Below are 48,534 nucleotides of genomic sequence, written 5' to 3'. Positions count from 1 at the left end.
GCTGCACCAGTGTCACCTTTAGCACCTGTCGCACCATCTTTCACGATAGTTGAAGTGGTTTGACCGTTGCCATCTACGATAGTCACTGTGTGCGTACCGTTGTTGTTATCTACAACTTTAGCTTCTGCATTCTTACCGTTTGCACCAGTGTCACCTTTAGCACCTGTTGCACCATCTTTCACGATAGTTGAAGTGGTTTGACCGTTGCCGTCTACGATAGTTACTGTGTGTGTGCCGTTGTTGTTATCTACAACTTTAGCTTCTGCATTCTTACCGTTTGCACCAGTATCACCTTTCGCACCAGCATCACCTTTAGCACCAGTGTCGCCTTTAGCACCAGTGTCACCTTTAGCACCAGTATCACCTTTAGCACCAGTATCACCTTTAGCACCAGTATCACCTTTAGCACCAGTATCACCTTTAGCACCAGTATCACCTTTAGCACCAGTGTCACCTTTAGCACCAGTGTCACCTTTAGCACCAGTGTCACCTTTAGCACCTGCTACACCATCTTCACCTTTAGCACCATCTCTAATAATGGTTGTAGTTGTGGTGCCGTCGCTATTATTAACAGTAAGTGTATGAGTACCATTATTGTTATTGGTTACAGTTGCAGTAACGCTCTTACCATCAACACCATCTTTACCTTTAGCGCCATCTTTTGCTGTAATGATATATTTGTTATTTATTTGATCGTAGGTAACAGTAATATTGTCATCGCCAGATTCAATATTTGAATGGTATGTAACACATGTGACAGCTGGAGTCACGTTACCAGTACTATCTTTCTTCTCTGGGGTATACGTTACCTCAGCTGTTGTAGCCTTACCATTTATGAAATTAACAACATCACCGTTATAAACGCTCGATTTTGGCGCACCATTACCGCTAACCTTCCAATGATGGTTAGAAATCGCTTCTGCCACCATATATAATTGCGAACCATTGATCGCATCTGTTGAAGTTGAAGAAATACGACCTGCCGCAACATGGTGAATTTGACGCTCTTTACCTGCAGAACCCACAGAAACTACAGCGCCTTCACCTAATGTACTATTGTTACCTGCGAAGCCAGAATAAGTATAGCGACCAACTGTTGCAGTATCTGTAGGCTCATATTTATTATCAGTATTAGAACCGTTACCTAACGCTACGCTGTTTTCACGACTTGCATTAGATTGTAAGCCAATTGCTGTTGAATTATTAGCCGAAGCCACTGCTTCACGACCAATTGCTGTTGCATTATTTTTAGATGCCGCCGCATTGTAACCGATTGCTGTTGCATCTTCTTTAGTTGCTTTAGCTGTACGACCTACTGCAATTGCGTGGTCATGAGTTGCTTGAGAACCACCACCAATTGCTACTGATGAAAAACCATCAGATTTAGATGAAGAACCAATTGCAATTGAGTTTACATTAGTTGCACCAGTGTTTGGTCTAGCAAAAGAACCGATTGCGATAGAGTTATCGCCATATGCATGTGCTTTTGAGCCCACAGCTACTGCACCATCACGTGTAGAACGAGCTTTTTCACCCAATGCAACAGCCGCTAGCGCAGTACCTGCCACACTATTACTTCCCTGAGAACCAGCATATACACTTTGCGCTTCAGGAGCTACCTCAGCAAATGCACCAATAGCAATGGTAGAAGACTCTTTATCAGTATTGTTCTCTCTATCTACACCTGGTTTTAAACCTGAATTAGATGCAGCTTGTTTACCAATTGCAATCGCTAAATGGCTAGTTGCTTGAGTACGACTTGCAATAGCAACAGTATCTTGGCCAGCAGCTTGAGCTCTGTCACCAATTGCTGTCGCATTCACATTTGTTGCATTAGCATTGTTACCAATCGCCACTGTACGAATCATTGTTGCATTTGCTAAGTTACCGATTGCAACAGTTGCTTCACCTGTCGCTTGAGTACTTGTACCCATAGCAACAGATGCACCACCAGTTACGATGTTATTATTACCTACAGCAACACCCGCATCACTTGACACAGTATTGTTCGCACCGTAAATCGTTTTACCATCGCCAGTGCCACTCGCTGTGTTTTGATAACCTACAACAATAGAATTATCGGTTGCAGAGTTGCCCGGACGAGCATTTGGAGTAATAACGAGTTTACTATTTCTAAGTTCAATACCAAGATTTGCAAGTTCATTTAAATTAGTCGCTGCCTGTGCGCCCTGTGAAATCGCCACCGAGCTTATTACTGCACCAGCTACAGCTGTTAATTTTGCAATTTTTTGTGATTTAGTCTTGCCTTTTGCATGACCTAATTCGGAAACCGCCGTCCACGTTTGGGTTGCGTGGTTCCAAATAACTTTAAAGACTTTGTTCATTGAATTTGTGTTCCTTAAATAATTTATACACAATAACTGCATCCTCTTGATGCAGCCTTCAAGCAAATTACTATCCTCGTAATTTAGCCTTGCTATGATATAGCGACAAGCCTTATTTTCAAACGTGATTTACATAATCTTACTGCTTGACATTGGTTTAAAAAAGTAAACAAGCGGTTAAATTTTGCAACCATTTTGCAAAATTTAACCGCTTTATATGTTGAGCATTTATAGACAAACGTTTTCTATGTTAAAATCTTGCTAAAATCATCAAACTAAAGAGGACTTTTATGATTACCCTACACACCAATTATGGCGACATTAAAATTGCGTTAAATTTTGAAAAAGCACCCATTACAGCAAAAAACTTTGAAGACTACTGTAAAGAAGGTTTTTATAACGGCACCATTTTCCACCGTGTAATTGATGGCTTTATGATTCAAGGCGGTGGCATGACTGCTGGTTTAATTGAAAAAAATACCAAAGCGCCCATTCAAAATGAAGCGAGCAATGGTTTAAGCAACAAGCGTGGCACCATCGCAATGGCACGCACTTCAGACCCACACTCTGCCAGCTCACAATTTTTTATTAACGTGGCGGACAATGGCTTTTTAGATTACCGCTCAAAAGAGATGTTTGGCAAAACTGTTGTGCAGGAATGGGGCTATGCGGTGTTTGGCGAAGTGGTTGAAGGTATGGACATCGTGGATAAAATCAAAGGCGTTGCCACTGGGAACAAAGGTTTCCATCAAGATGTGCCAAAAGAAGATGTGGTGATTGAATCCGTCAGCGTGGAATAAGATGATAGGGCGCATTGAATGCGCCCTTTTTATATCAATCAATAAAAGAGAATAATATATGAAAACCTATCTTGTTGGTGGTGCGGTGCGCGACCAATTATTAAATCTACCCGTTAAAGATCGGGATTTTTTGGTGGTAGGCGCAACCCCTGAAATGTTACTGGCAGAAGGCTTTCAACAAGTAGGTGCAGCATTTCCTGTTTTTCTGCACCCTAAAACACAAGAAGAATATGCCCTTGCCCGCCAAGAGCGCAAAAATGGTGCAGGTTATCATGGCTTTATTTGCGATTTTTCACCGACAGTAACGATTGAGCAAGATTTAATTCGCCGCGATTTAACTATCAACGCAATGGCGCAAGATTTAACCAGTGGAGAAATTATCGACCCCTTTAATGGGCAAGCCGATTTAACCAATAAAGTGCTGCGCCATGTTTCCCCCGCGTTTGCCGAAGATCCGTTGCGAGTGTTGCGTGTTGCGCGCTTTGCGGCACGTTTTCATTCAATGGGGTTTCGCGTGGCAGAAGAAACGGTAAAACTGATGCAAAATATGACCGCTTGCGGAGAGCTTGCTCACCTTACCCCTGAACGGGTTTGGCTAGAAACGCAAAAAGCTTTTGAAACAGATTCGCCAGCCATCTATTTTTCACTGCTGCGTGAAATTGGCGCGCTAGCCGTATTATTCCCTGAATTGGATGCCCTTTTTGGCAAACCGCAGCCGGAAAAACATCATCCAGAAATTGATAGCGGTGTACATACTTTAATGGTGCTCACCCAAGCAAAACAATTTGCAAAACAGGCAGAAAATCCGACCGCTTTACTTTTTGCTGCACTTTGCCACGATTTAGGCAAAGGCTTAACGCCAGCAGAAATACTGCCCCATCACTACGGGCATGAACAAAAAGGCATTGCACCTGTAAGAGCATTATCGAATCGATTGAAAGTCTCTGATGATGAAAAAAGTTTAGCGCTGTTAGTGACTGAATATCACACGCACTGCCATAAAATCTCAGAACTTCGCCCTGAAACAGTGTTGAAGTTATTTAATGCGTTGGACGTTTGGCGTCGCCCTGCTCGCTTTCAAGATTTCTTATTCGCTTGCGAGGCAGATGCCCGTGGGCGATTAGGTTTTGAGCAACGGGAATATCCACAAGCAGCATTGGCTAAACGCTACTGGCAAGCAGCGTTACAAGTTGATGTGCAAGCGGTGATTGCCGATGGCTTTGAAAAACAAGCGATTCGTGAAGAATTAAATAAACGGCGTATTAAAGCGATTCGGTTAGAAAAAGAGAAAAGGATTCACGCATAAAAAAGGGCGTGTAATTCAAAACACGCCCTTTCAATTGAGGTTACGCTTTACGCCAAGTGGTTCCGTTTGGCGTATCTTCTAACACAATATTCATTGCTTTGAGTTTATCGCGCACTTCATCTGCTACAGCCCAGTTTTTAGCTGCTTTGGCTTCGTTACGTTTTGCAATCAGTGCTTCTATTTCCGCTGCTTCATCTGCATTAGATTCGCCTTTTAAGAAACTCTCTGGGTCTTGCTCTAACAAGCCTAATACGCCCGCTAATGCTTTTAAACGAACCGCCAAGCCATTAGCTTGCGCTGGGTCTTCCGCTTTTAATTTATTCACTTCGCGTGCGATTTCAAATAGCACGGCTAATGCGCCTGGGGTATTAAAATCATCATTCATTGCAGTTTCAAATGCGCTGATATACTGCTCTCCGCCTGCTGGTGCAACAGTTAAATCACAACCTCGCAATGCGGTATATAAACGCTCTAGCGCTGAACGGGCTAAATCTAAATTATCCACGCTATAATCTAACAAACTACGATAATGCGCGGTGAGGAAGAAATAACGCAAACTTTCTGCATCATATAAGCCAAGCATATGGCGAATGCTGAAGAAATTGCCTAGCGATTTAGACATTTTTTCTTTATCAATCGTCAACATGCCTGTATGAAGCCAGTAATTGACATATTCGCCACCATGCGCACAGCAAGATTGTGCAATTTCATTTTCATGATGCGGGAACATTAAATCTGAACCGCCACCATGAATATCAAAATGTTCGCCCAATTCTTGGCTATTCATCGCGGAACATTCGATATGCCAACCCGGACGACCATTGCCCCACGGGCTTTCCCAACTTGGCTCATTCTCTTTAGACATTTTCCATAATACGAAATCCATCGGATTTTTCTTCACCGATTTAATTTCAACACGCGCGCCTGCCTGTAACTGCGCTAGGTTTTGGCGAGAAAGCGCGCCATATTGCGAGAACGATTCCACATCAAACATCACATCGCCATCAGCTGCCACATAAGCATGCCCTTTAGCAATCAGCTTTTCGACCATTGCAATGATTTCTGGGATATGTTGAGTGGCACGTGGCTCAACATCTGGGCGCAGAATGTTGAGATCATCAAAATCTTTATGCATTTCTGCAATCATTCTTTCAACAAGCGCATCACAAGTTTCGTTGTTTTCGAGCGCACGTTTAATGATTTTATCGTCCACATCCGTAATATTACGTACATAACGCAGGTTGTAACCTAAATAACGTAAATAACGCACAATCACATCAAAAGAAACAAAAGTTCGCCCATGCCCAAAATGACAAAGATCGTAAACCGTTACCCCACAGACATACATACCAACTTGATTCGGGTTAATCGGCTTAAATTCTTCTTTCTCACGTTTTAACGTATTATAAATTTTGAGCATAGTGTCCTCTTTTGTTTATGCTGAAGATATTGAATGGGTTCAAGTATAGCGAATAAGCGGTCGTTTTTTTAGAGAATTTTGCAAATTTTTTACAATCGTTTTCACATCCGCCATGGTATTTTTTCTATAATACTTCATATTGTAAAAATAACATGATGTTCTATACCTAAAGGATACCTAAGCTATGGCTAAAAAAGCTAATAAAAAGACGAATAAAAAAACTATCTGTTTGAATATGATTGTCAAAAATGAATCCGCCATCATTAGAGACACGCTAGAAAATATTACTTCACACATTCCGCTAGATTATTATGTGATCAGTGACACGGGTTCAGATGATAACACTGCTGAAATTATCGAAAACTTTTTCAATGAAAAAGGCATTAAAGGTGAAATTCACCACGATGAATGGGTGAATTTTGCGCATAATCGCAACTGTGCCCTAAAACACGCTGAAGGTAAAACAGATTACGTTTTAATTTTTGATGCCGATGATCGCTTTACAGGTAACTTTGTTCTGCCAGAAGAACTGACCTCGGATTGCTACTATTTGCGTATGGCAAATGGCATTTCTGGCGCTAATGTCTATTACCGTCCATTACTTTTTACTAACGATGGTGGCTTTTACTGGCGTGGCGTATTACATGAATTTATTGAACAACGCAAAAAAACCTCTGTAAAACAAAATCTATCTGGTGACTATTTTATAATTAGTGGCCGTTTTGGTGCACGTAGCCAAAATGCACAAAAATACCTGCACGATGCACAAGTTTTAGAAAAAGCCTTTTATGCCCCTGAAGATGAAGATCTTAAAAGTCGCTACGCATTTTATACTGCACAATCCTATCGTGATGCAGATATACCTCAAAAAGCGATTGAATGGTATGCCAAACGCGCTAATTTAGGAGAGTGGTATGAAGAAGTTTACTATTCACTTCTTCAAATTGCCTTACTAAAAATTGAATTAAACGCCTCGCTCGATGAAGTGCAAAGTTTATTATTAGCCGCTTATGAATATCGACCGCAACGTGCTGAAAGTCTTTATCATTTAGCAAGACAACTACGTTTTCACGATAAAATTAAACTTGCTTATATTTACGCTAATGCAGCGGCGAGCATTCCATTAAATAATGATATTCTTTTTGTCGATCACTCCGTTTATGAATGGAAAGCCAAAGACGAACTTGCGGTTAGTGCATATTGGGTGGGAAATTACCAATTATGTCATGACCTTTGTGTAGAATTACTCAAAAATTCATCTATTCCAGAGCAAGATAGAAAACGTTTCCAAGAAAATTTAAAATTTGCCAAAGAGCATCTTTAAAAGGTTGTCTCTTTCCATATAGGATAAAATAAAAAATGAATCAAAAGCTGGTTGGATTAAGTATGGTTCGTAATGAAAGTGATGTTATTGAAACTTTTGTTCGACATAATTTAACATTATTAGATGAACTTCATATTATCGATCATAATAGCAGCGATAATACCAGAGAAATTCTAACACTTTTAAAAGAAGAAGGGTTACCACTTCATATTTACCACTACAATGAATTAGAATACGCACAGGAACGGATCTTAAATAATATCATGCGTCATATTATAAATAACGATAATAGTATTGACTATATCTTTCCATTAGACGCTGATGAGTTTATTTATTGCCATTCTCGTGAAACATTAGATATTTTTCTAAAACTAATCCCTCAAGATCGTGTTGGAATGTATACTTGGCGAGGTTATCTTCCAAATACTACAGAACACGATCCTGATTTTCTTTATCATTTTACAGATCAACGTAAAGAAGAAATTCTCACGCCTAAAGTAATTATTCCTAGAGCAATTGCAGAAACCTGTACATTAACTATTGGAAACCATTACGTAAGAGATAGCAATGGTAAAGAAATAAAAAGCTTTGTGTTTATTGCACCAAATAGTCATCACTTCTACTATTGGTTTATCAATAGATTCAGTGCTGAATTTATTGAAACAGATGAGCTATGGCTAGGGCATTATCCAATTCGTTCAACCGCACAGCAAATTAAAAAGGTCTTAGAAAAATCTATTACGATGGTCATGGAAAAAAAAGGTTATCGTGATTTGGCTTGGGAAAACCAGTTACGCGATTTGCTCTCTCAACATATGCAAATATCCATTGAACAACTGCGTTTCATTGCCTATAAATATCGTGCATCTGATGCCACACAAACACAGGTTGCTCATCAACAACCATTACGCTCAACAAAATTACCATTAAAATACCAACATTTAATGAATAATGATCCGCTTCCCGTATTGGCAAAACTTATTCTTGATCTTGCTGGTAGATTACGCTAGTTTTCTAGCGTAATTGTTACATTTATAACTCTTGATTTGGGCGCATAATTAAATACGCCCAATCTAAATGACGGAAAAACCAATATTTCTTTCGTTCAAATAATTCTGAATTTTGATTATCCCAAGGTTTATGTTTTGCTGCATAATGGATAATCCTTGGAGGAGTCTCTAACTCAACTTTATTAGTCCCGTACTGTTGTTTAATTGCTTCAATATATTGAACTTGAACGTTATTAGCTAAACCGTAATATTTTGCCTTTTCTCGTAAAACCATATTCAAAATACACTGATCACCATATAACACTTGTTCAGCATATTCCTCGGCTGTTTTCAGCAATGTATCAACGATCCATTTTTCTCGCCATTGAACACAATCAATTAGTAAAACACCGCTATTAAAATATTTTGTTGAAACTGATTTATCTAAATAAGTAAAAGGGAAATATTCTCCTAGTCCATAATCTTTTATGACCCCGACTGGCGCCCCATTAAGATCACTATAATAAAATTCAGATAATGAACCATTTACAATAATATCCGCATCTAAATATAACACGCGTTCTTGATGAATTAAGTTAGGAATCATTAAACGGTAATAACTACTTGAAGAAGAAATATGATCTAACGTTTTATAATTTTTAAAAACATCATCTGAAATATGAATAGAAAATAAATGATGCCCTATTTTTTCAAGCTTAGTTTGAATACCTTCAAACCATTCTTGTGGGATATCATTATGTAAAACATAAAAATTAACTTTCTGATTATAGTAACAAATAGATTTAATTAACGCCTCTAAATGAGGGGTATATTTTGCATCAATTGTAAAAGCGATATTCATATAGTCGTTATTTGAATGAATCATTATCCTTCCCTAGCTTTTCTCTTTTAAATTCTGATTTTTGCATTATATCAGCAAATACGATATCAGCATAAATACATTCCATTCTTATGATTTAGGGATTCTGACTTGAGTACTAAATTAAGAACCGTAAAACATCCAAAAAAATAGCCCCGAAAACGGGGCTAAATCAGAACTTTTAAGACTTATAAACTTAAGGTTTTGGGCCTGCAGCAACTAACGCTTTACCTTCATCATTCGTTGTATATTTCACAAAGTTTTTCACAAAACGGTCAGCTAAATCTACCGCTTTAGTTTGCCATTGTGCTTTGTCTACATAAGTATCACGCGGGTCTAAAATTGCTGGGTCTACATTTGGTAACGCTTTTGGGATTGCCAAGTTAAAGATTGGTAATTCACCCATTTCTGCTTTTTCAATTGAACCATCTAAAATCGCATCAATAATACCGCGGGTATCTTTAATAGAAATACGTTTACCTGTGCCGTTCCAACCTGTATTTACTAAGTAAGCTTCTGCGCCTGCTGCTTCCATACGTTTAACTAACACTTCTGCATATTTTGTTGGGTGTAGAGATAAAAACGCTGCACCAAAACATGCTGAGAAGGTTGGGGTTGGTTCAGTAATACCACGCTCTGTACCCGCTAATTTTGCGGTAAAACCAGATAAGAAGTAGTATTTGGTTTGTTCAGGCGTTAGTTTAGACACTGGTGGTAATACGCCAAATGCATCTGCGGTTAAGAAGATCACTTTTTTCGCATGACCTGCTTTTGACACAGGTTCCACAATGTTATCAATGTGATAAATCGGGTAAGAAACACGAGTATTTTCAGTTTTTGAACCGTCTGCAAAGTCAATTGAACCATCTGCACGTACAACCACGTTTTCTAATAATGCATCACGACGAATTGCACGGTAAATATCTGGCTCATTTTCAGCACTTAAGTTGATTGTTTTCGCATAGCAACCACCTTCGTAGTTGAATACGCCACTTTCATCCCAACCGTGCTCATCGTCACCAATCAATTTACGTTTTGGATCAGTTGAAAGTGTTGTTTTACCTGTACCAGATAAACCGAAGAATACGGCTACATCGCCATCCTCGCCAACGTTTGCTGAACAGTGCATTGAAGCAACACCTTTTAACGGTAATAAGTAGTTCATCATTGAGAACATACCTTTTTTCATCTCACCGCCGTACCAGGTACCACCAATTAACTGTATGTGTTCAGTTAAGTTAAACGCGACAAAGTTTTCAGAATTTAAGCCTTGTTCTTTCCAGTTTGGGTTAGTTACTTTAGAACCATTTAATACTACGAAATCAGGCTTAAATGTTTTTAATTCTTCTTCTGTTGGGCGAATAAACATATTTTTCACAAAGTGCGCTTGCCATGCTACTTCGGTAATAATACGCACGGCTAAACGGTGATGTTCGCTTGCCCCACAGAAAGCGTCAATCACGAAAAGACGTTTGCCAGAAAGCTCACCAGTCACTAATGCTTTTAAGCTTTTCCAAGTTTCTGGTGTCATTGGTTTATTATCGTTTTTTGCTGTATCACTTGTCCACCAAACATGCTCTTTTGAAGAATCATCATAAACGATATATTTATCTTTTGGAGAGCGACCAGTAAAGATCCCTGTATCCACAGCAACTGCACCAGTATTCGTTAATACGCCTTTTTCATAACCTTCAAGGTTAGATGCCATTTCCTCTTCAAAAAGTTGCTCATAGCTCGGATTACGAACAATTTCTTTTACTTGAGTAATACCAAGTTGCGCTAGTTCTTGTTCAATAGGATTAAACATAAAATCACCTCACTCTTAATTGTTTTAAAATTTTGATAAAAGTTTATCAATTATCGAAAAATAAAAATGCCAACTGCATCACATTTTGAGAAATTATACGCCAAAAAGTTTCTTAAAAAACAACAAGCGGTCGATTTCTCCTCCATTTTTGCAAAAAATGAAGTGAAATAGACCGCTTGTTTTTCCGTTTTCTTATCTTAATAAGATACCACTAAATTTGTTGTGCTATCTTAACGAGCAACATGCAATTCAAGTTGTTTGAAGTATTTGATTGTTTTCACTTTAAGCTCTTGTGTGGCTGGCTCATCACAAACAACTAATGCGTGCTTATGCATTTGTAGCGCAGAAATTGTCCACATATGGTTAATAGCACCTTCTACGCAAGCTTGCAGTGCTAAAGCCTTGTTGTATCCTGTGACCAAAATCAATACTTCTTCAGCATCAAGCAAAGTCCCAACACCAACGGTTAGCGCAAATTGCGGCACTTGATTAACATCGTTATTAAAGAAACGCGAGTTTGCAATGATCGTGTCTTCCGTCAATGTTTTTATACGGGTGCGAGAACTTAATGAAGAACCCGGCTCATTAAATGCCACATGACCATCTACGCCAACGCCACCCATAAAGAGATTAATTTTGCCATAAGACTGAATTTTCTCTTCATAACGGGCACATTCTGCGGTTAAATCTTCTGCCATACCATCAAGCAAATTGATGTTTTCTGATGGAATATCAATATGGCTAAAGAAGTTTTTGTGCATAAAGGTGTGATAACTTTCAGGATGCTCTGCCGGAAGCCCTACATACTCATCCATGTTAAAAGTCACTACATGCTTAAAACTCACCACGCCTTGTTGATAGAGTTTGATCAATTCTTGATAAGTTTTAAGCGGAGTACCGCCAGTTGGTAATCCCAAAACGAAAGGCTTATCCGCTGTCGGCTGGAAAGCATTGATTTTATTGGCAATATAGCGTGCTGACCACACTGCAACATCATTTGCCGTATCTAGGGGAACAAGACGCATAAAAATTCCTTTTGTTAAGATAGCTTATTATTGCCCCCTCTTTCATAAGAGGGGACAATTCAAACCTAAGTGAAATTTAAGTTTTTATCACCGCAAGCGGTCTTATTTTTCTATTACTTTGCAATTAAGCAATAAATTTCTCATATAAGCCTTTAGCAACTTCTAATTGTTTCGCAGTTGCTTTCGCGGTCATTGGCTCACGGCAGTAGCCTGCATCAACGCCTTGGCATTTTAAGATTTCTTTAATGGTGAGATATAAGCCATTTGCTAAAATACCTTCAATTAAATCGTTGGTGACATGTTGTACTGCAAGCGCTTCAGCTAATTTACCTTGTTGGGTTAATTCAAAAATTTGACGCGCGCGAATACCGTTAACGTTAAAGGTTGAACCAATAGCGCCATCTACTCCTAAAGCTGCCGCTGGTAACATCATTTCATCGAAACCAGCCCAAATTAAATGGTTTGGATATGCTTTTTTCAAACGTTCTAATAAATAAAAATCACCTGCTGTGAATTTTACCCCTAAGATTTTCGGGTTTTGGTAAAGCTCACCAAATTGCTCAACCCCAATATTAACGCCTGTTAAGAACGGAATTGAATACACAATCATATTGTTACCAGTTTCTGCAATAATGGTATCGTAGTAGTGTTTGATTTCAGCAAAGCTAAATTTGTAGTAGAACGGTGTAACCGCAGATAAGCTGTCATAACCTAATTCTGTTGCATATTTACCAAGCTCTACCGCTTCTTGTAAATTAACACTACCAACTTGAGCAATTAATGCAATTTCATCTTTTGCTTCATCTTTTGCGATGCGGAAAATTTCTTTTTTCTCAGCAGTTGAAAGCATAAAGTTTTCACCCGTTGAACCACCAACATATAAGCCATCTACTTTCATTTTATCAATATTATGGCGAATAATTTGGCGTAAGCCTTTTTCGTTGATAGAGCCATCTTCATTAAATGAAACTAATAATGCACTGAAGATACCTTTTAAATTTTTCATTTTGTATTCCTTATTTGAAACGAATTAAATTAAATTTGTTGTTCTGCCCATGCAGCAGCGCCGATTAAACCAGCATCACCACCATATTGAGCAGCTGTCAAATCACATTGATAAAAATGTGGCATTGCATTTAAATGCCGTGTCACACAAGCTAAATAGCCTTTAGCTAAACCTACACTGCCACCTAACACCACTTTTTGTGTATCTAAACCAATCACTAAATCTGCAATTAAATTAGCAATCGCTTTTGCAGATCTTTCAACTAATTCGACCGATTGTGGATCGTTTTCATGGTAGCGCTCAAACACCTCTTTCGGGCTACATGGTTTCTCCCATTGGCTAGAAACCGCTTCAATTGCACGACCTGAAGCGATGGCTTCTACACATCCGCGTCTGCCACAACCACATACTGAGCCGTTAGGATCTGCCAAGGTATGCCCGATATGCCCCGCAATTCCACGAGGTTCACACAACAATTTTCCTTGTTGAATAATGCCGCCACCTACGCCAGTGGAAACCGTAATAAAGACAAAATTTTGAACTAATGCTTTGTCTTCATGTTGATACTCTGCACAAGCTGCTGCTTGTACGTCATTGAGTAAGAAAATAGGTTTATCGGTATGGCGCGCAAAACTCTCTTTTAATGGAAACTCTGCCAACCCACCTAAATTTTTTGGATTGAGCGCCGTTAAAACACCTTGGTTAATAATCCCAGTAGAAGCCACACTAATGGCATCAAACTGACCTTGATAATGCGCTACTAACTCAGCTAAAGCTTGATGCATCGCTTGTGCGCCTTCAGCTTGTGGCGTTCGAATTTGTAATCGATCGCTTAATTGATTATTTTCTACCAAAGCGCTGGCGATTTTCGTGCCTCCAATATCAATGGCTAGACAACGCATAAGCTCTCCTTAAGCTTTCGCCGAGTGAATGGCTTTCACAAACCAAGAAACAATATGTTCTAAACGGGTTAAGGCTGAACCGACAGTCACTGCATCAGCACCAATTTCAATCGCGGTTTTGGCAAGCTCTGGCGTATTGTACCGCCCTTCTGCCATAACAAAACAGCCTGCTGCTTTGAGATCTTTCACCAGTTGATAATCTGGTTCAGCAGGAATTTCTCCTCCAGTATAACCTGACATTGTGCTGCCGATAATATCAAAACCAAGTTGTTGGCAATAAAGCCCTTCACTTAAATTTGAGCAATCCGCCATTGCTAAACAGCCGTTGTCATGGATACGTTTAACCGCCGTTGGTAAATCAACAGGGCGGATTCGATCCGTGCCATCAACTGCAATAATATCTGCACCCGCTTTCGCTAACGCATCAATATCTTCTAAAAATGGCGTAATGCGAATAGGGGTATCGGGTAAATCTCGCTTAACAATACCGATAATTGGTACCTTAACCGCTGCTCGAGCAGCCTTTAAGTTCTCAACACCTTCAATTCGAATACCGGCAGCACCACCAGCCACGGAAGCTGCAGCCATCGCTGCAACAATGGATGGATCGTCCATCGGACCATTATCTACTGGTTGGCAGGATGCTATCAATCCATGCTCAATCTGTTTAAGCGCACTGCGATTTAACTCAGACATATCGCCTCCTATAAATAATTTTCAAGAATTTTTGTTAGTCGAGCATACCCTGGTGCATTAAAATGCAAGCCATCTATGCTAAGTGTGGCATCCAAATTGCCATTTTCATCCAAGAATGCCTGATAGGTTGGTACAAAGGTCATCATCTCTGGGCAATGCTCACGTAAATAAGTATTTAAGTGAATGATTTGCGCATTTGTTACCGTTGAGATTTGATTCACTGGTGTGGCTTCAAGCAAAAAATAGTGAGTTTTGGGGGCTGCAAGCGGTCGAATTTCTGTCAAAATTTGCAAAATCCAATCCAACACTTTAGCCGGAGAATAATCAGGCTCTTTGACAATATCGTTTACACCTAAAAAGATAAATACCGTTTTACCCAGATGAGCAATCCGTTTTTCTTTGGCAATCACATCCAAATACTGCCGAGTACTTACCCCACTAATGCCTAAGTTTGCAACTGCTTTACCTTTTAAGCTGCATTCTGGTTCGATGTTTTGCCACATATCAAACAACGAATGCCCGATTAAGGTAATCGGGGCTGCTTTTTCAAACTCTGCTTTTTTCTCAACATAGCGTGAATAAATGTCTTGATCTGTCAGCATGATAGCCTCCATTCAAATTTGTGGGCTGATTATAGCCACTTTGAAGTATTACTTCATCTTTTTTTTATAAATTTGTGATGTCGATCTCATTTTTGAAATAAAACTCCAAAACAGATTGCTAAATTTAAAACAAGCAGAGTATGATACGCACAACAGAGCATTGCTCTTATTATTCTCTTATCTTTCATATTCTCTTATTTAAGGAGCATATTATGGGTACTCAATTTGAACTCAACCCATCTCGTCGCCACTTCATGAAATTATTAGCAGGTGTGGGCGCAGGTTTTGCCTTTAGTAGCACTTTAGGCACATTTACGAATAAAGCCTTTGCTGCACCAGCTGCGGGTTCCGCTATTGAAGCGGGGATCGCTTATCCAATTTCAACTGGTTTTGACCCGCTTACCTCAAGTGGCGCCTCTTCTATGGCTGCAAACTTACATATTTTTGAAGGTTTAGTTGATTTACACCCAGCGACTCGCCAACCTTATTTAGCGTTAGCAGCAAAAGAGCCTGAACAAAAAGATGAAACGACTTATCACATTACCTTAAGAGAAGGGGCTAAATTCCACGATGGTACACCGGTAACCACAGAGGATGTGGTCTATTCCTTCGAACGTGTATTAGATCCAGCGAAAGCCTCATTATTCGCTCAATTTATTCCATTTATTGAATCAGTAAAAGCGTTAGACGATAAAGTCGTGGAGTTCAAATTAAAATATCCATTTGCTCTCTTTAAAGAACGTTTAACTATCGTAAAAATTGTACCAAAACATGCTGTAGAAGCAGGCCAAGCGGCATTCGATGCTAAACCAATTGGTTCTGGCCCTTATAAATTTGTTTCTGCAACCAAAGATGACCGTATCGTGTTTGAAGGTTTCGATGGTTACAATGGTGCATACCCTGCATTAGTTTCTAAAATGACTTGGTTCTTACTGTCAGATGATGCAGCTCGTGTTACTGCGCAAGAATCTGGACGTGTACAAGCGATTGAATCTGTTCCTTATTTAGATTCAGAACGCTTAAAACGCAAAGGTAAAGTGGAATCAGTACAATCATTCGGTTTACTCTTCTTAATGTTTAACTGTGAAAAAGCGCCGTTTAACAATCCGAAAGTACGCCAAGCATTACACTATGCGATTGATACACAAAAACTGATTGATGTTGTTTTCTTAGGTAACGCACAAGCAGCAAGTTCTTATGTGCAAACCACACACCCAGACTATGTAAAAGCAACAACAGATTACACCTTTGATAAAGCAAAAGCAGAAGCGTTATTAGCAGAAGCAGGTTTAACTGAGCTGAAATTTGAATTGCTTACCACAGACCACAGCTGGGTGAAAGAATGTGCACCATTGATTTTAGAATCTTGGAATAGCCTTAAAGGTGTGAAAGTCAGCTTACAACACTTACAATCTGGTGCGCTTTACAGTTCACACGTTGATACTGGTAACTTTGATGTTGTTATCGCCCCAGGTGACCCTTCTGTATTCGGTAACGACTTAGACTTATTATTAAGCTGGTGGTACCGTGGTGATGTATGGCCAAAACGCCGTTTCCGTTGGGCAAATACCCCAGAATATGCAGAAGTGCAAAAACTCTTAGACGAAGCAGTGAAAAACCCAGCTGGTGCGAAAGAGGCTTGGACAAAAGCAATCAATATCATTGCTGAACAAGCTCCACTTTACCCGATTGTGCATCGTAAATTGCCAACCGCGTGGAATGATAAAGTCCTAACTGATTTCCAACCGCTTCCAACTACAGGGCTTTCATTCCTTGGCGTAGGGCGTAAATAACGCCAAACAAGCGGTCATTTTTGCAAAACAATTTACAAATTAGACCGCTTGTCTAAATTGCAGTGTGTGTGAAAAACTGATTTCACACACACTTTCAAATAATCCATACACCCTACTAATCCAATCAATAATAATTCAATAGGATTTCAATTCCTTTTTTAAGGAGAATCTCATGGAAATCATTCTTAAACTACTCTGGCGCCGGCTTATGGCTCTGCCAGTTATGATTTTAGGCGTGAGTGCACTTGTCTTTATCGTCTTACAATTTACCCCTGGCGATCCTGCAACTATTGCCTTGGGCGAAAGTGCCTCTGAAGCAGCGAAAGAAATTTACCGCGAACAACACGGATTAAACGATCCTGTTATCGTGCAATATTTCCGCTTCTTAGCCAATTTATTCGTGCTTGATTTTGGTATGACAACACCACCGGAACAGCCGATTGTGGATATGATTGCCAAAGCATTCCCGCTCACTTTACAACTTACCTTTATCGGGGTTTTCTTAGCCGCTATCGTTTCATTTAGCTTAGGCGTAACCGCAGCACTTTACCGCGATCGTTGGGTTGACCAAGTTATTCGCTTTATCTCTGTTGCAGCTGTTGCGACACCCTCTTTCTGGCTCGGTATTTTATTGATTCAATACTTTTCATTGAAATTAGATTGGTTACCTTCTGGTGGTTTTGTCCCATTTAGCGAAGATCCGCATGAATATGTGCGTTCTATGATTCTTCCATCACTTGCTCTTGCTGTGCCAGTCTGTGCTTCATTGATTCGTGTGGTGCGCACCACCATGGTAGAAGAAATGGATAAAGACTATGTCCGTACTGCCATTGGTAATGGTGTTCCTTATGCAACTGTTATTCGTCATAACGTTTTACGTAATGCCTTAATTACGCCAGTTACCGTATTGGGGTTACGCGTGGGTTATTTACTCGGTGGTGCGGTAGTTATCGAACAAATTTTCGACCTACCTGGCATGGGAAAATTAATTTTCAATGGTATCGTCAATCACGACTTAAATTTAGTGCAAGGTGTGGTACTTACCATTGCCTTTACCTTCGTGTTAGTCAACATTGTGGTTGATATTCTTTACTTGCTCATCAATCCAAAAATTCGGAGTCTATAATGTTTCGCCAAGGATTAGCTCAACGCCTTGCCTCCGGCGGTGCAAGATTTAAAGCGTTATCGACGAGCTCAAAAATCGCCTTAATTTTTATTCTCTTAGTGGCATTAGTTGCAATTTTTGCACCATTAGTTGCCCCTTATGATCCATTACAAACGATTAGACCGGTACAATCCCCAAGTGGTGAATTTCTCTTTGGTACAGACCGTTTAGGACGTGATATTTTCTCACGTATGGTGTGGGGTGCAAGAACCTCCCTCTTTATCGGTTTAGGTGCGGTTGGTTTTGCCATTCTCTTTGGTGGAATTTTAGGTGCAACAGCTGCAACGGCTGATAAATGGGGCAATGAGATCATCATGCGTTTGATGGATATTCTCATGGCATTCCCTGGTATTGCATTAGCTGCAGTGTTACTTGCAACATTCGGCAATTCTGTACCGGTTATCATCATTACTATTGCGATTGTTTATACCCCGCAATTAGCGCGTGTTGTACGTGCAAACGTGGTTTCACAATGGGAAGAAGACTATGTGCGCGCTGAACGTGTCTTAGGTGGTAGCCGTAGCTATATTTTACTCAAACACGTTGTTCGCAATACGGCTGCGCCAGTATTAGTATTCGCAACGGTAATGGTTGCAGATGCGATTGTGTTTGAAGCGTCACTTTCTTTCTTAGGTGCAGGGGTACAACCTCCATTCCCATCTTGGGGTAACATCTTATCTGAAGGACGTAACTTAGTATTAAGCGGTTTCTGGTGGGCAACCACTTTTGCGGGAATCATGATCTTACTTACCGTATTAGCGCTTAACATTTTGGCTGAAGGTTTAACGGATGCGTTAGTGAATCCAAAACTCAAACGTTCAACACAAAGCAAAGAAGATGTGGCAAAACCATTAGCGACCGATGTACAAGAAGCGATGGCAGAAACCTTAGCGCTCAAACGCTATTTAGCAAAATTGCATGAAAAAGAGACCGCTCGTACAGACCGTATGCCACTTAATCCAAATGCAAAAGTGATTCTTGAAGTGAAAAATCTTTCTATTCGCTTCCCGAATCGTTATGGCGAAATTCCGCTCGTGGATAATATCAGCTTTAAGGTGCATGAAGGTGAAACAATGGGCTTGGTAGGTGAATCTGGTTGTGGTAAATCTATCACCGCATTCTCTATCATGGGCTTATTACCAAAAACAGCGAAAATCACAGGGGAAATCTTATTTACCGACCGCTCTGGTAAACAACATGATTTATTGAAGTCACCTGATCTCAATGCTTTACGTGGTCATGAAATTTCAATGATTTATCAAGATGCATTAAGTGCGTTGAACCCATCTATGCGTATCAAAGATCAGATGGCTCAACTCATTAGCCGTGGCGGTAAACAAAGTGCTGAAACCTTGTTGAAATGGGTAAAACTTGACCCAGAAAAAACGCTAAATCGTTACCCTCACGAACTTTCAGGTGGTCAACGTCAACGTGTTCTGATCGCAATGGCACTCGCACGTGAACCGAAATTACTCATTGCTGATGAACCAACCACTGCATTAGATGTGACCGTACAAGCTGAAGTGATTAAATTACTGAATGAATTACGTGAAAAACTTGGCTTTGCCATGGTATTCGTTAGTCATGATTTAGCATTAGTTGCACAAATTGCACACCACATTACGGTAATGTATGCAGGACAAGTTGTGGAAGCAGCACCGACTACGCCATTACTTGCTAACCCAACGCATGAATATACTCGTGGTTTACTAGGTTCTGTGCTTTCAACTGAATTACGTGCTAAACGCTTATATCAAATTCCAGGCAGTGTGCCTTCACCATTTGATTTTGCAAGCGGTGACCGATTCGCAAGTCGTTCGCTCCGCCCTGATGCTAACCCAGCACAGCGCTTACCGTTAGTAGAAGTAGGCGATCACCCGCAACACCGTTGGGCATCTCACTTAGATTCATCACAATAGGAGGAAAACATGAGCATGAAACCTTTAAAAGAGCAGCCAATTATTGAGCTCTCAAATATTGTGGTGCAATTTGCTTCTCGTGATGGCACGCTATTTAATCCGAAAAAATTTACGGCTGTGAATAATGTTAGTCTAGCTATTCATGCAGGTGAAACAGTTGGGTTAGTAGGACAATCTGGTTGCGGAAAATCCACTCTTGCTAATGTGATGATTGGCTTACAAAAACCAACCTCTGGGGAAGTTAAATTTAATGGCTTGCAGATGAAATATGGTAGTGCTGAAGCGCGTAAGCAATTCGGCCGCCAAGTATCTGTTATTTTCCAAGACCCAGCTACCGCATTAAATCCAAGAATGCGTGTGTTAGATATCTTAAAAGATCCAATGGATATCCATAACATCCTAACACCAGGTGAGCGAGAAAAACGGGTATATGAATTACTTTCTCGCGTAGGACTTCCACGCTCTGCTGCACTCGTTGAACCAACCCGTCTTTCAGGCGGGCAAAAACAACGTGTGGCGATTGCCCGTGCACTAGCGCTTAACCCAAAACTTATTGTGGCTGATGAACCTACTTCTGCACTGGATGTATCCGTTCGCGCACAAGTTCTTAACTTGTTAGCTGACTTGAAAAAAGAGTTAAATTTAGCCATGGTCTTTATCTCTCACGATTTACAAACCGTGCATCAAGTTTCTGATCGCATTGTCGTCATGAATGGTGGACAGATGGTTGAAAGTGGCAGTGCTGATGAAGTATTTGATACGCCAACACAAGAATATACCCGTGTGTTAATTAACGCGGCACCATCTTTGTTATAAAAAATATAAAAGATAAAACGTAAAAAGGGCGTGCAATGCACGCCCTTTGTTTTCATTGAGGGTTATCAACTACCAAGTATAACCAAGTTTAAAGGCCGCATATTTTTGGGTAGTAATATCTGACCCTTTAAGCATTCCCACTTGAGCACTTACTTGCCATTGATTAAATTGAGCAGCTAATCCAGCTTCGTGGTTAAAATAACGACCAAATTGTTGCTGCATACCGATATCATTTACAGATAATGCACCATTTACAGCCATTTTACGCTGTGTTGCGTCATTGTAGTAAGAAGCTAAACTTGGTGTTAATTTTACACCCGCTACATCAAAGGTTTTGTTTAATGCTAAACCTGCACGATAAGTCATCAGATTTAATGCTTTACTTTCAACCTTCGCTTCTGCTAAATGATAATTTGCTTTAGATAAACGATGATAACGTACACCAACAGATGGTTGAACATTTACACCCCAATCCCATTGTACGCCAGCATTTGCACCAACGTTAAACAAATTACGGTGGAACACATTGCTTTGGCCATCGAAATCTACGGTATTACGGCTACGACCATAACCAAGATCAAGGCTAGCAAATGCGCCATTATCCCATTTACCTTTCACATAAGCATTCAACGCAGTTAAACGGTTTTTACCATTCACATTTTCATCAAATGTATTGCTTGCTCGAGAATGTGATAATACTGCACCAATTTGTACGTTATCGTTCACATCATGCGCTGCACCGATTTGCGTAAGTGTTACATTTTGTTTATACGGACGATAGAAATCAGAGTGATAGTTCTGTTTTGCTGATTCCGTATTTACCCAAACATTGGCTTTATCATGGCTTAACAAATGACGATCAAGATTACGTCCAATTTGTAATGCTAGATTTACATTAGCCGACATTTCAGATAGCGCAGTATTAGAATAACGGCTCACTAATGCAGATTGAGCTTGACTGTTTTCTAAGTTTGCTTTTGCTGCTAACATTTCAGCTAGTTTAGTATTAGTACTTTCTGAAGTATTTGATGCATTTTCAGCTAAGAATTGCTCAATTTCAGCTAAACTATCATAGTTATCTTCTAAACTGGTTAATACATCTTTAGAAGCACTTTCTACAGCATCCTTCGCATAAACAATTGCTTGAGCATTACCTTCAGCCTGAGCTAATTCAAGCGCTTTTTCTGCATTTTCTAAGCGTTGAATCGCAATATCTAATGCATTTTCAAAGCTAGTTAAACCGCTTGCATTCGCAATTCTCACTACTTTCGCACAAACTGCATGATTTACCCCTTGTGCTTCGCATAGCTGACGAGCTTTATCAATATTAACTACTTTTTGCGATGTTTTGCTTGATTCTAAACCAGCAATCTCTTGACGCAATTTAGCCACTAAATTAGTCGCATTTTCTTGCGTTTTTAATAATGCAGCTGCAGCATTTTTCGCTGTAGTTAAGCGATTATTTTGCTGTTTTAAGGTATTAATTAACTGATTGTATTGGCTATACAATTGGTTACGTTTCGCTTTTTGGGTTTGGCTTAACGCATTGTACTGTCCAACTACGCTCTGTAATTTTGCATCCGTTTGATTAACTGTATTTTGCAATCTATTCACTTCAGCATTTTTTGCATCAGTTTGTTTTTTAGCTCGCTCATATTGTGCATTTAAGCCATTCAACTCTTTCTGTTTTGCTTTGATCTGACGCTGAACTGCTTCATACTCTTCTCGGCTAAGCTCTTGAGTTTGTGTACTCGCACTATGGTTTACTTGCGCATCGCGTAATGGGTTATAAAGACGGTAGTCATTATTGTTATTTGCAAGAATATAACGATAAGCACCTAAATCTACATAACCATTTTCTAATGTGAAACGCGCATTCGCATTACGCTGTTGTGAATTATTTAATTTCACTAAGCTTAATGGGCTAATTGCATCTGGTTCAGCACCAGTGTTTTTCAATGCAATTTCGAAAGCACCATTTGCTACACCATTAACCACCATCATGTCACCACGACCAGCAGCGGCATTGGTTAAGAAACGGAAAGAACCAGTCCCGGTTAAATTACCGTTAATCGTTAATTGGTTAAAATCAACATTACCTTTGTAATTATTGCTGATTTCATCATAACGTTGGTTTAACAACACTACGCTATTTGCAAGTGATAAATTACCTACGTTACTATTTCCGGTTAATGTCCATTGGCTTTGTGGTTTTAAGGTTACCTGTGTTTGAGTATCTGCATTAATGCGACCAACCAAATGCGCTTTTCCTAATTGGAATTGGCTTTGGTTTTGTAAATTCACATTACCCGTTACTTTAGTTGTTGGTAATTGGTTAAATACTGATTGGCTTAATACCGCATTATTGTCACACTTGGTTTCACCAGTATGGCTTGAACGCATACAGTTTTTCGATTCACCTTGAACAAAGCCTAATTTAATTTGACCTTGATCTTTAGCGTTGAAATTACCGTTTAATTGAGAAACATTACGTCCACTCTCAAGCTTTGCATTACCCGCTACATTAAATTCACGCGCAGTAAATTGACGGTCTGTCCATTCATTTTCTCTTACCACTTCTTTATTTCTTAGATAGTCGTAAGCGTGTGCTACAGGCACACCAGAAAGAACAACGCTGCCTTTTTCAACATTCAGGTTACCGTTTAAATTTGCCCCACCGTTTAGTAATAACAAGTTATTTGAATTACTTGGGTTAAAAGTTACATTTAATCCGCCATTTGGACGGCTACTATCAGTTTCCCCTAAGCTACCACTGAAGGTTGCCATTGCATGCGACGCACTGATTTTTTTGATCGCATCGGCTTTATTACTGCCTAAGAATTCCCAATCGTTACTTGAATTTTGATCAAGTGGAAAGTATTGATTCGGGTTACCATTTGGTTTTAAGCGGAAATAATCAGTACGATTATTTCTATGCGTATTTACATACTCATAAACACCTAAAGCGGTTTCTGGTTTTTTACCCCAATTTACCCACTCTAACTCATTTTCAGATAAATCTTTACCGATTGTGATAGAAGCGGTCTGATTTCGGTTATGGTTTACAATTTTTGCACCATCATCTGCGTTTTGAATGTAGTTGAAGCTTAATGCATTACCATTAAGATCTAGGCGACCACCACGGAAACCAAAGTAAATATTATTTGGGTTAACTTGTTTATCATTCGCTAATACGACTGTACCACGACCACTGGTAATCCCAACTTGGTTAAAGGCTTGTTGTTGGCCATTTTCTGCTTTTTGATCCAAAATAACCGTACCATCACCTACGCTAATATCGCCAAGGTTTTTTCCTTTACCATTAACTAATAACGTACCAGTACCTAATTTAGATAAACGGTCGCCTTGCGGGTTTTTCACCTGCCAGTTTACCGTTTTATTGCCATTAACCACTACACCTGCGCCAGTCCAAGTATCATTATTCTTCTCAGCACGCACGGTCATGTTGTTATTGAAATAAAGTGCACCAGCACCTTGGTTAATGCTACTTTGTAATACAATTTCGCTACCATCTACACCACTAAAGTGTGCAGTTTTACCATTAGCAAGCGAAGGACGTTCTGTCCCAGTATCAAGATGTTTTTTAGCAGGATCAGCAAGTTTTAATTTTGAACTAGAAGCCCCTTCCCCTTTCCAATAAATTGTTTTCGCACGAATAGGGAAATCAATTTCATCGTCTTTAACCGCATTCGTCATATACTGGTTTTGTGCAACAGTATAATCATTGCGAGAATCACCCTCACCATAGTACGTCGCTAGGTTACCCGCTAATTCCCAACGTTTTTCTTTTGCATCGTAAACAAATAATGGAGAGCCACTATCACCAGGTAAGCCATAAGTAGATAAGCCATCATTAAAAAGATTACCATCAAATTGAACTTTTGAAGCATCTGAGCTTACTGGACGCATTGGCGTACCACCAATTAAATATTGGTAATAGTCTGCCACATTGCTATTTTGTCCATATTGATTACGAGATTTTTGAATACCTGCACCCACGCGAACAAAATAAGGATAGCGTGATTTATCTAGCAATCCGTTTTGACGTGATTCAGCCACATTAACTGGAATTGGAGCCACTTCAGTGACAAGTTTATGTAAACGAGGGGTTTGGAAGTCTAAACCTGGATGGTTATTTTGCTCAACCACTAAATAATTGAAGTGATGGTTGTCTGGATTGTTACCATCATCACCATATTGAACTTCACCGTAATAACCACTGATGTGTTTTACACTTGTTACGTATTGTGGGTGGAAAAGCGTTGCCACACCTTGGCGACGGTTAGTGACCGCAAGATCAGGCATCGGTACATTTGGTAACATAGTACCAACATGCTGTCCTTGGTTGTTATAAACACCAACATTGCTCACGCCAGGACGGAAAGCCCCTTTATTTTCAGCAAAATCACGGAAGTATTGGTAATCGACATCGTTACGAACGATAGCAGACTGCGCTGAAGCGCAAATTAAGGAGACCGCCACGGCGACCAATGTCGGGCGGAAGAAATTATTTTTCTCCATATTATTCCCTTAAAAATGAAGTTGAGATGATTTGAAAAATACGTTTGGTTTGAATAGGCTGATACCAGCAAAGTGGTTGGACGACCAACCAGACATTCAAAACTGCGTGAATTATAGGCAAGCGTTTCTGAATTGTAAAGAAAGGATGAATAAAGATTGTAAAGGCTTGATTTATAAGGATTGTAAAGAAGTTTATAAAAAAATAACCCAATCAAAATTCCGCTGATTGGGTTCATTTTTTTGATAAAGATTGTAGATTTTTTCTACCAACAATAAAAACATGGATACCATGGCGAACCGTAAAAATCACGATCCCGCCAATAGCGATCTTGCATTTCTTCTAAAGCTTGTTGCGCTTGATAATTCTGCAATGCCATTTTGTAACATGCTTGGAATAGAGGGCGGTTAACCTTTTCAACATAACGCTTTTCAAAGTCCGCCTTTTCTTTTTCAGTTTGCCCAATTGGCGGGTTGAATTGCTGTTGCATTAACTCTGCCGTTTCTGCATCACACTGTTTTGCTAAGTCAACTTGCAATGCTTGTTGTGCCTTGATTCGGCGCGCTTCTTGTGCCGCTTTTTGTGCAGGTGTCAGCGCACAAGCGGTCAAAAATAGGGGAAGAATTGCAAAAGTCAGTTTTTGAGAAAGCGTCATGATTGCCTCCTAAATTGTGGGTAATTTGCCTATCTCCGCTCCCCCTTTCAGGAGAGCGTTTTATCACAAGGCATTATTTTACTTGCATACCTGCACGAATACCTTCATCAGCAGAAAGTAAGAATAAATCTGCTCCCCCTGTACCCGCAGATAAAATCATGCCTTCAGACATACCAAATTTCATTTTGCGAGGTGCAAGGTTTGCCACCATAATCACAAAACGACCATTTAATTCTTCTGGATGATTATAAGCCGCTTTAATCCCAGAGAAAACTTGGCGTTGGTGATCGCCTAAATCTAATTGGAATTTCAGTAATTTATTTGATTCTGGCACCGCCTCACAGCTAATTACTTTAGCGACGCGTAAGTCTAATTTTGCAAAATCATCAATGGTGATTTCTGGGGCAATTGGCTCAATTGCAAGATTTTCTGGATTTTCCACCGCTTGTTTTCCTTTTTTCGGTTCATTTTTGGTTTGTTCTGCAAAAAGCTGTTTCGTTTCTTCAATCACTGCATCAATCTGTTTTTTCTCAAGACGAGAGAACAATGATTTAAATGGTGCAACTGTTTTGCCTAATAATGGTTGGGCAATAGTTTCCCAGCTTAATTCTGTTTGTAAGAACGCTTCAGCACGTTCTGCAAGCTGTGGTAAAACAGGTTTTAAATAACTCATTAACACACGGAATAATTCAATACCCATTGAACAAACCGCTTGTAATTCCGCTTCTCGACCTTCTTCTTTAGCAATAACCCAAGGCGCTTTGTCATCAACATATTTGTTTGCGCGGTCAGCTAAATCCATAATTAAACGGATTGCTTTATTATATTCACGCGCTTCGAAATGTGCTGCAATTTGCTCTGATTGTGCAACAAATTCAGCGAAAAGCGCTTCATCTTCAAGTTTATCCGCTAATTTTCCTTCAAAACGTTTTGCAATAAAACTTGCATTGCGAGAAGCTAAGTTCACTAATTTGTTTACGATATCGCTGTTTACACGTTGGACGAAATCTTCAAGACTCAAGTCTAAATCTTCAATACGCTCGTTTAATTTTGCCGCATAATAGTAACGTAAACATTCAGGATCGATATGTTTTAAATAGGTGCTGGCTTGAATAAATGTTCCGCGAGATTTCGACATTTTCACGCCATCCACCGTCACATAACCATGCGCAAACACATTGGTTGGTTTACGTTGTTCACAGCCATCTAACATCGCCGGCCAAAATAGGCTATGGAAATAAACGATGTCTTTACCGATAAAATGATAAAGCTCTGTTGTTGAATCTTTTTTCCAGAATTCGTTGTAATCAATGCCTGTGCGGTCGCAAAGATTTTTGAATGATGCCATGTAGCCAATAGGCGCATCTAACCACACATAGAAGAATTTGTTCTCTGCACCTGGAATTGGGAAACCAAAGTAAGGCGCATCACGGCTGATGTCCCATTGTTGTAACCCACTTTCAAACCACTCTTGCATTTTGTTGGCAATTTCAGGTTGAAGTGAACCAGAGCGTGTCCACTCTTTTAACATTCCCTCAAAACTTGGTAAGTCAAAGAAGAAGTGTTCCGATTCTTTCACAATAGGGGTTGCACCTGAAACAGCTGAACGTGGATTGATAAGATCCATCGGGCTATAAGTAGATGCGCAAACTTCACAGTTATCACCATATTGATCTTCTGCTTTACATTTCGGGCAAGTTCCTTTTACAAAGCGATCTGGCAAGAACATCTCTTTTTCTGGATCGAAAAGCTGTGAAATTACACGACTTTTAATAAAACCATTTTCTTTCAGCTTTAAATACATCGCAGTCGTAATTTCACGGTTTTCTTCGCTGTGAGTAGAATGGTAGTTATCAAAGCTGATATTAAAGCCTTTAAAATCAGCAACGTGATCGGTTTTCGCTTTTTCGATAAGTTGTTCTGGCGTAATCCCCTGTTTTGCTGCATTAAGCATAATCGGTGTGCCGTGTGCATCATCTGCACAAACAAAATGCACTTCGTTGCCACGCATACGTTGAAAGCGTACCCAAATATCCGCTTGGATATGCTCAAGCATATGTCCTAAATGGATTGCGCCATTTGCATAAGGTAGCGCACAGGTAACAAGTATTTTTCTATTTTGGTTTGACATCTTATTCTCTTTAATCAAGTAAAAATCTTTAGGATTTTAGCTCAAAAGGGGGCTTTTTTCTAGTTTGAATTCTTGCCGACAAGCGGTAGAATTTTGCTAATTTTTTGCAAATGGAAAATTATGAAAATTACGCTTTACCACTACGCTTTACCATGCCAAACAGGCGTAGTTCTCCGCAAACAGCCACTAAGCATACGCGAAGGGCTGATTATTCAACTAAACCAACAAGGTAAAATCGGTTTGGGTGAAATTGCCCCACTACCAGGTTTTAGCCAAGAATCTTTGAAAGAGGCTCAATCTGCTGCTATCCAATGGGCGTTAGAGCCTCATTCATTATGGGATCAGCTTCCGCCATCTGTGGCTTTTGGGATTAGCTGTGCATTTGCTGAATTACATGGCGAATTAGGTTCAGAAAGCAATTTTCAATCGGCAATTTTATGTGATGGCAATTTTGCGACATTTAGCGAGAAAATTGCCCAACAAAGCCAACCGCTTGGAAAAATTAAAGTCGGGTTTAATCATAAACAAGAAGGCAATCTAGCAAACCAACTCTTCGAACAATTTCCCCATTTAACACTCCGCTTAGATGCCAACCGTGCTTGGAATCTTTCACAAGCGGTCGAATTTGCTGAACAAATTGCAAAACCGCACCGCTCACGGATTCAATTCATTGAAGAACCTTGCCAATTACCGGCACAATCACTGCAATTTGCAGCACAAACAGGGATTGCCATTGCTTGGGATGAAACTGTTCGAGAGTCCAAGTTCTGCATGCAAAAAACTGAAAATCTGAATGCTATCGTCCTCAAGCCGACATTGATTGGGTCTTTAAATAAATGTATCAATTTAATTAAACAAGCCCATCAACTGGGTTTGAATGCGGTAATTAGTTCTAGTATTGAATCCACTTTAGGCTTAAGCCAACTAGCACGCATCGCGCAACAATATACCCCTAATATGGCACCAGGGCTTGATACTGCAAACCTTATGCAGCATCAACTTCTTCGCCCATTTGCGCATACAAACTTGCCATTAGTGGGTTTCGATAGTGCCTACCTACAAGAAATCCCACTTTGTGCATCAGGTAAATAGTGCTATTATTTGGCTGAAAATTTAAGGCAAATAGACGGCGTAATTGCCCGATAGAATCAATCAAAGGAATGACCGTTTGTGCTTGCTGTACAAGCGGTCATTTTCTTTCCCTCGATTGCAAATCAACTAAAAAGAGATAATGATGCGTTTAGATAAATTTATTGCAGAACAAACCGGACTCACCCGCTCACAAGCCGCGAAAGCACTGAAAAGTGGTGTCGTTAGCGTTAATGAAGAAATAGAAAAAAGTGGCGCACGGAAAGTTTCTGCTGAAGATGCCATTCGTTATGAAGGCGAATTACTGGAATGGCTCGAAGGTGGGCAATATTTTATGCTTTATAAACCACAAGGCTATGTTTGCTCACATGATGACGGCGAATATCCAACGGTTTTCCAATTTTTCGACTACCCGTTAATGAACAAATTACATACGGCCGGCCGATTAGATGTCGATACAACTGGACTCGTCTTACTTACTGATGACGGGCAGTGGTCGCACCGTATTACCTCCCCAAAACATCACTGTGAAAAAACTTATTTGGTCACATTAGCCGATCCAGTAGAAGCATTTTATGCCCAACAACTTGCTGAAGGCATTTTATTACGGGGCGAAAAAGAGCCTTGCTTACCCGCCAAAATGGAAATTTTAGATGATTACAATGTGAATCTCACTATTTCTGAAGGACGTTATCATCAAGTCAAACGCATGTTTGCTGCACTCGGCAATAAAGTAGAAGCACTACATCGTTGGCGCATTGGTGATATTGTATTAGATGAATCTTTGGAAGAGGGCGAATATCGCGGACTTTCTGATGAAGAAATCGGGAGTTTTTAATGAAACAATCAAGCAATAAACCGCATCCGTGCTTTTTTATTATTCTTGGCATGATGGCAATGCTGCCACCGCTTGCCATTGATATGTATCTGCCCTCTTTTTTGGATATCGCAAAAGATCTTGCAGTTTCTCAAGAAAAAGTCCAAACCACATTAGCCATTTTTACGATTGGCTTTGCGGTCGGGCAACTATTTTGGGGGCCAATTGCCGATAGCTTCGGGCGTAAACCCATTATTTTATTAGGATTATGTGGTGCTTCTATTGCGGCATTCTTCTTAACTCAAGTTGCGAGCATTGAAAGCTTTTATCTACTTCGCCTCATTCAAGGCTTATGTGGCGCAGCACCTGCTGTAGTACTAGGTGCTTTAGTTCGAGATCTATTCGAGCGTAATCGCTTTGCGCAAATGATGTCTGTGATTATGATTATTTCGATGCTTGCCCCATTGATTGCCCCGATTTTAGGGGGCTACACGGCGCGCTATTTTCACTGGCATGCTATTTTCTATCTACTCATGGCAATGGGGCTTATCTCCATGTTATTAGTTGGCTGGAAAATCCCTGAAACCTTACCGAAAGAAAAACGCCAGCCGCTGAAACTTAAACAAGTGCTAAAAAATTTTGTTGCACTGATCTCGCATAAAGCCACGCTTGGTTATGTTTTAGTGGGTGGCTTGAGCTTTGCGGGAATGTTCTGCTTTTTAACCTCAGGCTCGATTGTTTATATCGGTGTTTACAACATTGCGCAAGAAAACTTCGGTTACTTTTTTGGCTTAAACATCTGTGTGATGTTGCTACTCACTACGATAAATGGTCGATTCGTAACAAAAATTGGTTCAGAAAAGATGCTAAGAATTGGCTTGGGTATTCAGCTTATTAGCGGCCTCTTTTTAGCTTGTGTTGCCACCTTTAACCTTGGCTTCTGGGCAATGGCACTCAGCATTCCATTTTTTGTCGGCACAATATCCACCATTGGCAGCAACGCTACCGCCGCTATTTTAGAACGCTATCCAGAAATGGCTGGCACGGCTAACGCTATTGCAGGCACCGCTCGATTTGGTATTGGCTCACTCGCAGGCTTCTTGCTTTCTGGCTTTGAAATCCAAAGCGAACGCCCAATGCTCTATGCCATGGCACTTTGTACGATTCTCAGTTTTGCTGCTTACTATTTCCTTTCTTGTAAAGCAAGTAAATAATAAAAAATAACAAGCGGTCAATTTTGACCGCTTGTTTGCAATAAAGTGTTGATTGGAATCCTTTTTCATTTCGCAGTGCTATAATTAATCGCACCTTGAGGATGACCTATGACATGTTGTAGCTCCCTTTTTCATTTCGCAGTGCTATAATGATGTTGCATTACAGTACTCGCCACCAGTGGTTGTAGCTCCCTTTTTCATTTCGCAGTGCTATAATAGCTATCCTTATACTACGTGGTTCTTTTTGGTTGTAGTTCCCTTTTTCATTTCGCAGTGCTATAATAAAGCCCTTGCTGATACACTTACCGTATTTGTTGTAGCTCCCTTTTTCATTTCGCAGTGCTATAATCCAGCTAGGTTCATTCCCTTTACTAACCATGTTGTAGCTCCCTTTTTCATTTCGCAGTGCTATAATTCTTTTACCTTTTTTAAGAGTTCATCATCAGTTGTAGCTCCCTTTTTCATTTCGCAGTGCTATAATAAAGACTAACATTTATTCAATCAATCAGAAGTTGTAGCTCCCTTTTTCATTTCGCAGTGCTATAATTCGGGTCTAGCTTGTATTATACGTTTTACAGTTGTAGCTCCCTTTTTCATTTCGCAGTGCTATAATAATTTAAAAGAAGTTAAAAAGGTAAATAAAGTTGTAGCTCCCTTTTTCATTTCGCAGTGCTATAATAAATTCAAAAGAGACATCATTAATCTTGAAGTTGTAGCTCCCTTTTTCATTTCGCAGTGCTATAATGCGGACTAGCAATATTTGATACTGCTGTTCGTTGTAGCTCCCTTTTTCATTTCGCAGTGCTATAATTGGGACATTTAAAAGCCCCATACCGCAAGGTTTCGGGGCTTTTTTAGGCTTTTAAAAATGAGGCTAGAAAAGCAATAATTGATCTGAATTGACCTTTTTTTCTTGAAGTTTTTGCTCACCAACTAAAATTTCCATATTCGCAAATTGTTTCTCTGTAATAGCCAAACAACGAATTGAACCTTCTTCTGGCAAATGAGTAACTAACCTTTTATGGTGTTTTTCCATCGCATCTCGACCTCGAATAATCCGAGTATAAATAGAAAGTTGTAACATTTGATAACCGTCTTTTAATAGAAATTGGCGAAATTGGTTTGCAGCCCGCATTTTAGCTTTAGTAGTTACGGGTAAATCAAATAATACGATCATACGCATAAATATCTCCTTACTCATATTGATACTCCTGTAATTCGCAGATCTCTGGGAGTTGTAATAAAGTTGCATTTTTCTGGCTTAACGCAGCTTGAAAAGATGCGATTGTTTTATCAATTGCGGTTAAAACGCTCACTTCTTCTTGCTTAAAAAGCAGCTGATAATGCAAAATCTTAATTAATTTTTGTTTTGAGGTTGGACTAAGTGATGATGGCAACTGTTTTTTCATTACAAAATCGCACACCAGTAAATCAACAACCGGGCGAAAAGGCTCAATAAAATCATCTGCTAAATTAAAAGCATTTAATTCATTATGATGGAAAATCCCTAATTGAGGTAACCAACCATAAAGCACTAAACTACGAGCAACTGCAGATCTCACTATCGTATAGGCATAATTAAGATGAGCATTAATAGCACTCTCTTCTGTTTTTCGTTTAAACCCTGTACCAAATAATTGAGGAAAATAAATAACAGCGCTTTGTGCTTCAAGGTTATCTTTATCTCCTGATTTAACAAGGTTTGCTAACTGAAGCAAGCGGTCGGATTTTTCTTGGAAATTGCAAAGTGATAACACTTTTGCTTGATTACGGATTTTTTGTTGAATAATCTTCTGCCAGAGCTGTTTTTTGAGAGGCAAACTTGCTTCTAGCTGCAGCTTTAATATTTTCAATTGACGATAATATTGATTAAAAGGCAGCCATTGCCCACAAGGTAAAAACTGTTCATCGCAGCTTAATAACGTAATGCCATATAAACCAAATGCAGAAAGCAATGGAAAAGTAATAACTGTTTCTCGGCTTTCTACAACCACAATGGCAATATCTTCAAGTGGTACAGTAAATTCATGCCCTTCTTGCTGAATAAGCATTTGTTGCTGTTGTAAAGAGAGTTTTCCCCCTTTACTAATTAAAATACTTCTCCATGTCATCATGACTCCTTACAAAAAATCCCCATACGTATAATACGTATGGGGATTTCAAGCAATTAACGAACAGCTTGGCGTTTACTTGATTTACATAAACGAATATTTTTACCAAGCTCATCTACTTGATATTTTTCAAAAGAAAGAGCAAGTTTAATACCGATACTTTGATGAATACCATCTTTAACTTTAGACTTTTCTAAATCATGCTCTTTAATATCAATATTACCTGTGGCACGATTAAGCCCATTAAAGTAGCCAAAAATAGTTTTCTTTTTAGTGACTAATTTTACTAAATCATTTTGGTGTAATGAAAATCTAAACGTCGCATCATCCATTACCTCCCAATCTTCTTCATTTTTTCCTTGAATAACGGCTTTATTAGGCAAAATACCCTTAGCTACTTGCCAAGTATAAATTGGCACAAGAAAATATTTTCCACCTTTAGTGAAAACATCTACTCTTACCATAGAAGCATTATCTGCCACACCATTACCATCACGGACTAATACGCCGGATTTTTGTACTTGTTCTACTCGCACTGATTTAACAATAGCCCCACCTTTTTTCATGAAAGGTTCAGCAAACGCTTTAGCAGGTTCATCATTAAAGGCCTCTAGACGAGCTTTTAGCGCTTCATATAATTCTTTTTCACGCTCACGATTCACCATTGATTCTAAATCTTTTAATCTCAATTTAGTTAATAGCATTTTAATGACGCTCAATCCTTCATTTAAACGTTTGGCTGACTTAATGGTTTCCATATGTCCTTGGCCAGTCATTTTGCGTGTTGGCATACGAGAAACAAATAGCGGTTGTACAAATTCATGGTTTGCTTGTGGGCGAGCTATCAATCTATTTTCTAGCTCAAGTTTTGGATTATCACTAAAAATACGGATTTCAACTTCTTCTCTGAAAAATTTCCATGGCGCAGGGAAATGTAATGGGATAATTTCACCTGTTTCACGATCTATTCGCTCACCTGTAAATACATTACCTTCCTCAAAGCGAACAAAACGCGTGATTTTTTGTTGCATTGAGACTGTGGAGCAAGCCACCACAACCGCATCTAAGGCATGATGTCGATCATTATCTTCACGTGATTTTGCTAATCCCCAACGGCCACGAAGTAAAGCTGTAATTTGCCCATTGGAAGCAAATACTTTACGTTTTCCTTCGCCAGTTAAGTGCATATTATCTGCAATAAAGTTACACAAGAAACGGGCAACATAGCGAGTATCGTTTAGGTTACGCTCAATAAACCCTTTCTCATCAAGCTTTTGGCTTAGGATGCGTTGTTTTTTCGTATAAGGGAATGCACTCGTTTCAACCAATGCTTTGAATGCTTTCCAACGTTCGCTGTTATTTTTACCATCAAGCCATTCAAAAGGTGTTAGATTGCCTTTGTTTTGGTTTTCATTAGCCAGCACTAGCACTTTATTATTAAAGCTATCATCCCAAGTACGGGAAAACGGTAAAGCGTGATCTATTTCTACATAACCTTGTTCTAACAAACGGTGTAATTCTAAAGGTTTACCAGAATATAAACATTTCGCATTTTGCTGATAGTATAAGCGCATTTTCAAAATGTCTTTGGCCTTCGGTTCACCAGAAAAATTAGGGAATAATGTTTTAATTTCACTAATTGCTTTTTCACGCTGTTTACGATTCTCTTCCTGACGTTTTTCTAGCTCACGACGATCTTGGTAAGATTTGCCAACTTCTCGTCCTGTTTCAATATGAATACGAGCAGGCGAACTATATAATCTCACTACTCCATTAATTACTTTACGAGCCTGTGTTAATGTTCGTAAAACCACAGGATTACGGATTTCATCAGCTGGAATCTGTGGCAATAATAGATGGTTTTCTTCTGTTTTTTTACCATAATGATCGCCATAAATTTCAGCACAAGCTTCATCATAACGTAGCCCTTGCTGCATTAATGGTAGAATTTTATGTAAAGCTTTAAGAGATAATTGAATAAATTTATCAAAATTAAGATTTTCCAATAAGGCATTTAATACAGGCTGAGAGAGTTTTCCAGCTAAGCAAGTGCTGATGTCTTCATCCGTTTTATATAATGAAAATGCGGTGCCAATTTCATCTAACAATGATGAATTAACCTTTAATTCAGCCCATTCTGTTTTCAAATCATTTTTTTCTAAAGCTAAACGGATTTGATGGTAAGCTTTCATTTCCATCAGTACTGTTTTGGTTTCACTGGTCTTTTTATCTTCACCAGAATAACGGAGACCTTTAAAGATTGCCTCATCAGATAAGTTTAAGATTGAGCGAACTTGTGCATAAGTTAATTTAGCTTTTTCATAAGGTTGTTTCATTAATGCTAAACGTTCATTATCATTTAAAGCACGCTCTAAGCCATTTTCTTGAATACGTAAATTATTTAATTTCGTTATCCAAATAAAACGTTCTGCGGAATAAGTGTGTTTAGCTGCTTTGTACTCATTTTCAAAAGTACATTTACCAAGCATTTTTAAGATAGCATCACCAGATAAGGCAGGTTTTTGCCACATTAAAAGTGCAGTCAAATTTTCTAATAATTTTTCTGAAGTGAATGGATTACCGAAGTGTTGTTGACGAGAGAAAAGCAGCTCCATTTCGGAGAGTAAGTCTAATCGGCTAAAAGTATGGGTATATGAACCTTGCTGATTACGGATATGACCTTCTTCGACCTCAAATTTTTTTACAGCAAGTTCTGCAGGCGTGCGATATGTAGTTTGTTGCAGTAATTTATGATTATTGGCTACACCGCTTAATAGCGCGCCTAGCTCTTTATTTTCGCTTTTACTTTCATTTTTACGCTGAGATAAATAGCCTCGGTGTTTAATTAAATGTAATAACACTGCAGCCCATTCTTGGCGTTCAAGTTTGCGCTCTAAACCTTCAACACGTAGTTGCCAAACTTGATGAGGAAGACATTCATCAGTGGATAATAGGATATTTTCTGATTTTAGAAGTCGTTTTGCTTTTTTCAGACGAGCAACGCGACGCTGAGTTAATCGACGAGCAGAGCGGGCTAAACGGCGAGCAAGTGCTAAGCTCTCACCTTTTTGCGTTTCTGCTCGTTCGAAAGTACGTACACCAACATCAATTAAACTCAGAGGATTCTCTTTTTCGTCAATTTCAACTACAGCCCAACCTACAGAGGAGATACCGAGGTCTAGACCAAGTACATAATTTAAAGAAGTGTTTTTCATAAATTTATTCCTTATGTAGAAGTAAGCAGTTAAATTTTATCAACTTTTTGCAAAAAAAGTAGATTGACGATAAAAAAATAAAACGATAGAATTTCCTCATTGTAATAGCACTGCGAAATGAAAAACGTTGTTACAATAAGAGATGAATTTCTCGCAAAGCTCTGCCCCTTAAAATTTCGGTTTTAAGGGGCATCTTTTTTATTTAAGGAAGGACGCTATGAAAAAACTTACCACATTAGCTATTCTCTGGCTTTGCTCGCCTTTACTCGCTAATGAAGGGAATATATCTGTCGATCTCAATAGTGGAAAAGATATCTATTCACAATGTATTGATGAAACTATTAAAGAAGATCCTGAAGCTAACATCAATAATGCTATTGTAGCTAATTGCATGGAATACACCTCATATATATACAAACAAAAAATTAACAAGTTATATAAAGAAATTACCGAAAAAATTAAAAAAGCAACAAATTCAAATGATGCCATTGATGAATTGAGTCAATTAGAAACTGCTCAAAAAACTTGGATTCAGTATCGAAATAATAAATGTGCGCTTTTTAATTCAGGATTACAAAATCTTTCTTGCTTAATGAATGAGAATGAACAACGTATAGAGAAACTAAAAAAGATAAAGGCAGGAGAAGAACTTTTTTATTCAACGGAAAAGAATCCTAATCTTAGTAAAGATGCTTATTCACAATGTCTTGATAAAACGATTAAAGAGTTAAAAAAAGAAGATCCAGAAGCTAGCATCAATAATGCTGTTGTAAGTTATTGCATAGACTCCACTTCAGAACAATACAAGAAACAAATCAATCAGCTATATCAAGAAATCACCAAACAGATAAAACAAAGCTCAGATTTAAATGAAGTTAACTATGATTTAAAAGGACTAGAAACCTTTCAAAAAACTTGGATTCGTTATCGAAATAGTAAATGTGCTCTTGTTGATCCTGGATTAGGAGAGCATTATTGTTTAATGAGCGAAAATAGAATGCGTGTAGAAAAACTAAAAAAGATAAAAGCTGGAAAAGAACAGTTTTATTCTGATGAAGATTTTGAATAAATTATTAAAAAAGGGAGCTAAGCTCCCTTTTATTATGCAGTTATTTATTTAATTTTGCTTTGTAAGTTGGATTCATTAAGTTCTCTACAGAGAGAATATCATCTAATTCAGCTTCTGTGAGTAACCCTTTTTCTAGCACAACTTCACGTACACCTTTGCCTGTTTGAGCACAAATCTTACCAACAATATCCCCGTTATGGTGACCAATAAATGGATTAAGATAAGTGACAATACCGATAGAATTAAAGACATAATTTTGACAAATTTCACGGTTAACCGTAATACCATCAATACATTTATCGCGTAAATTTACACATGCATTGGTCAATAGAGAAATAGATTCAAACATTGATTGACCAATTACGGGCTCCATTACGTTTAATTGTAATTGCCCTGCTTCTGCCGCAAAGGTAACAGTGGTGTCATTACCGATAACTTTAAAGCAAACTTGGTTTACGACTTCTGGCACAACCGGATTCACTTTTGCCGGCATAATAGAAGAGCCAGCTTGTAGCTCAGGTAAGTTGATTTCATTTAAGCCTGCACGAGGGCCAGATGAAAGCAAGCGTAAGTCATTACAAACTTTAGAAAGTTTCACCGCGGTACGTTTTAATGCACCATGAACCATCACATAGGCACCACAGTCTGAAGTTGCTTCAATCAAGTTTTCTGAAAGTGTGCAAGGTAACTTGGTTACTTCTGATAAATATTTAACGGCTAACTCCGGATAGCCTTGTGGAGTATTTAAACCCGTACCAATTGCAGTAGCCCCTAAATTCACTTCTAGCAATAATTTCGCTGTGCGTTTAAGGTTTCTAACCTCTTCTTCTAATAAAACGGCAAAGGCTTTGAATTCTTGGCCTACAGTCATTGGCACCGCATCTTGTAATTGGGTGCGTCCCATTTTCAATACATCCGCAAATTCAGTCGCTTTTGCTTCAAATCCTTTTTGTAAATAGCGAACTTTTTGAATCAAACCTAAAATACTGTTATATACGGCAATTCGGAAACCTGTTGGATAAGCATCATTGGTAGATTGGCTCGCATTAACATGATCCATTGGGTTGATGATGTCATAGCTGCCTTTCGGATAACCTAAAAGCTCTAATGCTAAGTTTGCTACAACTTCATTGGTATTCATATTTACTGAAGTACCGGCACCACCCTGATATACATCTGATGGAAACTGATCTAAACAACGGCCATTTTTTAAGATTTCATCACATGCTTTGACAATCGCATCTGCAATCTTAGCTGGAATTGCGCCTAATTCACCATTAGCTAATGCAGTGGCTTTTTTAACCATAACCATACCACGCACAAATTCAGGTACATCTGAAATTGTATTGCGGGAAATGTTAAAGTTCTCAATAGCTCTTAAGGTATGAATCCCCCAATAGGCATCATTTGGAACTTCTCTTTCGCCTAATAAATCCACTTCAACACGAACATCTTTCATATAAACTCCTGATTTACAGTTTTATTTAGTTTGAAAAGATCATAGCAACTTCTTTACTAAAACAATGTGATCTACATCATATTTTGGGTTGCTTGGTAGTGGATATAATTTAGGGTTAATCATTAGAATTTCTAATCAAAAGCCTTCTCAATGAGAAGGCTTAAAATGAGTAACTATGCAGAATGGGATTTATTGATAAGATATTGTGTAAGCAATGGTACAGGTCTGCCAGTAGCACCTTTTTCGGCGCCAGATTTCCATGCTGTTCCCGCAATATCTAAATGCGCCCAGTGGTATTTTTGAGTAAAGTTAGACAAGAATTGCCCTGCTGTAATCGCCCCACCTAATCGACCGCCAATATTCGCTAAATCTGCAAAGTTTGATTTTAATTGCGCCTGATACTCTTCGCCTAACGGTAATTGCCATGCCTTATCATCAGATTCTGAAGCAGCATTTAACAATTCATGCGCAAGCGGATGGTGTGTTGACATCAAACCACTGTTATGTGTACCTAATGCAATCATACAAGCGCCAGTTAAAGTCGCAATATCAATCACCGCTTCAGGTTCAAAACGCTCAACATAAGTTAAGGTATCACACAATACAAGACGACCTTCTGCATCTGTATTTAATACTTCTACGGTCAAACCATTCATAGTTTTAAGAATATCGCCTGGACGATAAGCATTGCCATCCGGCATATTTTCACAACCAGCAAGCACGCCAATTACATTTAACGGTAAATTCATTTCCGCTAACGCTTTCATTGTGCCATAAACAGATGCTGCACCACCCATATCATATTTCATTTCATCCATAGATTCAGATGGCTTAATTGAAATACCGCCAGAGTCAAATGTTAACCCCTTACCCACTAATACAATCGGTTTTGCATTTGGATTAGGGTGATTTTGATATTTAATTACCGATAAATAAGCAGGGTTTGCCGAACCGCGAGAAACCGCTAAATAGCTTTCCATTCCAAGCGATGCCATTTCCGATTCATCAATAATTTGTGTTTCAATCGTCTCATAATCTGCAGCTAAATTTTTGGCAAGGGTTGCTAAATAAGCTGGGTTACACACATTTGGCGGACAATTTGCGACATTTTTCGCGAAAGTTACCCCTGTTGCGATGGCTTTACCATGTAACAATGCTTGTTCAGCTTCAGCCAATGCTTTACGGCTTTCTACATTAAAAACAATTTTGCGTAATTGGCGGCGTTGTTCTGGTTGAGCGCTTTTAAACTCCACAAAACGGTAAAGACTTTCTTGAATCGCTTCAATCGCAAAACGAACATTCCAATAAACTGAGCGACCTTTTACATGCAATTCACTTAAAAAAGAAACGGCTTCCGTTGCGCCAGTTTCATTTAACACCGAAATGGCTTTTTGGTTGATTTGTTTATATTGGCGCTCTGTAAGATCTCGCTCTTTACCACAACCTACAAGCAATACGCGATCAGCAGAAACATGCGGCACATAGTGTAACAATAATGTTTGCCCTACTTTGCCATCTAAATCGCCTTTACGTAATAATTGACTCAGATAACCTTCACTTTGTTTATCTAATTGTTCTGCTGCAGCAGACAAACGACGGGACTCATACACCCCAATAATTAAGCATGCTGTTCGTTGTTTTTCAACACTGCCATTTTTTACTAAAAATTCCATAAATACTCCCGTGATTTTTTCAGCTTAAAGCGGTAAAATATGCCGTTTAAAAACGTTATTTTCCACTTTGCAAATAATTGGCAAAATCCGACCGCTTGTCGCTTTCTGCCAATGGCATAGAAAGCGAACCTAACAGATTTTATTCGGTCATAAAGCTACCGACTTGCCAAAAAATTGCAAGCACTATTTAAGAAAATATAGCAAAGAGATTATTACTGTGATTTTAAGCCGTTACCTTACTAAAGAGATTTTCAAAAGCCAGCTGGCTATTTTGTTTATTCTCTTACTCATGTTTTTTAGCCAACAGCTGATTAGCGTGTTGAATTCCGCTGTGAGCGGCAAAATCCCAACGGATTTGGTATTAAGCCTATTAGGTTTAGGTATGCCGGCATTATCACAATTTATGCTTCCACTTTCCTTGTTTGTTGCATTATTGCTGACCTTAGGCAGACTCTATGCTGAAAGTGAAATTACTGTCATGCGTGCTTGCGGTGTAGGGCAAACTTTGCTGACTAAAGTCGCTCTCTTCTTATCTATTTTTACGACAGCATTGGCAGCCTATAACGTCTTTACGCTGACTCCATGGGCAATTGATACCCAAAGTAAAATGTTAGCAGAAGCGAAATCTAACCCCCGTTTTTCTGCCTTATCTGCAGGCCAATTTATGAGTGCAGGGGGGTATGTGCTATTTATTGAAAGCATCAATAATGAGGCAAATACCCTTAACGACATTTATGTTTTCCAGCCGGATCAACAAAAGAAAAATCGTCCATCTGTTGTAGTGGCAAGCAAAGGCGAGCTACAAGGCTTATCTAACGGTGACCAACTTTTAACGCTAAAAAACAGTACTCGTTACGAAGGGACAGCCACAACAGCAGATTTCCGCATTGCACATTTTGAAAAGTACACCGCCTATTTAGGTTATCAAGATGTAAATTCTAGTGAGAAGTTGATGCAACGAGCAACCTTTAGTAGCCTAATTAACGATAACTCTCCAGAAGCACAAGCTGAATTACAATGGCGTTTTGCTTTAGTACTAGCCGTGCCGTTAATGGCAATGTTAGCCGTACCAATGAGTAGTGTAAATCCACGCCAAGGTCGCTTTGCTAAAATTATTCCAGCAGTGTTGCTCTATCTTATTTATTTCTTGCTACAAAGCTCGCTGAAATCAGCAGGCGCATCAGGTAAATTAGACACCACAATTTGGATGCCTTTGGTTTCAACATTCTTTTTAGTATTAGGCATCATCATGAATGCGTGGGACAGTAAATTCATTTCAGCGGTTCGTTATCGCTTTAGCTTGAAAAAGACGGGGGCATAATGAAATTATTAGGTATGAATATTCTTGAGCGCTACATCGGCAAAAGTATTTTAGGCAGTATTTTTGCTGTGCTATTAGCAATTAGCGGTTTAATTTTTATCGTTAAATTAGTAGAAGAATTCAAAGATGTCGGCAAAGGCAGTTATGATGGACTTTCTGCAACTTATTATGCGCTGTTAATGTTACCTAGCGATATTAAAGAAATTATTCCCGTTGTTGTGCTAATTGGTGGTTTACTAGGTTTAGGTAACCTTGCTAGCCGTAGTGAATTAGTGGTAATGCAAGCATCAGGCTTTTCTCGCTTTCGTATTGGCCTAGCAGTAATGAAAACCGCCCTTCCGCTTATTTTCTTAACCATGTTTTTAAGTGAATGGGGCATTCCACAAACCGAACAATATGCGCGAAATATGCGTTCAATCGCACAAAGTGGTGGCTCAATGTTAGCCACAACAGGAGGATTTTGGGCTAAAGATGGGCAAGATTTTATTTATATTCGCCATATCAATAATGAAAGAGAATTAAATCACATCTCGATTTACCATTTTGATAACAAAGCGCTAAAAGCGGTTACCCAAGCGGAACGCGCAATCTATGCAGACAATCATTGGCAACTACAAAACGTAGAAAAATCGGCGATTAGTGATAATCAAATTGAACAAACTAAAGGTGCAGACCAAGCTTGGCAAACGACTATTACGCCAAGCAAATTAGGTATTGTTTCACTTAAACCTGAATCGCTTTCTATTTCAGGTTTATCGGATTACGTTGGTTTCTTAAAAGAAACCGGACAAGATCCAAAACGCTTTGAAATTGCGTTCTGGCGCAAGCTTTACCAGCCAATTTCAATGGCAGTGATGATGTTGTTAGCCATTTCCTTCGTATTCGGTCCACTACGCAGTAGTGCAATGGGAACCAAGCTATTTATCGGTATTATCGCGGGTTTTGTATTCTACGTATCGAACATTACGTTCGGGAATATGACGTTAGTCTTTACCTGGATTCCAACCTTTATCGGTGCGCTCATACCAAGTTTAATCTGCTTAACCATTGTTTGGTGGCTACTAGCAAAAAAACGTGATTAACCCACAAACCACGAAAGCCCTGCTTTCGTGGTCTTTTTTAAATAAGAAAATATGTCAACTCCTCGTTTCGTTCATCTTCAAGTTCATAGTGATTTCTCCATGATCAATGGACTTGCCAAAGTTAAGCCCTTAGTAAAAACTGCTGTTAACCAACAAATGGTGGCTATGGCACTCACGGATTTTACTAACTTCTGCGGTTTAGTGAAATTTTATGGTGAATCACTGAGCAGCGGATTAAAACCGATTATCGGGGCCGATATTTATATGCGTGCTAATCCAGACAGTGAAGAAATTTTTGAGTTGACCTTATTAGCCAAAAACGATACTGGCTACCACAATATCACACTATTGCTTTCACAAGCCTATCAGCAAGGCTATATGGAATTTCCTATTGTGGAAAAAGCTTGGCTTGCTGAACGAAACGAAGGAATCATCGTTCTTTCTGGCGGCAGAAATGGCGATGTAGGCAAAAGCTTACTAAAAGAAAATGAGGCTGAAGCGGAAGAGTTATTAGCCTTCTATCAAACTCATTTTCCTCATCACTATTATTTTTCTGTTTGTCGAACAGGCAGAACGGATGAAGAACGCTATATTCAAGCGGTTGTTCCCTTTTCCCAAAAGCACCAAATTCCGCTAGTTGCAGTCAATGATGTCATGTTCTTAAAAGAGGATGACTTTGATGCGCACGAAATTCGTGTAGCCATTCATGATAGCTACACACTAGACGATCCAAGACGCCCTAAAAAATACTCTGCTCAACAATATTTTAGAAGCGAAGAAGAAATGTGCGCACTGTTTGCCGACTTACCACAGGCGGTTGAAAATAGCGTACAAATTGCAAAACGTTGTAATGTAAACGTACGCTTAGGCGAGTATTTCTTACCCAATTTTCCAACAGGCGAACTCTCTACCGCAGATTTTCTTGTGAAAAAATCGAAAGAAGGTTTAGAAGAACGCTTGGAATTCTTATTTCCTGATCCCAAAGAACGTGCAGACAAGCGGTCTGTTTATGACGAACGTTTGCAAGTTGAGCTTGATGTAATTAACCAAATGGGTTTCCCTGGCTATTTCTTGATCGTGATGGAATTTATTCAGTGGTCAAAAGATAATGGGATTCCTGTTGGCCCAGGACGAGGCTCTGGCGCAGGTTCTTTAGTCGCTTACGCCCTTAAAATTACTGATTTAGATCCGCTTGAGTTTGATTTACTCTTTGAGCGTTTTCTCAACCCAGAACGGGTATCCATGCCAGACTTTGACGTCGACTTCTGTATGGATGGTCGAGATCAGGTGATTGAACACGTTGCTGATACTTACGGCCGTCAGGCAGTATCACAAATCATTACATTTGGCACAATGGCTGCAAAAGCAGTTATCCGCGATGTAGGGCGAGTCTTTGGTCATCCTTATAGCTTTGTTGATCGCATCTCAAAACTAATTCCGCCTGATCCCGGCATGACCCTTAGTAAAGCGTTTGAAGCAGAACCTAAGTTAGGCGAATTATATGAGGCGGATGAAGAAGTTAAAGATCTCATCGACATGGCTCGTAAGCTAGAAGGGGTTACCCGTAACGCTGGTAAACATGCTGGCGGCGTGGTTATCGCACCAACTGCGATTACAGATTTTTCACCGCTTTATTGTGATTCTGAAGGTATGCATCCCGTCACACATTTTGATAAAAATGATGTGGAATATGCTGGCCTAGTGAAATTTGACTTCTTAGGATTGCGTACGCTAACTATCATCAAGTGGGCTCTAGAGATGATTAACGCGCGATTAGCACGCGAAGGTAAACCACTTGTGCGAATCGAAAGCATTCCACTAGATGATGAAAAATCTTTTAAACTCTTATTAGAGGCCAAAACGACTGCGGTTTTCCAGCTAGAGTCGCGCGGTATGAAAGACTTAATTTCTCGCCTTAAACCGGACTGCTTTGAAGATATTATCGCGTTAGTAGCCTTATTCCGCCCAGGCCCGCTTGAGTCTGGCATGGTGCAGAACTTTATCGACCGTAAACACGGTATTGAAGAAGTTTCCTACCCTGATGCGCAATATCAACATGAATGCTTAAAGCCAATTCTTGAACCGACTTACGGCGTGATTGTTTACCAAGAGCAAGTGATGCAAATTGCGCAAGAGCTTGCTGGTTACACGCTGGGTGGAGCAGATTTATTACGCCGAGCTATGGGTAAGAAAAAACCAGAAGAGATGGCGGCTCAGCGAGAAATTTTTGAAAAAGGTGCAATTAACAAAGGGATTGATGGCAATCTAGCCATGAAAATCTTTGACCTTGTAGAAAAATTCGCAGGTTATGGGTTCAATAAATCTCACTCTGCTGCTTATGCATTGGTTTCTTATCAAACTCTATGGCTGAAAGCCCATTATCCTGCAGAATTTATGGCTGCAGTGATGACATCTGAGATGGATAACACCGATAAGATTGTGAGCCTTTATGATGAATGCATGAATATGGGATTGACCATTGTGCCACCAGATGTGAATACTGGAAAACATCGCTTTAGTGTAAATGAAAAAGGTGAAATTGTTTACGGATTAGGCGCAATTAAAGGCGTAGGAGAAGGCCCAATCGAAGCCTTACTTGAAGCTCGTCAAGATGGCATTTTCAAAGATCTTTTCGATTTGACTGCACGCGTTGATCTGAAAAAGATTAACCGCCGAACTTTTGAAGCACTGATTATGTCTGGTGCCTTTGATAAATTAGGCCCACACCGAGCTGCCTTATTAAAAAATCTTGAAGATGCGCTAAAAGCTTCCGATCAACACAGCAAAATGGAAGCATTAGGTCAAAGCGATATGTTTGGGGTGCTTACGGAAACGCCAGAAGAAGTGCAAGATGCATATGCCAATACACCTAAGCTGTCAGAACAAGTGATTTTAGAAGGTGAACGCAATACGCTCGGATTATATTTAAGTGGTCATCCTATTGGACGATTCCTAAAAGAGTTGTCTCACTATGCACCTATCCGCTTAAATGAGTTACAACCTACACGACGTGGGCAGATGGTAACTGTAGCGGGTATTATCGTCAATGCACGAATTGCCACCACCAAGCGAGGAAGCCGTTTAGGTATTGGAACCATTGAAGACCGTTCGGGTAAATTGGATATCACACTCTTTTCTGAAGCATTAGAAACCTATGGTGCACTTTTGCAAAAAGATCAGATTGTTATCGCCACTGGCTCTATTCAATTTGATGATTTTAGTGGAGGCTTAAAAATGTCTGTTAGAGAACTTTCAACCTTAGATGAAAGTCGTGCAAGACATGCCAAAAGCCTTGCATTAGCGATTCAAGCCGAGCAGCTATCGGATGGCTTTATTAAATCATTAAATACGATTATTACGCCTTATAAAGCTGGTACACTCCCGCTTAATTTTTATTATCAAAGCCCAGCTGGACGCGTACTATTACGTGGAGGAGTCGAATGGCGAGTTACCCCAAAAGAAGAAATGTTAACTGAACTTAAAGGACTACTTGGCGAAAATGCCGTAGAATTAGAATTCAATTAAAGCTCTTCCCACAATATGATATGATTTCAGACATATTAACAACGTTAGAGGTTACTATGTCTGAAATTTCAACACTCTCCCCAACAGCCTTATGGCAATGGTTCGATAAAATTTGTACGATTCCCCATCCTTCCTACCACGAAGATGCTTTAGCCGAATATTTACTTAATTGGGCAAAATCACAACATTTCTTTGCTGAACGCGATGAAGCTGGCAATCTGCTTATCCGTAAACCTGCAACACCTGGAATGGAAAATCGTCAAACTATCGCATTACAAGCGCACTTAGATATGGTGCCACAAGCAAATGCCAATACACCGCATGATTTTACTAAAGATCCTATTCAACCATATATTGATGGCGAATGGGTTAAAGCTAAAGGAACCACACTAGGCGCAGATAATGGTATCGGCTTGGCATCTTGCATGGCTGTGCTATCTTCCACTGACATTGCACATCCAGAATTAGAAGTGCTGTTAACGATGACTGAAGAAGTCGGCATGGAGGGTGTATTAGGGCTCCGCCCAAATTGGTTAAGCGCTAATATTATGATTAACACCGATACCGAAGATAATGGAGAAATCTATATCGGCTGTGCTGGTGGCGAAAATGTGAACTTGAATTTACCGCTAACTCGTGAAAAAAATCCATTTGATACAGCATTAACACTGACTCTTAAAGGGTTAAGAGGTGGGCACTCTGGCTGTGATATTCACACTAACCGTGCAAATGCTATTAAATTATTAGCTCGCCAGCTTGCTGAAATTGAAGGAATTGCATTTTCTATTACGGACATTCATGGAGGCTCAGTGCGTAATGCTATTCCAAGGGAAGCGCAAGCAACGATTAACTTTTTTGCAAAAGATCAGGAAAATCTAACCGCTTGTATTCAACGCGTTAGTGACACAATTCAAACAGAATTAAGATTAGCTGAGCCACAATACCAATTACTTATTGAGAAAAATATACCAAGCGAAACCTCATTTACTACAAGTGATAGCCAAAAAATCATTCACTTAGTCAATTTACTTCCTAATGGCGTTATTCGTCAAAGCGATATTGTAAAAGATGTCGTAGAAACCTCGTTAAGTGTAGGAATTGTAGGGATTAAAGATGAATCTCTTTTCGTAACTATTCTTTCTCGTTCATTAGTAGAAAGTGGAAAAGAAGCAATTAGAAATAAAATCCGCTCACTGGCAGCACTAACTGGTGCACAAGCAGAGTTTTCTGGTAACTATCCTGGCTGGGAACCAGACACTACATCACAAATTGTGCCATTAACTAAAGCCATTTATGACGAAGTACTTGGTTATGAGACTCAAATTAAAGTGATTCATGCGGGATTAGAATGTGGCTTAATTAAAAAAGTTTATCCAAACATGGATCTAGTTTCTATTGGGCCGACTATTCGCAATGCTCACTCACCAGATGAGAAAGTGCATATTCCAGCGGTTTCTATTTACTGGATGTTATTAACTAAATTGTTAGCACAAGCACCAAATAAATAATTCTTTGAAATGCAAAAAAGCAGATAAATTTCATTTATCTGCTTTTATTTTATTTCTGATAAAAATATCTTTTATTAGCTATAGCATAGCTGAAAAACAAAAACCCCGTCACACTCAGTAACGGGGTCCTTTCTCTATTCAATCCGGCGATGCCCTACTCTCACATGGGGAACCCCCACACTACCATCGGCATTACAGCATTTTACTTCTGAGTTCGGTATGGAGTCAGGTAGAACTACTGCACTATGGTCGCCGGAATATCCGGTCATGATTCATCTCATTATCTTATCTATTCTTCTTCTCAAAACCAAAAACAAGCCTCAAAACCTT

General features: G+C 39.4%; 33 protein-coding genes, 1 rRNA gene and 1 CRISPR repeat array. Of the genes, 16 read left to right on the top strand and 18 right to left on the bottom strand.

Translation table 11 applies throughout. From position 1 onward, the window contains the following. Positions 1-2,345, bottom strand: a 2,345-nt coding sequence (locus HMPREF1128_RS10135) for a collagen-flanked surface repeat-containing protein (protein ID WP_007523604.1), incomplete at its 3' end; no start/stop codon positions are given. Between the two features lie 290 nt (positions 2,346-2,635). Here HMPREF1128_RS10135 and HMPREF1128_RS01765 point away from each other — a divergent pair. Both HMPREF1128_RS01765 and HMPREF1128_RS01760 read left to right on the top strand, forming a co-directional pair. After that, positions 2,636-3,145 carry a peptidylprolyl isomerase gene (locus HMPREF1128_RS01765; RefSeq protein WP_007523597.1) on the top strand — a complete coding sequence of 170 codons (510 nt, stop codon included), beginning with the start codon at positions 2,636-2,638 and terminating at the stop codon, positions 3,143-3,145. A 58-nt stretch (positions 3,146-3,203) separates the two neighbouring features. Continuing rightward, positions 3,204-4,451 (top strand): multifunctional CCA addition/repair protein, encoded by a 1,248-nt coding sequence (locus HMPREF1128_RS01760; protein WP_007523579.1) that lies wholly within the window; start codon positions 3,204-3,206, stop codon positions 4,449-4,451. Positions 4,452-4,491: 40 nt separating this feature from the next. On the opposite strand, the gene cysS is transcribed toward HMPREF1128_RS01760, so the two are convergent. Further along, positions 4,492-5,871 (bottom strand): cysteine--tRNA ligase, encoded by a 1,380-nt coding sequence (gene cysS, locus HMPREF1128_RS01755; RefSeq protein ID WP_007523626.1) that lies wholly within the window; start codon positions 5,869-5,871, stop codon positions 4,492-4,494. A 184-nt stretch (positions 5,872-6,055) separates the two neighbouring features. Here cysS and HMPREF1128_RS01750 point away from each other — a divergent pair, with 184 nt between their 5' ends. Together HMPREF1128_RS01750 and HMPREF1128_RS01745 are read left to right on the top strand one after the other, a co-directional pair. Continuing rightward, the gene (locus tag HMPREF1128_RS01750; protein WP_007523632.1) at positions 6,056-7,195 is read left to right on the top strand and encodes a glycosyltransferase; all 1,140 of its coding nucleotides are present in this window, start codon (positions 6,056-6,058) and stop codon (positions 7,193-7,195) included. Between the two features lie 35 nt (positions 7,196-7,230). Further along, positions 7,231-8,205 (top strand): glycosyltransferase family 2 protein, encoded by a 975-nt coding sequence (locus HMPREF1128_RS01745; RefSeq protein WP_007523591.1) that lies wholly within the window; start codon positions 7,231-7,233, stop codon positions 8,203-8,205. Between the two features lie 22 nt (positions 8,206-8,227). Here HMPREF1128_RS01745 and HMPREF1128_RS01740 read toward each other — a convergent pair whose 3' ends face one another. From HMPREF1128_RS01740 to HMPREF1128_RS01710, 7 genes are all read right to left on the bottom strand, one after another. After that, complete coding sequence (locus HMPREF1128_RS01740) at positions 8,228-9,070, bottom strand: glycosyltransferase family 8 protein (protein ID WP_007523641.1); 843 nt, start codon at positions 9,068-9,070, stop codon at positions 8,228-8,230. A 190-nt stretch (positions 9,071-9,260) separates the two neighbouring features. Continuing rightward, positions 9,261-10,871: a phosphoenolpyruvate carboxykinase (ATP) gene (gene pckA / locus HMPREF1128_RS01735; protein WP_007523621.1), complete on the bottom strand. Its 1,611-nt coding sequence runs from the start codon at positions 10,869-10,871 to the stop codon at positions 9,261-9,263. A 230-nt stretch (positions 10,872-11,101) separates the two neighbouring features. After that, the gene (gene nagB, locus HMPREF1128_RS01730) at positions 11,102-11,896 is read right to left on the bottom strand and encodes a glucosamine-6-phosphate deaminase (RefSeq protein ID WP_007523607.1); all 795 of its coding nucleotides are present in this window, start codon (positions 11,894-11,896) and stop codon (positions 11,102-11,104) included. 124 nt (positions 11,897-12,020) lie between these two features. Beyond that, positions 12,021-12,902 (bottom strand): N-acetylneuraminate lyase, encoded by an 882-nt coding sequence (nanA, locus tag HMPREF1128_RS01725; RefSeq protein ID WP_007523599.1) that lies wholly within the window; start codon positions 12,900-12,902, stop codon positions 12,021-12,023. A 29-nt stretch (positions 12,903-12,931) separates the two neighbouring features. Then, the gene (locus HMPREF1128_RS01720) at positions 12,932-13,804 is read right to left on the bottom strand and encodes an N-acetylmannosamine kinase (protein ID WP_007523614.1); all 873 of its coding nucleotides are present in this window, start codon (positions 13,802-13,804) and stop codon (positions 12,932-12,934) included. A gap of 9 nt (positions 13,805-13,813) precedes the next feature. Further along, positions 13,814-14,500 (bottom strand): putative N-acetylmannosamine-6-phosphate 2-epimerase, encoded by a 687-nt coding sequence (locus HMPREF1128_RS01715; RefSeq protein ID WP_007523586.1) that lies wholly within the window; start codon positions 14,498-14,500, stop codon positions 13,814-13,816. A gap of 8 nt (positions 14,501-14,508) precedes the next feature. Next, the gene (locus tag HMPREF1128_RS01710; RefSeq protein WP_007523634.1) at positions 14,509-15,102 is read right to left on the bottom strand and encodes an SGNH/GDSL hydrolase family protein; all 594 of its coding nucleotides are present in this window, start codon (positions 15,100-15,102) and stop codon (positions 14,509-14,511) included. Positions 15,103-15,314: 212 nt separating this feature from the next. Here HMPREF1128_RS01710 and HMPREF1128_RS01705 point away from each other — a divergent pair, with 212 nt between their 5' ends. From HMPREF1128_RS01705 to HMPREF1128_RS01690, 4 genes are all read left to right on the top strand, one after another. After that, positions 15,315-16,895 carry an ABC transporter substrate-binding protein gene (locus tag HMPREF1128_RS01705; RefSeq protein ID WP_007523622.1) on the top strand — a complete coding sequence of 527 codons (1,581 nt, stop codon included), beginning with the start codon at positions 15,315-15,317 and terminating at the stop codon, positions 16,893-16,895. Positions 16,896-17,067: 172 nt separating this feature from the next. Next, positions 17,068-18,021, top strand: coding sequence for an ABC transporter permease (locus HMPREF1128_RS01700; RefSeq protein ID WP_007523643.1), 954 nt, complete (start codon positions 17,068-17,070; stop codon positions 18,019-18,021). Then, positions 18,021-19,979, top strand: a complete 1,959-nt coding sequence (locus tag HMPREF1128_RS01695; protein ID WP_007523583.1) for a dipeptide/oligopeptide/nickel ABC transporter permease/ATP-binding protein — start codon at positions 18,021-18,023, stop codon at positions 19,977-19,979. The genes HMPREF1128_RS01700 and HMPREF1128_RS01695 overlap by 1 nt, the downstream gene beginning before the upstream one ends. 9 nt (positions 19,980-19,988) lie before the next feature. Next, a complete protein-coding gene (locus HMPREF1128_RS01690) occupies positions 19,989-20,795 on the top strand; it encodes an ABC transporter ATP-binding protein (protein ID WP_010128188.1) in 807 nt (268 codons plus the stop codon). Positions 20,796-20,864: 69 nt separating this feature from the next. On the opposite strand, the gene HMPREF1128_RS01685 is transcribed toward HMPREF1128_RS01690, so the two are convergent. The 3 genes from HMPREF1128_RS01685 to metG form a co-directional block, all read right to left on the bottom strand. Further along, positions 20,865-25,337: a S6 family peptidase gene (locus HMPREF1128_RS01685; protein WP_007523624.1), complete on the bottom strand. Its 4,473-nt coding sequence runs from the start codon at positions 25,335-25,337 to the stop codon at positions 20,865-20,867. Between the two features lie 263 nt (positions 25,338-25,600). Next, positions 25,601-25,990 carry a hypothetical protein gene (locus HMPREF1128_RS01680; protein ID WP_007523602.1) on the bottom strand — a complete coding sequence of 130 codons (390 nt, stop codon included), beginning with the start codon at positions 25,988-25,990 and terminating at the stop codon, positions 25,601-25,603. Positions 25,991-26,063: 73 nt separating this feature from the next. Beyond that, entirely contained in the window at positions 26,064-28,121 is a 2,058-nt protein-coding gene (metG, locus tag HMPREF1128_RS01675; protein WP_007523609.1) for a methionine--tRNA ligase, read from the bottom strand. A gap of 120 nt (positions 28,122-28,241) precedes the next feature. On the opposite strand from metG, the gene menC reads away from it, so the two are divergent. The 3 genes from menC to HMPREF1128_RS01660 all read left to right on the top strand — a co-directional run bounded on the left by menC (position 28,242) and on the right by HMPREF1128_RS01660 (position 31,241). Beyond that, positions 28,242-29,213 (top strand): o-succinylbenzoate synthase, encoded by a 972-nt coding sequence (menC, locus tag HMPREF1128_RS01670; protein ID WP_007523600.1) that lies wholly within the window; start codon positions 28,242-28,244, stop codon positions 29,211-29,213. 142 nt (positions 29,214-29,355) lie between these two features. Then, on the top strand, positions 29,356-30,048 hold the full coding sequence (gene rsuA, locus HMPREF1128_RS01665) for a 16S rRNA pseudouridine(516) synthase RsuA (RefSeq protein WP_007523588.1): 693 nt from the start codon (positions 29,356-29,358) through the stop codon (positions 30,046-30,048). Then, a complete protein-coding gene (locus HMPREF1128_RS01660; protein ID WP_007523612.1) occupies positions 30,048-31,241 on the top strand; it encodes a Bcr/CflA family multidrug efflux MFS transporter in 1,194 nt (397 codons plus the stop codon). The genes rsuA and HMPREF1128_RS01660 overlap by 1 nt, the downstream gene beginning before the upstream one ends. A gap of 115 nt (positions 31,242-31,356) precedes the next feature. Continuing rightward, positions 31,357-32,052: a CRISPR direct-repeat array (repeat unit 36 nt; unit sequence GTTGTAGCTCCCTTTTTCATTTCGCAGTGCTATAAT). Between the two features lie 63 nt (positions 32,053-32,115). Here the strand turns inward: HMPREF1128_RS01660 and cas2 are convergent. Genes cas2 through cas9 form a run of 3 tightly spaced genes read right to left on the bottom strand, consistent with a single transcriptional unit; the run spans position 32,116 to position 36,567 of the window. Next, complete coding sequence (gene cas2 / locus HMPREF1128_RS01655) at positions 32,116-32,442, bottom strand: CRISPR-associated endonuclease Cas2 (protein ID WP_010128185.1); 327 nt, start codon at positions 32,440-32,442, stop codon at positions 32,116-32,118. Further along, entirely contained in the window at positions 32,435-33,352 is a 918-nt protein-coding gene (gene cas1, locus HMPREF1128_RS01650) for a type II CRISPR-associated endonuclease Cas1 (protein ID WP_007523595.1), read from the bottom strand. The genes cas2 and cas1 overlap by 8 nt, the downstream gene beginning before the upstream one ends. A 56-nt stretch (positions 33,353-33,408) precedes the next feature. Then, positions 33,409-36,567, bottom strand: coding sequence for a type II CRISPR RNA-guided endonuclease Cas9 (gene cas9 / locus HMPREF1128_RS01645; RefSeq protein ID WP_007523628.1), 3,159 nt, complete (start codon positions 36,565-36,567; stop codon positions 33,409-33,411). Positions 36,568-36,784: 217 nt separating this feature from the next. Between cas9 and HMPREF1128_RS01640 the strand changes: the two genes are divergently transcribed. Further along, positions 36,785-37,636 (top strand): lysozyme inhibitor LprI family protein, encoded by an 852-nt coding sequence (locus HMPREF1128_RS01640; protein ID WP_007523593.1) that lies wholly within the window; start codon positions 36,785-36,787, stop codon positions 37,634-37,636. A 40-nt stretch (positions 37,637-37,676) separates the two neighbouring features. On the opposite strand, the gene aspA is transcribed toward HMPREF1128_RS01640, so the two are convergent. Both aspA and pepA read right to left on the bottom strand, forming a co-directional pair. Continuing rightward, entirely contained in the window at positions 37,677-39,095 is a 1,419-nt protein-coding gene (gene aspA / locus HMPREF1128_RS01635) for an aspartate ammonia-lyase (protein WP_007523636.1), read from the bottom strand. A 173-nt stretch (positions 39,096-39,268) separates the two neighbouring features. Next, the gene (gene pepA, locus HMPREF1128_RS01630; protein ID WP_007523638.1) at positions 39,269-40,768 is read right to left on the bottom strand and encodes a leucyl aminopeptidase; all 1,500 of its coding nucleotides are present in this window, start codon (positions 40,766-40,768) and stop codon (positions 39,269-39,271) included. A 217-nt stretch (positions 40,769-40,985) separates the two neighbouring features. Here pepA and lptF point away from each other — a divergent pair, with 217 nt between their 5' ends. From lptF to HMPREF1128_RS01610, 4 genes are read left to right on the top strand one after another with little or no spacing between them, the layout of a single operon-like run. Next, the gene (gene lptF / locus HMPREF1128_RS01625) at positions 40,986-42,089 is read left to right on the top strand and encodes an LPS export ABC transporter permease LptF (RefSeq protein WP_007523630.1); all 1,104 of its coding nucleotides are present in this window, start codon (positions 40,986-40,988) and stop codon (positions 42,087-42,089) included. Beyond that, positions 42,089-43,171, top strand: coding sequence for an LPS export ABC transporter permease LptG (gene lptG, locus HMPREF1128_RS01620; protein WP_007523640.1), 1,083 nt, complete (start codon positions 42,089-42,091; stop codon positions 43,169-43,171). Before lptF ends, lptG begins: the two co-directional genes overlap by 1 nt. A gap of 51 nt (positions 43,172-43,222) precedes the next feature. Then, complete coding sequence (dnaE, locus tag HMPREF1128_RS01615) at positions 43,223-46,696, top strand: DNA polymerase III subunit alpha (protein ID WP_010128183.1); 3,474 nt, start codon at positions 43,223-43,225, stop codon at positions 46,694-46,696. 56 nt (positions 46,697-46,752) lie between these two features. After that, the gene (locus HMPREF1128_RS01610; RefSeq protein WP_007523616.1) at positions 46,753-48,204 is read left to right on the top strand and encodes an aminoacyl-histidine dipeptidase; all 1,452 of its coding nucleotides are present in this window, start codon (positions 46,753-46,755) and stop codon (positions 48,202-48,204) included. Between the two features lie 141 nt (positions 48,205-48,345). Here the strand turns inward: HMPREF1128_RS01610 and rrf are convergent. Then, positions 48,346-48,461 (bottom strand): 5S ribosomal RNA (gene rrf / locus HMPREF1128_RS01605). Positions 48,462-48,534: the final 73 nt, after the last annotated feature.

The sequence above is a fragment of the Haemophilus sputorum HK 2154 genome (genome assembly GCF_000287615.1).
Taxonomy (GTDB): domain Bacteria; phylum Pseudomonadota; class Gammaproteobacteria; order Enterobacterales; family Pasteurellaceae; genus Haemophilus_A; species Haemophilus_A sputorum.
Note: the sequence above shows the minus strand (reverse complement) of the source record. Positions and strands in the feature narration are given on the sequence as shown.

Coding starts and splice junctions, on each gene's coding strand:
- HMPREF1128_RS01765 (WP_007523597.1), top strand. CDS start 2,636: ATGATTACCCTACACACCAATTATGGCGACATTAAAATTGCGTTAAAT.
- HMPREF1128_RS01760 (WP_007523579.1), top strand. CDS start 3,204: ATGAAAACCTATCTTGTTGGTGGTGCGGTGCGCGACCAATTATTAAAT.
- cysS (WP_007523626.1), bottom strand. CDS start 5,871: ATGCTCAAAATTTATAATACGTTAAAACGTGAGAAAGAAGAATTTAAG.
- HMPREF1128_RS01750 (WP_007523632.1), top strand. CDS start 6,056: ATGGCTAAAAAAGCTAATAAAAAGACGAATAAAAAAACTATCTGTTTG.
- HMPREF1128_RS01745 (WP_007523591.1), top strand. CDS start 7,231: ATGAATCAAAAGCTGGTTGGATTAAGTATGGTTCGTAATGAAAGTGAT.
- HMPREF1128_RS01740 (WP_007523641.1), bottom strand. CDS start 9,070: ATGATTCATTCAAATAACGACTATATGAATATCGCTTTTACAATTGAT.
- pckA (WP_007523621.1), bottom strand. CDS start 10,871: ATGTTTAATCCTATTGAACAAGAACTAGCGCAACTTGGTATTACTCAA.
- nagB (WP_007523607.1), bottom strand. CDS start 11,896: ATGCGTCTTGTTCCCCTAGATACGGCAAATGATGTTGCAGTGTGGTCA.
- nanA (WP_007523599.1), bottom strand. CDS start 12,902: ATGAAAAATTTAAAAGGTATCTTCAGTGCATTATTAGTTTCATTTAAT.
- HMPREF1128_RS01720 (WP_007523614.1), bottom strand. CDS start 13,804: ATGCGTTGTCTAGCCATTGATATTGGAGGCACGAAAATCGCCAGCGCT.
- HMPREF1128_RS01715 (WP_007523586.1), bottom strand. CDS start 14,500: ATGTCTGAGTTAAATCGCAGTGCGCTTAAACAGATTGAGCATGGATTG.
- HMPREF1128_RS01710 (WP_007523634.1), bottom strand. CDS start 15,102: ATGCTGACAGATCAAGACATTTATTCACGCTATGTTGAGAAAAAAGCA.
- HMPREF1128_RS01705 (WP_007523622.1), top strand. CDS start 15,315: ATGGGTACTCAATTTGAACTCAACCCATCTCGTCGCCACTTCATGAAA.
- HMPREF1128_RS01700 (WP_007523643.1), top strand. CDS start 17,068: ATGGAAATCATTCTTAAACTACTCTGGCGCCGGCTTATGGCTCTGCCA.
- HMPREF1128_RS01695 (WP_007523583.1), top strand. CDS start 18,021: ATGTTTCGCCAAGGATTAGCTCAACGCCTTGCCTCCGGCGGTGCAAGA.
- HMPREF1128_RS01690 (WP_010128188.1), top strand. CDS start 19,989: ATGAGCATGAAACCTTTAAAAGAGCAGCCAATTATTGAGCTCTCAAAT.
- HMPREF1128_RS01685 (WP_007523624.1), bottom strand. CDS start 25,337: ATGGAGAAAAATAATTTCTTCCGCCCGACATTGGTCGCCGTGGCGGTC.
- HMPREF1128_RS01680 (WP_007523602.1), bottom strand. CDS start 25,990: ATGACGCTTTCTCAAAAACTGACTTTTGCAATTCTTCCCCTATTTTTG.
- metG (WP_007523609.1), bottom strand. CDS start 28,121: ATGTCAAACCAAAATAGAAAAATACTTGTTACCTGTGCGCTACCTTAT.
- menC (WP_007523600.1), top strand. CDS start 28,242: ATGAAAATTACGCTTTACCACTACGCTTTACCATGCCAAACAGGCGTA.
- rsuA (WP_007523588.1), top strand. CDS start 29,356: ATGCGTTTAGATAAATTTATTGCAGAACAAACCGGACTCACCCGCTCA.
- HMPREF1128_RS01660 (WP_007523612.1), top strand. CDS start 30,048: ATGAAACAATCAAGCAATAAACCGCATCCGTGCTTTTTTATTATTCTT.
- cas2 (WP_010128185.1), bottom strand. CDS start 32,442: ATGAGTAAGGAGATATTTATGCGTATGATCGTATTATTTGATTTACCC.
- cas1 (WP_007523595.1), bottom strand. CDS start 33,352: ATGACATGGAGAAGTATTTTAATTAGTAAAGGGGGAAAACTCTCTTTA.
- cas9 (WP_007523628.1), bottom strand. CDS start 36,567: ATGAAAAACACTTCTTTAAATTATGTACTTGGTCTAGACCTCGGTATC.
- HMPREF1128_RS01640 (WP_007523593.1), top strand. CDS start 36,785: ATGAAAAAACTTACCACATTAGCTATTCTCTGGCTTTGCTCGCCTTTA.
- aspA (WP_007523636.1), bottom strand. CDS start 39,095: ATGAAAGATGTTCGTGTTGAAGTGGATTTATTAGGCGAAAGAGAAGTT.
- pepA (WP_007523638.1), bottom strand. CDS start 40,768: ATGGAATTTTTAGTAAAAAATGGCAGTGTTGAAAAACAACGAACAGCA.
- lptG (WP_007523640.1), top strand. CDS start 42,089: ATGAAATTATTAGGTATGAATATTCTTGAGCGCTACATCGGCAAAAGT.
- dnaE (WP_010128183.1), top strand. CDS start 43,223: ATGTCAACTCCTCGTTTCGTTCATCTTCAAGTTCATAGTGATTTCTCC.
- HMPREF1128_RS01610 (WP_007523616.1), top strand. CDS start 46,753: ATGTCTGAAATTTCAACACTCTCCCCAACAGCCTTATGGCAATGGTTC.